The organism is Mycolicibacterium confluentis (genome assembly GCF_010729895.1).
GTDB classification, from domain to species: Bacteria; Actinomycetota; Actinomycetes; order Mycobacteriales; family Mycobacteriaceae; genus Mycobacterium; species Mycobacterium confluentis.
The window spans coordinates 5,602,976-5,660,646 of record NZ_AP022612.1; the positions used below are offsets into that span (position 1 = coordinate 5,602,976).

Sequence of the window (57,671 nt, forward strand, 5' to 3'; positions counted from 1 at the left end):
GCGCCCACGATCGAGGCGCTGTCCACCACGGTCCGTGAGTTCCTCGAGGCCGGTGAGCTCGAAGGGTTCGTGCGCACCATCCGCGCGCCCGAGAACGACGATCAGGTGCCGGTGTATGTGTTCCACGCCGCGGGCGGGTCGACGGTGGTGTACGAGCCGCTGCTCAACCGCCTCCCGGCGGGCACGCCGATGATCGGCCTGGAGCGCGTCGAGGGCACCATCGAGGAGCGCGCCGCGCAGTATGTGCCGAAGCTGCTGGAGCTCAACGGCTGGACCGACGGAGCCAAGGGCAAGCCGTTCCTCCTGGCGGGCTGGTCGCTCGGCGGGGCGCTGTCCTACGCCTGCGCGATCGGGCTCAAGGAGGCCGGCGCCGACGTCGAGTTCGTCGGCCTGATCGACACCGTGCGCCCCGGCGTGCCGATCGACCAGAGCCGGGAGGGCACCCGTCAGCGCTGGGCCCGCTACGCCCAGTTCGCCGAGAAGACGTTCAACGTGCAGATCCCGGAGATCCCGTACGAGCAGCTCGAGAATCTCGACGATGCGGGTCAGGTGCAGTTCGTCCTCGACGCGGTCAAGGAGTCCGGCGTACAGATCCCGGGCGGCATCATCGAGCACCAACGCACGTCGTACCTGGACCAGCGGACCCTCGAGATCGCGGTGCCGCAGTCCTACGACGGGCATGTGGTGCTCTACATGGCCGACCGCTACCACGACGACGCCATCACGTTCGAGCCCGCGTACTCGACGCGTCAGCCCGACGGCGGATGGGGCGAGTACGCCTCGGACCTCGAGGTGGTGAACATCGGCGGCGAGCACATCCAGGCCATCGACGAGCCCTACATCGCTAAGGTCGGGGCACACATGAGCCAGGCGATCACCAAGATCCAGGCAGAGCAGAAGGGTAACCAGTCGTCGTGACTGAAGAATCCGTCCCCGCTGTGAACAGTCCGGTGACCACGGCCGAGAAGCTGGCCGAGCTCCGCGAGAAGCTGGAGCTCGCCAAGGATCCCGGTGACGAGAAGGCGAGGGCCCGTCGCGACAGGAAGGGCATCCCGTCGGCTCGGGCGCGTATTCATGCACTGCTCGACCCGGGCAGCTTCCTCGAGATCGGTGCGCTGGCCCGCACACCCGGCGACCCCAACGCCTTCTTCGGCGACGGTGTGGTGACCGGGCACGGCACCATCAACGGCCGTCCCGTCGGTGTGTTCAGCCACGACCAGACGGTGTTCCAGGGTTCGGTCGGTGAGATGTTCGGCCGCAAGGTGGCCCGGCTCATGGAGTGGGTGGCCATGGTCGGCTGCCCGATCATCGGCATCAACGACTCGGCCGGCGCCCGCATCCAGGACACCGCGACGTCGCTGGCCTGGTACGCCGAGTTGGGCCGTCGCCACGAACTGCTGCGCGGCCTGGTGCCCGAGATCTCGCTGATCTTCGGCAAGTGCGCGGGCGGTGCGGTGTACTCGCCGATCCAGACCGACCTCGTGGTCGCGGTCCGCGATCAGGGCTACATGTTCGTCACCGGCCCCGACGTCATCAAGGACGTCACGGGTGAGGACGTCACGCTCGACGAACTCGGCGGTGCCGACGCGCAGGCCCGCTACGGCAACATCCACCAGGTGGTGGAGTCCGAGGCCGCGGCGTTCGAGTACGTGCGGGACTACCTGCAGTTCCTGCCCGCCAACACGTTCGACGATCCGCCGATCATCAACCCGGGCCTGGAGCCTGAGATCACGCCGCACGACCTGGAGTTGGACTCCCTCGTGCCGGATTCGGACAACATGGCCTACGACATGATGGAGATCCTGCTGAGGATCTTCGACGACGGCGAGGTCTTCCAGGTGGCCGAGCAGGGTGGCCCCGCCATGATCACGGCGTTCGCCCGTGTCGACGGTCGCCCGGTCGGCGTGATCGCCAACCAGCCGATGCACATGTCGGGTGCGATCGACAACGAGGCGTCGGACAAGGCCGCGCGCTTCGTCCGGTTCTGCGACTCCTACAACCTGCCGCTGGTGTTCGTCGTCGACACCCCGGGCTTCATGCCGGGTGTGGAGCAGGAGAAGGGCGGCATCATCAAGCGCGGCGGCCGGTTCCTGAACGCCGTCGTCGAGGCCGACGTCCCGAAGGTGACGTTCACGATCCGCAAGTCCTACGGCGGCGCGCACGCCGTGATGGGGTCCAAGCAGCTGTCGGCGGACCTCAACTTCGCCTGGCCCACGGCCCGTATCGCGGTGATCGGGGCCGAGGGCGCCGCTCAGCTGTTGGTGAAGCGCTTCCCGGACCCGACCGCGCCCGAGGTGCAGAAGATCCGCAAGGAGTTCATCGAGGGCTACAACCAGGGCATGGCGGTGCCGTGGATCGCGGCCGAGCGCGGGTACATCGACGGCGTCATCGAGCCGCACGAGACCCGGCTGCTGCTGCGCAAGTCGTTGCAGCTGTTGCGGGACAAGCAGATCCAGGGTCGCGTTCAGCGCAAGCACGGTCTGCTCCCGATCTAGCACGTCACGCCGCCGCGCATAGGTGGGTGTCCCCGGTCGACACGCCGGGTATATCGCGTAGATTGCGCACGTTCGCGGGGGCGAGACGATATGGATTGAGATATGGCCGACAAGTACATCGGGCTGAGTGCGAACCCGCCGCTGGGCGATCAGCGGCTCGACCTGCGAGACCTCTACGTCTTCGCCTCACCCGCCGACCCCACGCACACCGTGCTGATCCTGACCGCCAACACAGGCGGTGAGGCGCTCAACCCGGACGCGGTCTACCGGATCAACATCGACAACGACGGCGATCTGCGGACCGACATCGCCTTCAGCTTCGTGTTCTCGCAGCCACGCGAGGACGGCACTCAGACGTTCGACGTCTACCTCGCGGTGGACAACGACGCCGAGGAACCCCAGGCCGTCGGCTCCAGGCTGTTCACCGGCGTCGAACTGACCCGCGGTGCGGCCACCGACGTGCGCAGTTCGGGCAGTTTCACGGTCGCTGCCGGCGTGCGCAGCGATCCGCTCTTCTGCGACATCGACGGCGTGAAGAACCTGCTGAGTTTCGACGGCAAGCTCGGCGAGCGCCCGTCCCCGTGGACGGGCGTGGACTCCAACCTCGGCACCAACGTGATCGCGCTGGCGGTCGAGGTCCCAACATCGGCGCTGGGTGCCGCACCGGACATCCGGGTGTGGGGACGGTGCACGGTGCGCCAGAACGGCGACTGGAACCACCTCGACCGTGTCGGGCATCCGGCGGTGCGCGGCTTCCTGGCCGACGACGAGACCCGCGCGGCGTACTACGCCACCAACCCGATCCACGACCGCGAGCGCTGGATCGGCCTGTTCATCGACCGGATGACGAAGACCGGCGATTTCACGCGCGCCGAGGCCATCGCAGCCATCGAGCAGGAGGGCACGCTGCCCGACCTGCTCACCTACAACCCCAACCGGCCTGCCGGTTACCCCAACGGACGGACGTTCGGCGATGACGTCGTCAGCTTCCGCGTCGACTTCCTGACCAAGGGTGCCTGCCCGCCGTCCGGGCTGAGCCCGCACACCGACACCATCGACGAGTTCCCCTACCTCGGCGCCCCGCACTGACGTTCCGGCCGTCGAGAAGAGCCTGGCGTACATGAACGCCCAGGTGGGCCGTCATCGCGGCTCTTCTGGGCGTCACAGGGGTCCTCAGAGGGGTTCGAGGTCCAGCCAGTCGTCGACCGCGAAGCGGTCCCCCGCGCCACCAGCCTGGCCCCGCCACGCCCGGGATAGTGTGCCGCGTCAGATTCCTCGACAGACGAGCCACCACATGCGGAATGCCCGTTAACAACGGCGTGACAGTGGGCTAGCCTCGGTGTAAAGCCCCGCACTCCTAGATTGGGTCGCTTCATGACTGTGACTGGCGAGCGTCCGGACATCCTCCTCGAGGATGTCGACTTCAATCGACGGGATCACCCGGATCGCCCGCTGCGGCCCATCCCGCCGGGCCGTGACCAGTTCGCCGACCAGTGGCGCCACATGCGCAAGTTCATGTTCGGCCAGTGGATCGACGTCGACAAAGAAGTCGAACCCAACGACATCACGCGCATGCGCGATGACTACTTCTGGCAGGGCGACGAGCACATGATCGGCGTGGTCGACGCGTTTGAGCGCATCGGCTATGAACGCGGGCGCGCGCTGTTCGAACAGGCGCTGACCCGCGGCATCGACACCGTTGAGGATGCCCCGCGCGAACTCGTCGACCTGTTCGAGCACCTGGACCAGCTGCCCGGTCAGTTCGATCTGGTCGCCGCCGAACGCGGCCGGATGCTCGCGATGTCGAGCACGGTGTCCGCCACCACGATCATCCGCGGATGGGCGGTGTACGAGACTGCGATGACGGGCGACATCTCCGCCGCCACCGGGGCCACCGGTCGGTTCGCAGACGACGGACCCCGCCGATTCATCGAAACCGCCCGAGTGTTCGCGGAGTTCACCCTGCCGGAGATCTTCGACCGGCACTCGGAGGCCTTCCAGGACGTGGTGCGGGTGCGGCTGATGCACGCGCTGGCCAGTCGCGGGCTGCGGCGCAAATGGGGCGACGACCTCTACCTCAAATTCGGCGAACCCATTCCCGTGACGTCGCTGCTGGGATTCGGCAGCGGCATGCTCCTCGGACGCCTGGTCGACCACGCGTTCGGCCGCAAGCTCACGCACCAGGAACTCGAGGATCTCGCCGAGTACTCCTCGTTCTCCGGACGGTTGTGGGGTGCCCCCGAGCGGTTGTACTCCCCGAACGGGTTGGAGCTCATCAAGTCGTTGAACTACGTGCTGGCCCGGGGTGGGAAGCCGTCGCCGTGGCGCGCCGAACTCATCGACGCGATCGCCGGGCCCGAGCACCTGAGGACACTGACGGAGACGTTGCCCGGCCTGCTGAAGAAGGTCGTGTTCCGGTACGCCAACCAGATCACCGCGAACATCGCGTTCGCCCCGGCCGGTGTGGTGTTCGGGTACGAGCAGATCAACGCGATGCTCGAGGGCACGATGTTCGAGCCGCTGGGTTACAACATCGAACGCCGAGTCCGGAACTTCGAGCGGCTCACCAGACTCAACGTCGGCATCGCGATTCTGGCCGACAGAGCGCCGTGGTCCAATCCGATCCGTGAGCGCCGCAAGCGCAGCGGTGCCGCTGCACGTGAGCGGATCGCGATGCTGAACAAGATCGCGGACGGCAAGCAGATCCCGCTGACCTACACCAGCCACGACCGTTCCACCTCGGGAGAGGGTTTCACCGGCTAGCTTTCGCGGGCTCGCGAGCGGGGACACCCATCGCGCCAAAACGCTGAATCGGGGCGCGCGACCTTCCTACTGTTAGGGCAGTCGTCGCAAGGAGCCGCGCATGGGATTCATCACCCCGACCCTGCCCGATGTCGACCACGACGAGTTCCTCGCGCTGCCGCTCATGGAGCGCATCCGAATCATGGCGCTCAAGTGGGTCGACCAGGGCTATGGCGTACCCCGCATGATCCACGTGCTCTACATCGCCAAGCTGGTGGTGTTCTACGGCATCCTCGGGGTCACGATCGCCACGGCGACGTCGGATCTGCCTGCCTTCTGGCATGTCTCGCAATGGTGGGATCAGCCGATCGTCTACCAGAAGGCCGTCCTGTGGACCGTGCTGCTCGAAGTGCTTGGGCTCGGCGGGTCCTGGGGGCCGCTGGCCGGCAAGACCAAGCCCATGACCGGGGGGTTCCGATTCTGGGCCAAGCCCAACACCATTCGACTGGCGCCGTGGAAATGGGTGCCGCTGACCGGAGGTGACCGGCGCACCTGGGTCGACATCGCGTTGTACGTCGCGCTGATCGTGTCGCTGGTGGTGGCCCTGTGCGCGCCGGGGGTCGACAGCCCGTCGTTGTCGGCCGCGCTGCCCGACAACACCTCCGGCCTGGTGCCCCCAGCGCTGCTTGTGGTGCCCATCGTGGCGCTGATCCTGATCGGCCTGCGGGACAAGACGGTCTTCCTGGCGGCCCGCGGCGAGCAGTACCTGCCCGCGTTGTTCTTCTTCGCAACAATGCCTTTCGTCGACATGATCGTCGCGGGCAAGATCCTTATCGTCACGGTGTGGTTCTGGGCCGGGGTGTCGAAGTTCGGGTGCCACTTCACCAGCGTGATCCCACCGATGGTCAGCAACAGTCCGTCGATGCCGCTGCGTTGGCTCAAACGCGCGCACTATCGGCACCACCCCGACGATCTGCGGCCATCACACCTGGCGACGTTCATGGCGCACGGACCGGGCACCGTGGTCGAGATCTTCGCGCCGCTGACGCTGCTCTTCTCGCCGTGGCCGTGGTTGACGGCGGTCGCGGTCGCCATCATGGTCGGGTTCCACCTGTTCATCATCTCGACGTTCCCGTTGGCCGTGCCGGTGGAGTGGAATGCTCTGTTCGCCTACGTGACGGTCTTCCTCTTCGTGGGCTTCCCGAACGGAGAGGGCTACGGCCTGGGTGACATGTCCTCGCCGTGGCTCGTGGTGCTGCTCATCGCCGCGTTGAGTTTCTACCCGGTGCTGGGCAACCTGCGTCCCGATCTGGTGTCGTTCCTGCCCAGCATGCGTCAATACGCGGGCAACTGGGCGTCGGCGGTCTGGGCGTTCGCGCCGGGCGCCGAGGCGAAACTCGACCGGGTCACCAGGGCGTCGCCCAACCCGGTCGACCAGTTGATCGACTTCGGGTACGACCCGTCGACCGCCGAGATCTTCCACCAGCAGATCCTGGCGTGGCGGGCCCTGCACAGCCAGGGCCGAGGCCTCTTCTCGGTGCTGCTGAAGGACCTGCCCGACGTCGACCAGCGCACCGTGCGGGAGGCCGAAGTCGTGTGTAACACCTTGGTGGGCTTCAACTTCGGTGACGGCCACCTGCACGACGAGGACTTGATCCGGGCCGTGCAGGACGAGGCCCAGTACGAGCCCGGCGAGTTGATCGTGGTGTGGGTGGAGTCGCAGCCCATCCACCGTAAGATCCAGCACTACAAGGTGATCGACGCCGCGTTGGGAGTCATCGAACGGGGCACCTGGAACCCCGAGGATGCCGTGAACGCTCAGCCCTGGTTGCCCGACGGGCCCATTCCGTTGACGGTCACGTGGCGGCACGATCAGGTCGGTGCCTGACATGCCCACTGCCACCGTCGTGGGCAGCGGTCCCAACGGACTGTCCGCGGCCATCGCTCTGGCGCGGGCGGGCCTTCAGGTCACGGTGCTCGAAGCCGCCGACGAGGTCGGTGGCGGCCTGCGTTCGCACGAGACGATCCTGCCTGGACTGCTGCAGGACGACTGTGCGGCCTTCCACCCGATGGCCGTCGGGTCGAAGTTCCTGGCCGAGTTGAACCTCGAAGACCATGGCCTGCAGTGGTGCTGGCCCGACATCGACTGCGCGCATCCCCTCGACGACGGCGAGGCGGGCCTGCTGTACCGCAGCGTCGAGCACACCGCCGACGGACTCGGCGCCGACGGGCGGCGCTGGCGGGCCCTCTTCGCGGGTCCGTCGGCGGGCTTCGATGTGCTGGCCGACGACATCATGGGCCCGTTGCTGAGACTGCCGAGCCATCCGTTGACGCTGGCCCGGTTCGGGGCACCCACGGTGCTGCCGGCGTCCGTGTTCGCCCGGGTGTTCCGCACCACGAAGGCTCGGGCCCTGTTCGGAGGCGTTGCCGCTCACACCTTTCAACCCCTGCACCGGCCGCTGACGTCGGCGATCGGCCTGGGCATCCTCACCGCGGGACACCGCTACGGGTGGCCGGTCGCGGCGGGCGGCACGCGGTCGATCGCGCGAGCACTGGTCGCGGTTCTGACCGAGTTCGGCGGCGCGATCGAGACCGGGGTGCGGGTGACGTCGGCCCGCGACCTGCCGCCGTCCGACGTCACGATGTTCGACCTGGCACCTCCCGCGGTCGCCGACATCCTTGGCGGCCGTCTGCCGGGACGTGTGGCGCGCGCGTTTCGCCGATTCCGCTTCGGGCCCGGCGCGTTCAAGGTGGATTTCGCGGTCGAAGGCGGAGTGCCCTGGACCAATCCGGGGACTCGCCGAGCGGGCACCGTGCATCTCGGCGGCGACTTCGACGAGGTCGCGGAGACCGAACGGGACATCAGCGCCGGCCGCATGCCGGACCGCCCCTTCGTCCTGGTGGGCCAGCAGTATCTGGCCGATCCGCAACGTTCCGCGGGTGATGTGCATCCACTGTGGACGTATGCCCATGTGCCCAACGGGTATTCCGGGGATGCGACCGAGGCGATCATCGCCCAGATCGAACGCTTCGCGCCCGGAGTGCGGGACCGGATCGTCGGGCAGGCCGTCCGGTCGACGACGGAGATGTCGGTCTACAACCCCAACTACGTTGGCGGCGACATCAACACCGGCGCCAAGGATCTTCGCCATTTGGCGTTCGGCCCGCGAACCACGTTGTCGCCGTACGCCTTAGGCGTGCCGGGCATGTACATCTGTTCGGCGGCCACCCCGCCGGGGCCGGGAGCGCACGGCATGTGCGGGGCCAACGCCGCGGCCTACGCGCTCAAGCACCTGCAGCACTGAGCGCCCGCACCCTTTCCCGCGAGCGCCCCCACCCTTTCCCGCGAGCGCCCCCACCCTTTCCCGCGAGCGTGCGGGTCTGTACGCAACACGCCGAGGTGCGGCGTACAAACCCGCACGCTGAGCAGCTCAGAAACGGACGGTCACGGCTTGATCCGGATGTGCCCGGACTTCCACAGCCCCGAACGCGTGGCCTCACCGAGGTCGATCTCCGCGGGCGTCGCGTCGACGATGGTGTCGAACCTGCGCAGCGAGCCCCAGTCCTGACCCCAGTCGCGAGACAGGTAGGTCGCCATGACATGGGCCCGCAGCAGCAGGTCGCTGACGCCCAGCAGGCCGCCGTTCATGCCGTCCTGCCAGGTGTCGGTGCTCTGCAGCTTGGCGAGGTAGTCCGGGCTGATCCGGAAGCGCGGAACCTCGGTGACACCGTTGGCGTGCAGCATCGGCTGCTGGCACGGGAACACCAGTCCCACAGCCCAGTCCATCATCACGGGCTGGTCCGATCCGACGTACTCCTGCACCGAACGCAGTTCGGGCACGCGCGGCGGGGTCACCGCGACCCAGTCGCCCTTGCTCAGCGAACCGTCGTCGGCGACCACGCGGACGAAGGTCGCGTCGGCCGGGATCTGGCTGCGCGGGTAGCGCAGATTGCGCCACGACGGCGTCGGACCGACGTCGTACGGCGTCAGCCGGCCGGCGGGAACGGGTTGCCCGTCCGGTCCGGTGCGGCCGTACTCCAACTCCACCGCCTGGGCCTCGGTGCGGGCCTTGGCGACGCTGTTGCCGGTGATGGTGCCCGCGGCGGTCACCACCACCAGGGGATGGGCGTCGTCGGGCGGCGGAAGCTCGTACCAGGCCGAGGTCAGCGTGCTCGGCTGCTGCGGGCCCTCGGTGTAGCTGCCGGCCACCGGCACCCGGCGCGGATCCAGCCCGTAGGGCAGCGGCACCGTGGAGCCGTTGACGCCCGGGCGGCTGAGCTTGACCGGTTGATCCCAGTCGTAGTCGCTGCCCGGCTTCGGATTGTTCAACCGGATCGACTCGGCGACGATGTGCTCAGGAACTCCGTTGGGCGAGAAGCCCACCGGCTCTTCGCCGCCCAACGCTCCGAGCGGCCCGAACCCGGTGCCGAGCGGGGTCAGGAAACCGTCGTTGGGGTCGGGTTCCACCAGCACGTCGTCGGCCATCCCGCAGCCGCCGTTGAATGCGCGCAGGTTGGCCCAGGCGTTCGAGTAGGTGGGGTACTGCCGGATCGCGCCGATGCCCATCGAGGCGATGAACGCCAGCACCATGAAGCCGGCCGCGATCGGGATCGGAGCGGTGGTCAGCGCCCGGGTGATCTTTCCATTGCCTCGATCGCGCGGTGCGAAGTGCAGCCATGCCGCGTACACCGCGAACACCACGAACAGCGCGAAGAACAGTGTGCTGACCGTGATCCCGCCGATGGCCGGGACGTCGTTGTTGAACGGGACGCCGAAGGTCGAGACGTACCACCAACCGTTGGTCGACGCCCAGCACAGCGCCATGACGAACGACAGCGCGGCCAGGAACGCCACCCGGTTGCGGGCCCATCGCAGCACCGCCGGCGAGACCAGGACGGTCGCCAGCGCCGCCACGGCCGCACCCACAGCCGCGAACAGGCCCATGTGGTGCACCCACTTGGTGGGGGTGAACATCAGGAAGAAGATGGTCGCGAAGATGATTCCCATCAGTCGCCAGACCGGCCCGCGGGCCACACCGGGAACCCGCTTGCGGCGCAGCATGATGAACATCGCGGTGAACAGCGACAGTGCGGTGATCATGAAGCCGAACCGCCGCGACACCGAACCGTCGACCGTCTGCAGGATCAGGTAGTAGTAGCGCAGGTTCTCGGTGTACCACTCCTGGCTGGGACCGATCGCGGTGCGAATCCTGGTGGCCTCCAACACCGTTGCCAGTGTCTGGTCGGCGAAGACGATGGTCAGCACCACGGTTCCGGCCGCCAGCAGCGGCAGCAGCAGCGGCCAGATGCCCACAACTCGGCGACGGCGCATGAGGATGCGCAGGATGGGACGGCCCGCGGCCACCAGCGCCGCGACCGCGATCAGACCCGTCGGCTGGATGCCCAGGGTGAACGCCGCGGTGATGATGCCCAGCGCCGCCGGGGTGAGCCGGCCCGAACTGATCGCCCGCTCGATCAGCACGTAGGTGATCAGGGCACCGGTCGCGATCTGGCCTTCGGGCCGCAGACCGTTGTTGAACGGCATCCACGCGGCCAGCAGCACCAGCCCGGCCGTCCACAGCGCAGGCCGGCTGGCCACCACGGCGGGCCCCAACCGGGGCAGCACCTCGCGGGACAGCAGCAGCCAGCAGATCAGCGAGCACACCAGGTCGGGCAGCCGGATGAAGATGCTGGCGTCGCTGACGTGGGTCATGAGCGCCAGCAGGTTGTAGTACCAGCCGAAGGGGTCCTCCGGGCTGCCGAACCAACGGAAGTAGTTCGACATGTAGCCCGCATGGTCGGCGACCCGGGCCATACCCAGGATGTAGCCGTCGTCCGACGAGTTGGCTCCGCCGATGTACCAGACCAGGAACGCGCTGATCACCGTCGCGTCGACCAGGGTGAAGGTCCGCCAGCGGGTGGGGATCAGCCGTTGCATGCGGCGCCCGTCGAGGCGGTCCAACCGCCACAGTGCCAGCAGCGCGATCACGGTCGCGGTGATCGCCAGCAGGATCGCGGCGAGCTTGAGCGGTGTCGGCGCGGTGGAGAAGCGGGTGTCGATGTCGGCCGAGAACGAGATGCCCTCCGCGGCCGGTCCGGTCAGGTCAGTGAACACCCCGACGATCGCGGGACGCAGGTTCGGATCGGGGAACCCGGACTTCTGCTCGCTGCCGTCGGCCTTCTTCAGGCCCACGAACGTCGCGTAGGTGCCCTCCTCCGACGACGTGATCTCGATGCGTTGGCACTCCGGCGACAGCACCCGGGACCGGGGCACGCTGGCGATCACGACGTTGCGGTCGGTGACGTCCACGCGCTGGGCGGTCGCGCTGACCAGTAGTGCGTTGAGCGCGGCCTGCTTGCCCTTCGCGGGTGCGGTGCCCAGGACCAGTCCGCCCGAGGGCGGCAGATCGCCGATCACCTGGCACGGGATCGTGGCCGTCAGGGTCACCGGCGCCTGCGAGATCAGGGGTGCGGTGACGTTGCTGAACTGCCCGCCCTGGGGCCAGTTCAGCGTCGCGGTGGTCTGCACCACCGGCAGCAGGGGCGTGGCCACGGACAGGACGAAGCCGATCAGGCCGGCGACGATCGCGACCCAACGGGCCACGGTGACGTCGCGGGACGCATCGCGCGCGGCGGGCGCGGTCGTGACGGCGGTCATGGCAGGGCCCTGATCGGACCGGTGCGGTACCACCCGAACACGCGCTCGATGCCGGTGTCGATCACGGCGTTCGGCGCCTGCTCGGCGGGAACCACGCGGATGAACCGTTCAATCGAACCCCAGTCGCGATACCAGTCGTCGCGCAGATAGGACGGCACGGATGACGTGGTCAGCAGCGCCTGGATGAACAGGAAGGGGCCGCCGTCCTGGGCGGACTGCCACTGGTTGGACGACACGACCACCTGCTTGAAGTTGGGCAAGATCCGGTACTCCGGCAGTTCGGCGACTCCGAGGTGCTCGGAGAACGGACGCTGACAGGGGAAGTTGGCCGCCGTGGCGATGTCCATCAGCACCGGGGTCTGCGAACCCAGGAACTCACTGGCGGTCTGCAGCACCGGCACGCGCGGCGGCGTGAACGCGAACCACTGATCTTCGGACAGGTTGGGATCGTCGGCGACCACGCGCACCACGTTGGCCTCCGGCGGCGCCCAGGCGAGCGGGAAGCGCAGGTTGCGCCAGGCCTTCTGGGGGATGACGTCGATGGGTTGGCTCTCGGACAGCGCGGTGAAGCTGCCGTCGGGGTTGCGCACACCCCACTGCACCTTGAGCGACTGCCCGTAGTTGAACGCGTGCTCTTCGTCGTAGGACCAGATGGCGCCCGCGGCGGCCATCGTGACCAGGGGTCGTTCCGGCGTGCGGGCGGGCAGTTCGTACCAGGCCGAGGTGGCCTTGGCGGCGACGGTGTTCTCGCCGTAGCTGCCCATCACAGGGGTGCGCTGCGGGTCGAGGCCGAACGGCAGGAACACCCGGGAGCCGTTGACGCCTTCCGGTCCGTAGCCGCCGCCGGTGCCTGCCGCGTAGCCGACGCCGATGTTCGGCTTGTCCGGCGCGCCGTCGGAGTTCACCGTGCCGGGGTTGCCGACGACCGGTTCGGCCGGTTCCAGCGTGTCGTTGACGCCGTTGGGGGTGAATCCGACGGGGTCCTCGCCGCCGAGCGGACCGTACTCGCCGAACTTCTGGCCCGGGACCGGCGTGAGGAGGCCCGCGTTGGTGTCGGCTTCGACCAGGACGTCGTCGGCCATGGCGCAGCTGTTGGCGTTCGTCAGCGCTGAGATGTTGGCCTTGGCGGTGGTGTAGACGGGGTAGCGCTGGACGAAGCCCTTGGCCATCGAACCGACCTCGAGCACGACCATGATGACGGCCACCACGAGCAGCGGGGTCGAGGCCAGCACGCGGTTGCGGCGGGTGTTCTTGACCTCGGTTTCGCCCGCGTAGTCGATCCGGAAGTGCAGCCACGCGGCCAGCAGGCCCGTGACGATCGCGAGCATCAGGAACATCGTCGTGACGGGCTGCCCGGCCAGGACGGGCTGCTTGTCGAACCACGGCACGCCGTAGTTGCCGGTGTAGAACCAGCCGTTGATACCCGAGGTGGCCCACGCCAGCACGAACAGCAGCGCGGTCACGTACAGCGCCAGGTTGCGTCGGCTGTGCAGGCCGACGCGGGCGAACGCGAACGCCGTGACGGCGCCCAGCGCACCGGCCAACCCGGCGAACGCGCCGAACTGGATCGCCCACTTGGTGGGCGTGAAGGTCAGCAGCAGCAGGCCGACCGCGGTGCTGCCGATCAGCCGCCACACCGGCCCGTTGGCCGCACCCGGCACCCCGCCGCGTCGCAGCAGCACCGTCAGCATGCCGAACAGGCACAGCAGCAGAATCAGGACCGCGAAGCGCCGGGTCATCGAACCGTCGACGCTCTCCTCGACGGTCAGGAAGTAGTACCGCAGGAAGTCCTGGTACCAGGCGATGGTCGGGCCGACGACGTACTTGATGCGGGCCGACTCTGCGACGGTCGCCAGGGTCTGGTCGCGGAAGATCACAACGAAGATCAGAGACAAGGCCGCGACCAGCGGCGCAAGCTGGGCCAGCAGGCCGTCGACGGGCCGGCGGGCACCGATGATGCGGGCCACCGCCCGCGCCCCGACCAGCAGCGGGGCCACCGCGATCAGACCCTGCGGCGCAAGTGTCACGCTGAACACCGCGACGATGATCGCGACGGCCGCAGGCCAGAGCCGGCGCGTGCCAATGGCGTTCTCGACCAGGGCCCAGGTGGCCAGCGCGCCGAACGCGATCAGCGGTTCGGGCCGCAGGCCGTTGTTGAACGGCAGCCACGCCGCGAGGAAGACCGCGCCGGCGGTCCACATGGTGACGCGGTTGACGGCCAGCGCCCGACCCAGGCGGGGCAGAGCCCAGCGGGACAGGATCAGCCAGGTCGCGATGCCGGCCAGGGTGGCGGGCAGGCGCAGCCACACGCCGTGCGTGCTGATGGCCGCGAGTTGGGCCAGCACCGACTGGTACCAGTCGAACGGGGCCTCGGTGGCGCCGAAGTAGCGGAAGTAGTTGGCGCTGTAGCCGGCCTCGTCGGAGATCCGCGCGATGGTCGTGTTGTAGCCGTCGTCCGATGACGTCGCGCCGATCAGGTGCCACAGCAGCAGCGTGCCGATCACGCCGACGTCGGCGAGCCAGGTGGCCACGCCGACGCGCACGAAGCGTCGCCACGCGTGGACGACGCGGCGTCCGGAGCGGCGGTCCAGCAGCGCCAGCGCGACGATCGAGCCGATCACGCACACCACGCCCAGCACCATCGCGAGCAGCTTGACGGTCGTGGGTGAGCTGATGAAGCGGGTGTCGATGTCGACGCGGGCGCTCAGGCCCGGCTCCGCGGGCACCTTCAGGTCACTGAACAGGCCGGCGACCTGGGGCTTCTTCTCGATCGGCAGGGTGCCGACGGCCCCCGGGATGCCGACGAAGTCCGCGCCGACCCCGCCCAGGTTGGCCCAGATGTGCAGCGCGCTGCAGGCCCCGGAGTCCACCTGCTCACGCGGTGCGGCGACGGCCACGGAGTCGCGGAAAGCCACGAACACGGTCTCGGCGTTGGCGCGCACGAACAGGCCGTTGCGGCTGGCGTCGATGCCACGGGCGGGGATCGTGGAGAACACGACACCACCGGTCGGCGGCAGGCTCGCCACGGCGCGGCACGGAATGGAGACGTCGAGGGCCAGGGGCGCGCCGGACACCAGAGGAGCAGTGACATCACTGACGTTGCCGTCGGCGGCGGGGGCCTGCGGCCATGTGATCGTGGCGGTCGTCTGCTTCACCGGCAGGAGCGGAACCAGTCCGCACAGCAGCACCCCGGCGATGCCCGCGACGACAGCGATCAGGCGGGCGATGCGGAGGTCTGGCACGAGGGTCGATGGTATGCGACGGGCCTGTGTGGGGTGACGACGCGTGCGGCGCGCCGGGTGGGCTGGGACACGCGCCTCGCACGCTAAGACGTCCTTCCCCGACGCCGAAACTGCGGTGACTGCGAAATCTGACGGCGATCTTCGCAGTCCCAGCAGTCTCGGCGAGAGGGGTTACGCGAGGGTTAGGACGGGCGCAGGGGCGCCGGACTCCACAGCCCGCTGCGCACCGCCGACCCGAGGTCGATGTCCGCAGGGGTGGCGCCCGGATAGAACTGCACCAGGCGCTGCAGCGAACCCCAGTCCCGGAACCAGTCGCCCTTCAGATACGTGGGCACGGACTCGGCGCGGAACAGCAGTTCGGTGATGCCCAGCGGGCCGCCGCCCAGGTAGTCCATGACGGGCGAGTTGGCCTCGGCGCCGAAGCGGTCGGGCAGGATGCGCCACTTGGGCACCTCGGTGACGCCGTTGCGGTGTCCGAACGGACGCTGGCACGGGAACGCGAGCCCCACCAGCCAGTCCAGCATCACGGGGTCCTGCGAGCCGACCACGGTCTGCAGCGTCTGCAGTTGCGGGATCCGCGGCGGAGTCAGGGCGATCCAGTGCTGTGGGGCCAGGTCGTCGTCGGTGGCCGCGATCCGGATCTGGGTGGCGTCGCGCGGAATGGCGGCCAGTGGCGCGCGCAGGTTGCGCCAGGACGGCGCCCCGCCGACGTCGGCGAAGCCGACCGACCCGCCGGGCTTGTTCTGCTCGGCCTGCTCGTCGGTGGCCCACTGAACCACCACTTCACCCGGGTCGAAGCGACCGGCGGCGGAGACCACCAGCAGGGGGCCCGCCTCGTCGCGCGGCGGGAGCCGGTACCAGGCCGAGCGCATCACGGCGGGCTGCTGGATGCCCGCTCGCCAGCTGCCGAGCACCGGGGTGAGTGCGGGGTCCAGGCCGTAGGGCAGCCGGGCCCGGGATCCGTTGGCCCCGGCGGCCGCCGTCGTCCCGCCCTCGGTGCCGGGCTCGCTCTCGGTGTCGTCGCCTGCGTCGGTGTTGGCGAAGTTGTCGCTGCCGGGCTGATCGGACACCGCGTCCGGGGAGACGTCGGACGGAATCCCGTTGGGGGAGAAGCCGACCGAGGCCACCGAGCCCAGCGCTTCGCCGACCGGAACGTCGACGGGGGACAGCAGGCCGACGTTGGGGTCCTGTTCGACCATCACGTCGTCGGCCAGCCCGCACGTCCTGCCGACCAGCGCGTCGAGGTTGGATCGGCCCACCGACCACGCCGGGTACTGCGCGGTCATTCCCAGCGTCAGCGACAGCACCTCGAAGATCACCAGCGCCCAGGCCGCAAGGGCCAACGGCGAGTGCAGGATTCGGCCCGCTCGCGTGGGGCGCCACGGTTTGTCACCGCGCGCGGAGAAGTGGAAGTAGACGGCCAGGATCAGTGTCAGCAGCGAGAGTCCGAGCAGGAACGTCGTGAAGCCGAAGCGCCACTCGGGGAACTCGTTGGACCAGGGCACACCGAAGTTGGAGACGTACCACCAGCCGTTGACGCTGGCGAACGACAGCGCCATGACAAACAGCACGACGGCACCGAAGATCGTGCGGTTGCGCCGCGACTTCATGGCGTAGGCCGTCACCGCCACCGCGGCCAGCGCGCCGAGCGAACCGGCCAGGCCCGCGAACACCCCGAAGTGGTGGGTCCACTTGGTGGGCGTGAGCATCAGCGCCAGGAACGAGATGATCGTGATGCCGATGATGCGCAGGCTGGGCCCGGCCGCGGTGCCCGGAATGCGGCCCTTGCGCAGCGACATCGCAATCGAGACGCCGAGCGCCGCCAGCAGTGCCAGCACCGCGAAACGGCGCGCCACCGAACCGTCGGGGGTGGCCAGGAACAGTCGCTCGTAGCGCGTGTGCTCGTCGAACCAGCTCAGGCTGGGGCCGATCAGCGACTTGAAGGAGCTCGCCTGGATCTCGGCGGCGAACGTCTGGTCGCGGAAGATCAGGATCGCGGTGACCGTGACGGCGGCGGCCAGCGGCGCCAGCAGTGGCAGCAGTCCGAACTGGCCGGAACGGCGACGCAGGATGGTCCGCAGCGGCCCGATGGCCACCAGCAGCGCGCCGATCGATGCGACGCCGGTGGGGCCGGAGAACAGCGTCAGCGCGCCGAGGATGCAGGCGACGGCGACCGGCAGCAGTCGGCTCGTGGCGACCGCACGCTCGACCGAGCACCAGGTCAACAGGATGCCGAGGGCAATGATCGGTTCGGGACGCAGTCCGTTGTTCAGGGGCAGCCAGAACGCCAGGAACATGCCGGCCGCGGTCCAGCAGGCGGCCGTGCTGTGCTTGACCGCCGTGCCCAGGCGTGGGATGACCTCGCGGCTGATGACCCACCAGCAGGCCAGCGCCATCAGCAGGGTTGGCAGCCGCATCCAGATGCTCGCGGTGGACACGTGCGACCACAGCGCCAGCAGGTCGTAGTACCAGCCGAACGGCGCCTCCGGCGTGCCGAACCAGCGGTAGTAGTTGGCCATGTAGCCGGCGTCCTCCGACACCCGCGCCATGGTCAGGATGTAGCCGTCGTCGGAGGTGTTGGCGCCGACGAAGTGCCACCACACCAGGACCGCGGCCACCAGCGCGTCCAGACCCGACAGCGACCACCAGCGCGACGGGAGGAACCGGCGGTGCCGCATGCCGTCGGCGGTGTCGAGCACGTGCAGCGCGATCAGCGCGGCCACGGTCATCAGCAGGCCGAGGATCATCACGACGAGCTTGAGCGTGGTCGGGGCGGTGCTGTAGCGGGAGTCGATCGTGGCCGACAGGCTCAGGCCCGGCGGCGCGGGACCCGTCAGGTCGGTGAAGACGCCGACGATCTGGGGCCGGAAGTCGTAGCCGCCGCGCTCCCCGGCCAGCGGTGCGTCCGGGTCGTCGGGCGTGGCGTCGATGCCCTGCGCCTCGGTCAGGCCGACGAACTCCGCCGTGATCTTGTCGGCGTGCGCGGTGAACGTCAACCGCTCGCACTGGGGGCTGAGCACCGCGCTCATGGGCGCGACCACGACCGGGGTGTTGCGCACGACGACGTTGAGGTTGCCGTTGGTGCGCTCGATGAGCAGACCGCGGTCGACGGCCTTGGGCGCCTGCTTGGGCACGGTGGACAACAGCACGGTGCGGTTGCCCGTCAGCCCGGCTGCCGCCTGGCAGGGCACGCTGATCTCCATGTCGGTGGGGACGTAGGAGATCAGGGGTGCGGTGACACTGCCGAACTCGCCGTTCTGCGGCCAGTTCAATTCGGCGGTGGTCTGCTTGACCGGCAGGAATGGCGTGGCGATGGCCAGCAGAACGCCGAGCAGGCCGGCGAGCACGGCGACGTTGCGCGCCACTCGATACTTGGGTGCCACGTCCTCCACGGACCTAGATGGTAATTGGCGCTGCGTCGTGTCCATCAGCGCTGGTTCCTGATCGCCAGCACGAACGGTCCGATGGTCTGCGTGGTGAAGTGCGGTTCGTCGAACAGCGCGGAGTCCAGTTCGACGGTGTAGCGCCGGACGTTGGGCTGATTGGGGTAGACGTCCTCGGCCAGGCGCAGCGTGTAGGTGCTGCCCGATCCCGTGCCCGCGCCGCGGCGCATGAGGAAGACCGTCGGCGGCTCCCACGGCAACTCATCGAGGGCCTTGACGAAGGCCTCGGCGTCGTCGAGATCGGACCAGGACTCGATCGCCGCGGCGCGGTCGTCGAACTGCGCGAGGGGGTTGGCGTAGTGCGAGGTCAGGCCCTGGAAGCCGAGGTAGGGGTAAAACGACAGGAAGCTGTAGTCGGCGGTCAGCACCACGGTCTCGTCGCGGGGCTGTCCGGTGGCCTCGATGATCGCCTTGTCGATCTCGGCGTAGTACTTCTCCGAGGCGGGGGGCCTGCGGTCGCCGCGCTGCCCGTATCCGTCGGTGTCGGTGTAGGCCACGGCCAGGTCGGGTCGCAGTGTGTCGGGGATGTCCTGGCTGAACGCCATGCCGCCGGCGATGCCGATGACGGCCGCGACGGGGATCAGCGCACGATTCCACCGCTTCGCCGCAGCGAGGGTGACCTCGATGAACCCGAAGGCGCCGGCCGCGGCCAGCAGCGTGGTCAGGGTCGGCTGCAGGCGGAACGACAACAGCGTGGTGCCGGCCAGCGTCGTCAGCATGGACAGCAGCGACCACAGATAGACCGTCAGCACGCCGATCGCCAGCGCTCCGGCTCGCACCGAGGACCTCGCGCGGACGATCAGCCAGACGGTGCCCAGCAGGCACAGCGCCCCGAGCAGTGAGAACTGCAGCATGGGGAAGGTCAGCACCGCGCCGTCGGCGGGCAGGTAGTGCTGGGCGCTGCCGGTGTCCGACATCGGGTCACGCAGCGCGCGCAGCACGAAGGGGAGCCAGGTGATCGCTGCGATCGCCAGTGCGATCACGCCGGCGACGGTCAGTCGCAGCAGCGGTTCGACACTGCGCCGCGCGATCGCGACCACCACGGCCATCACGGTCACGGTCAGCGCGGCCAGTCCGAGCAGCAGCGTGTAGAACGTCGCGGTCACACCGAGGAACACCCCGACGCCGACGATCGCGGCCCAACCCCGGCCTGATCCGTCAACCCGTTGGCCCGCCCTCAGGCCCGACCACGCCAGCACCAGAACCGGGGGCAGCAGCACCGTGACGATTGCGCTGTAGGGCTCGGGGGAGGCGTAGGCCAGCGTCACCGCGGCCGTGGTGATCGTGACGATCAGCGCGTACTCGAAGCGCACCAGCGCGGTCCACAGCACGAAGGCCAGCACGACCGCGACCGCGATCGAGGTGATGGCCCACGGCTTGTACATCTCCCAGCCGGGAGTCCCGGTCAGTGCGGCCGCGCGGCCGCCCAGCCAGAACCAGCCCGGCGGGTAGAACGGCGGCAGGCCCGCGTAGGTCATGTCGCGCAGCGCCGCGCTGTCGGTGAGCCGGGTCAGGTACTCGGTGCGGAACTGCTGATCGACCGAGATCCCGAACAGGTAGAGCTTGGTGGCGCCCAGCGGCATGCCCAGGGTCGCGATCACAAATCCGGCCAGGAACACGACCGCGGTCAACTGCGCGACGACGCGCCTGCCGCGGCGCCACAGCCAGCCGGCGGCGAGCAGGGCTGCCAGACAGCCGAATTGACCGACCGTGGTCAGCGCATGCAGTTGATTGCTCGACGGGAAGGCGGGCCAGTCGACACGGCTGATCGCGATCAGCGCCAGCGCGCAGACGGCGACGGCGATCGCCGTCGCCAGCAGCATGCGGCCGGCGCTCGAAAGCGCGCTCTTCATGTCAGATGGGCAGCTTGCGGAAGATGGGACGGGGAATGTGGCGCAGGATCATCATGACGTAGCGGAACGCGCCGGGCGCCCAAACCAGGTCCTTGCCCTTGGCTGAGGCGGTGACCGCAAGATCGGCGACGTACTCCTTGTCGACGGTCAGCGGGGCCTCCTTGACGTGCGCGCTCATCCGCGTGCGCACCTGCCCCGGCCGGATCACCAGGACGCGAACGCCGTACTCGCGCAGCGCCTCTCCGAGGCCCAGATAGAACCCGTCGAGCCCGGCCTTGGTGGAGCCGTACACGAAGTTGGACCGCCGGACCCGCTCGCCGGCCGCCGAGCTCATCGCGATGATCTGCCCGTGTCCCTGGGCGCGCATCTTCTCGCCGACCAGGACACCCACCGAAACCGCTGCGGTGTAGTTGATCTCGGCGATCTGCACGGCCTTGCGCTGGTTCTGCCACAGTTCTTCGGCATCGCCGAGCAGGCCGAACGCGACGATCGCGACATCGACCTCGTGGTCGGCCCACGCCGCGTCGATCACGCCGGGATGGCTGTCGGTGTCGACGGCGTCGAAGTCGATCAGTTCCACGGACTTGGCGCCCGCGGCCTGCATCTGCGCGACGGCGGCCTCACGGCCGGGGTCATTCGGCAGGGCCGCCAGCACGATTCGGGCCGGCTGATTCTTCAGGTACCGCTCGCAGATCGCCAGGCCGATCTCGGAGGTGCCTCCGAGCAGGAGGATCGTCTGTGGGTTGCCCACGGCGTCGAACACCATCTACTGCAGCTCCAAACGTCGGGCCATGTCGGACATGAAGACCCCGTCGGGATCGACACTGCGGCGCACCTTGATCCATTCATCGATGCGCGGGTACATGGCGTGGAAGGTCTCGGCGGTGGTCCGGGAGTCCTTGGCGGTGTACAGGCGACCGCCGAACTCCAGCACCCGGCGGTCGAGTTCGTGCACGAACTCGCCCAGTCCGGCCTTGATCGGGAAGTCGACGCACACGTTCCAGCCCGGAATCGGAAAGCTCAGTGGCGCTTTGTTTCCCGGGCCGAAAAGCTTGAACACGTTGAGGAACGAGTAGTGGCCGGAAGCCTGGATGTCGCCGATGATGCGCTTGAACTCCTCGACGGCCTCCGTCGGCACCACGAACTGGTACTGCAGGAAACCGGCGGGTCCGTACGCCCGGTTCCACTCCCCGAACATGTCCAGCGGGTGATAGAACTGCGTCAGGTTCTGCACCTTGTTGCGGTACGTCCCCGATTTCCGGTACCAGAGTTCGCCGATGGGGCCGAACGTGTACTTGTTGGCCAGCCCGTTGGGGAACATGTCGGGCAGCGTGAGCAGTTGCGGCGCATCGAATTTCAACGGGTTGCGAGCCAACTTGGCGGGCAACTGGTCGAGCGTGGCCAGCGACCCCCGGGAGATGGCCGCGCGACCCAGCTTCGGTGGCGCGCTGATGGCGTCGAACCAGGCACTGGAGTAGGTGTAGTTGGACTCACTGCCGTCACTGTGGAAGGCGATGGTCTCCTCGAGGCTCGCGGTGACGTCGCCGTCGGCGATGAAGTACGCGCTCTCGGTGCGGGTCATCTCGATGGTGGCACGCAGGATGATGCCGGTCAGGCCGTTGCCGCCCACGGTGGCCCAGAAGACGTCGGAATGTTCGCCGTCCGGCGTCAGGTGCAGGATCTCGCCGGAGGCCGTCAGCAGATCCATCGAGCGCACGTGGTTGCCGAAGCTTCCGGCGCTGTGATGGTTCTTGCCGTGGATGTCGCAGGCGATCGCGCCGCCGACGGTGACCTGGCGGGTGCCCGGCAGCACCGGCACCCACAGCCCGAACGGCAGCGCGGCCTTCATCAACTGGTCGAGGTTGACGCCGGCGTCGACGTCGACCATGGCGTCGTCGGAGCTGATCGAGTGGATGGTGTGCAGCGCGGTCATGTCGACGACCAGGCCGCCGCCGTTCTGGGCGTTGTCGCCGTAGGAACGGCCCAATCCGCGGGCGATGACGCCGCGATCGGAGGCCTCGGCGGCCCGTGTGACCGCGCTCGCGATCTCCGCGGGGTCTGGGGTGGACAGCACCTGGGCCACTGAGGGAGCGGTGCGTCCCCAGCCCGTGAGGCGCTGCGTCGTGAGGGTGGACATCGCTGGCAAGGGTACCGCGCGTGCTCGCCAGTCCACCCCGCCGAGATTCTCCGACGTCAGTGCAGGCGGAAGATCACCGCACGCTGGACGACGAAGTTGATGACGGTCGCGGTGCCCTGCGCGATGACGAAGGCGACCGGCACCTGCCACGGCTGACCCGCGAATTTGAGATAGAAGAGGTAGTTGATGCCGATCTGGACCGCGTAGGTGAGCGCGTACAGCGCCATGACCGCGATGAACCGGGCCCGGCTGGGCGGCGCCTGGAACGTCCACCGACGGTTGATGAGGTAGGCCGTGGTGGTGCCCGCGATGAAGCTCAGCGTCTTTGCGAGGTTGACGTGCAGGCCGAGCGCCAGCAGCGCGACGTAGAGCCCGAAGTCCACGATCGCGGACAGCCCTCCGGTGAGCAGGAAGCGCAGCACCTGGGTCTTCAGGCTCAGGCGGGTGTCATCGGAAGCTGTCTCGGCCATCGCGGGAAGCTTACGACCCCGGTGTTGCAACAATGGGCGCGTGGAGGATCTGGTCCGGGCGTGGCGGGCGCTGCTGGCGCCGCACACGACATCGCCCAACGTCGACGCGGCCGGTCAGGCCCTGCTCGCGTGCTGGGCCGAACCGCACCGGCGCTACCACGACCTCGAGCACCTGCGCGGCGTGCTGAGCGCGATCGACGACCTCGAGCAGCTGGCTGAGGATCCCGACGCGGTCCGCCTGGCCGCCTGGTACCACGACGCGGTCTACGCCGGGAGATCCGATGACGAGGAACTCAGCGCGGTCATGGCCGAGCAGTCTCTGTCGGCGCTGGGCCTGCCCGCCGAGTTCGTCGCGGAGGTGGGCCGGCTGATCCGGATGACCGTCGAGCACAACCCCGCGGCGGACGACAGCAACGGCGCGGTGCTCTCGGATGCGGATCTGGCGGTGCTGGCGCTGCCGCGCGCGGACTATCAGCGCAACTCGGCCGCGGTGCGTGCGGAGTACGCGCACGTGCCCGAGGCGGACTTCCGGGCCGGGCGGGCCCGCATCATCCGGTCGCTGCTGGCCGCACCGCACCTGTACCGGACCGTTACGGCCCGGGAACGGTGGGAGCAGGCGGCGCGGGAGAATCTTGCCGCGGAGTTGGAGTCGCTGAGCTGAGGTTCAGTGAATCGTCTCGGCGAGCACGTCGCACAACGCGTCGACGGCACTCGGGAACGCATGCTCGGCGGGCGTGCCGAAGTTGACCACCACCCCATCGGGACGTGGAACTGCGTTGTCCGCCAACGGATGCCGCAGCCGGGACAGGCTGGCGATGCCGACCCCGGCTTCGGCTGCCCGGCGCAGCATTTCGGGTTCGGCGCCGTCGGGCAGCATCAGCAGCAGGTGCAGCCCCGCCGAGAGCCCGCTGACGGTGATCGCGGCTTCGAACGGTGCCAGCCGGGACACCAGAGTGTCGCGGCGGCGACGGTATTCGGTGCGCATGCGGCGAATGTGCTTGTCGTAGTTGGCCGATGCGATGAAATCCGCCATGGTGAGCTGGGTGATGCCGTTGACCATCCACTGCTCGCCACCGGCCGCGGCCACGGCGGCGTCCACCAGGTCGGTCGGGAGCACCATCCAACCGAGGCGAAGCACCGGACTCAGGCTCTTGCTCGCGGATCCCAGATAGATCACCCGTTGAGGGGCCAGACTCTGCAGGGCGCCGACGGGCTGACGGTCATACCGGAACTCGCCGTCATAGTCGTCCTCGAGCACGTAGCCTCCGCTGCGCTGCGCCCAGTCCACGATCGCCGTGCGTCGGGTGGGATGCAGCGGAACTCCGTGGGGGAAGTGGTGGGCCGGGGTGACGAGCACTGCGGGACTGCTCAGGGCTTCCAGATCGCTGACAGCGACACCCATTTCGTCGAATCCGAGCGGCGTGGTTGATCCACCGGCCTCGGCGATGCAGTCCCGGAAGATGAAGAGTCCGTAGGCCTCCACCGCGATCTGCGCGGCCGGGCCGAACAACCGGGTCAGCACCTGGATCGAGTGCCGGGTGCCAGCGGTGATCAGCACGTTCTCGGGTGACACCCGAACCCCGCGGGCACGGGCGAGGTATTCCGCGAGGGCGCTCCGCAATTCGATGCGACCGCGTGGATCGCCCATCCGCAGCGCCTCGGTGGGGGCGCCGTTGAGCGCCCGCCGGGTCGAGGCGATCCATGCCGCTCGGGGGAACCTCGCGACGTCGGGCGAACCGGGCAGCAGGTTGTGCCGCGGAGATTCCGGCGCTCCCCGGAGTCGGGGCGGCGCCGGGGATTGGGACTGGTTCACCACCCAGGTGCCCGCGCCCTGGCGAGACGCCAGCCACCCTTCGGCCACCAGTTCGGCGTAGACGTCGGCGACGGTGTTGCGGGCCACGCCGAGGTCGGTGGCCAGAGAGCGTGAGGGCGGCAGTCGGGTGCCCGGCGTCAACCTTCCGGACCGCGCCGCGTCGCGCAACGCCGACAGCAGCGTCTCGCGCACTCCTCTGGCACCGGGGGTGATGGCCTCACGCAGGTCGAGATGCAGGTCGGAACCCACGGAATTGGCCCGTGAAATCACCATCGAATTGAACCATGGATGTAGGCCTTTTCGGGCCTAGCGTCGAAGGCATGACAACAGTTCTCGAATCCGCCACCCCCATCCAGCGCATCCAGCTCAACCGGGTCGCCCCCGAGATCTACGAGGCCATGCTGGCGTTCAGCGCCGTCACCGAGAAGGGCGTCGAACCCACGCTCGCCGAGTTGATCAAGATCAGGGCGTCGCAGCTCAACCACTGCGCGTTCTGCCTCGACATGCACAGCCACGACGCCCGTAAACAGGGCGAGACCGAGCAGCGGATCTACCTGCTCTCGGCGTGGGAAGAGGCCGCGTCCCTGTTCACCGAGAAGGAGCAGGCCGCGCTCGCGCTGACCGAGGAGATGACGGACCTGACCCGCGGCAGCCACGTCTCAGACGACGTCTATGCGCGCGCCGCAGAGGTGTTCACCGACGAGGAGCTGGCGCACGTCATCGGACTGATCACCGTGATCAACTCGTGGAACCGCTTCAGTGTGTCCACCCGGGTGCGGCCACCGCGCCGTAAGTGACTCAGGTGCAGGGGATGCCGTGCGGGCCGCCGATCCAATGACCGGGTGGTGAGTGCCACGGACACAGCTGTTTCACCTGTCCGGGTGGCAGCGGGTTCCAGTGGATCCTGTCGATGTTCGGAATGTTCGGCACCCACGGCACCCAGTCGTCATCGGCCTGTGCGGTGCCCAGGCCCACCCCGAGGGCGCCGGCGCTCAACGCGCCCGCACACAGGACGGTGCCCGCAACTCGTTTGAAACCCATCGATGGTCCCCTCCTTCGGCAGAAGTCCGACCCGCTCCCCAGACTACTCACGCATCTGAGGTCATAGGGCCTTGCGCAGGTGCCGCTCGACCCTGGCGGAACCTCCACGGCTCCCCGAGAATGGCAGCATGACCGCAGAATCCGAACCCGTCGTCGCTCTGACCGAGGACGAGAGCTGGGACCTGCTTTCCGGCGTCCATCTGGGTCGGCTGGTCACCACGATCGCAGGGCGGGCAGAGATCTTTCCGGTCAACTACGTGGTGCAGTGCCGGACAATCCTGTTCCGCAGCGCGGAGGGCACCAAGCTGTTCAGCACGGTGATGAACGATCAGGTGCTCTTCGAGGCCGACGATCACAACGTGGTCGGCGGTTGGAGCGTCATCGTCCGCGGCACCGCCGAGGTGCTCTACGGCGCCGCAGAGATTGAGGACGCCGAGGAGGCGGGTCTGTATCCCTGGATCGCGACGCTCAAGCAGCGCTTCATCCGGGTCACCCCGGCCGAAATCACGGGCCGGCGGTTCGTGTTCGGCCCCGAACCCGATGCGAGCCACTACGCCAGCTGACCCCTGGTCCCCCCGGCGCGCGGTGCCGGTTCCCCCGCGAGCGCGCGTGTCTGTACGCCGACACGCCGCTTTTGGCGTACAAACCCGCACGTTCGCCGCGCGCCCCTGTGAACAGCAGTCGGCCCCCGCCGCGAGGCGAGGGCCGACTGGTCTCTCTGCGCGGAGTCAGTTACTCACTGCTGCTGTCCGCGGTCGTGGCGGCCTTGGCGGCCTTGCGCTCGGCGCGCTTCTCGGCCCGCTCGGCCTGCTTCTCGGCGCGCTTCTCCGCGCGTTCCGCTTTCTTCTCGGCGCGCTTCTCGGCGGCCTTGTCGGCGCGGTCCTTGAGGGTGCGGCCGGCGTCGGAGATCGCCTCGGACACCTTCTGACCGGCGGACGTGACCGCGTCCTGCAGCGAATCGCCGGCGGCCGGCTGCGCCGGCGCGTCGGTGGAGGTCTCCTCGGTGTCGCTGACGAGGGTCACCTTGGCGAGGTCGGTGCCAGCCTCGGTGTCGGTGGCGCCGTCACCGGCGGCGCTGTCGGGGAGGTCGACGGGTGTGCTCGGTGCAGGCGCATCCAGGAGCGCGGCCGGGACGGTGCCCGGATCGGTGGCGGCGCGCTCGGTGAGCGGAGCGATGGAGGGCACCGGGTCGGCGGGTGCCAGCGGGTTGCCCGTGCCGTCCCAGCCGAGCGCCTTGGCGATGGCCTTCGTCAGCCCGACGAGCGAACCGATCGCGCCCACCGACTGTCCTTCGATACCGCCGACCGGCACACCGTCGATGAGGAGCGTCATATCGACGGCGTTGAGCAGCGTTCCGCCCTGGCTCAGCAGCCCGCCCAGGGTCAGGCCGATTCCGGCGGTGACGCCGCCACCGATGTCGATGTGGATGCCCAGCGCGTCGAGCACCGGAGTCAGATCGACCTTCTGCCCGCCGTTGAGGAACGCGTCGACCATCTTGGTCGGGATGTTGATCAGTGTGTTGACGGCTGCGGCGAGGTCAGGACTCTCGGACGTCAACTCCGCCACGATCGAGGAGATGCTGGCGCCCAGGGCCACCACGGGTGCCAGCACTGGGCCGACCAGCCCGATCAGGACTCCGCTGAGGTAGTTGGTGGTGAAGTCCACGAGCGGCTGGAGCTCGGGAGGCATCGGCAAGACCAGGGGGATCAGCTCGTAGAGCGCTGCGGCACCGGGGGTGAGCGCCTCGAGATCCTTGGCGACCAAAGTGTTCAGCGCGTTCTTCGCGTTAGTGCCGATCTGGTCGAGGATCAGTCCGAAGTCGGGAAGCTCGCTGAGGTAGGTGAGCTGGTTGACGACGATCTGCTGCAGTATCGGGGCCGGTGCCTCCAGCCACGTGTTGACCAGGCCGGCGAAATTGACCTCGGTGTTGTTGAACAGCTCCCGCAACGGGGTGATCGGATCGACCGCGGCCGACAGCTGCACCGCCGGATGGGACACCTCCACGGTGGGCAGGCTGGGAGTGATCGGGGTGATCGCGATGGCTCCGGCGCCCATCAGGGCGACGCCGGCGGTTGCGTAGGAACGCAGGGCTGTCATTCGGCTTCCTTACTGGAGAGTCAGTTCTGGACAAACGGACGCTACTTGTAAATGAGCCGCGTTATGTGCGTTTTGAAATAATTCCTGGATACTCTGCTGGCCTGGCTGACCCGTGGCCCCCGTCGTGCGGGGGCCACGGGCCGGGCCGTGCTCAGTCCTCGCTGCTCGAGCTGCCCGAGCTCCCCGAGCTGCCAGCGCTGCCCGAACTGCCCGAACTGCCCGCCGCCTGCTTGGCGGCGCGCTTCTCGGCCCGCTCGGCCTGCTTCTCGGCGCGCTTCTCGGCGCGTTCCGCTTTCTTCTCGGCGCGCTTCTCTGCGGCCTTGTCGGCGCGGTCCTTGAGGGTGCGGCCGGCGTCGGAGATCGCCTCGGACACCTTCTGGCCCGCGGACTTGACCGCATCCTGCACGGCGTCGCCGGCGGCCGGCTGCGCCGGCGCGTCGGTGCTGTCCTCGGTGTCGCTGACGAGGGTCACCTTGGTGAGGTCGGCGCCGGCGGCGCCGTCACCGGCGGTGCTGTCGGTGAGGTCGACGGTCGTGCTCGGTGCGGGCGCATCCAGCAACGCGGCCGGGACCGTGCCCGGGTCGGTGGCGGCACGTTCCGTGAGCGGAGCGATGGAGGGCACCGGGTCGGCGGGTGCCAGCGGGTTGCCCGTGCCGTCCCAGCCGATCGCCTTGGCGATGGCCTGCGCGAGGCTGACCAGCGAACCGATCGTGCCCACCGCCTGTCCCGGGAGGTCGCCGATAGGCTCACCGTCGGCGAGCATCGTCAGACTGAGGGCGTTGAGCAGTGCTCCGCCCGGGCTCAGCAGCCCGCCCAGGGTCAGGCCGACCTTGGCGGTGATGCCGCCGCCGATGTCGAGCTGCACACCCAGGGCTTCGAGCACCGGAGTCAGATCGACGGTCTGTCCGCCGTTGAGGAACGCGTCGACCATCTTGGTCGGGATGTTGATCAGCGTGTTGACGGCCGCGCCGAGGTCGGGATTCTCGGCCGTCAGCTGGCCCAGGATCGAGGAGATGCTGGCCCCCAGGGCCACCACGGGTGCCAGCACTGGGCCGACCAGCCCGATCAGCGCTCCGCTGAGGTACGTCGTGGTGAAGTCCACGATCGGCTGGAGCTCGGGGGGCAGCTCCATGATCATCGGGATCAGCTCGTAGAACGCGGCCCCGGTCGGTGTGAGGGCGTCGAGGTCCGCGGCGACCAGCGTGTTCAGCGCGGCCTTCGTGTTCGTGCCGATCTGGTCGAGGATCAGCCCGACGTCGGGAAGCTCGCTGAGGTAGGTGAGCTGGTTGACGATGATCTGCTGCAGGACCGGCGACGGCGCCTCCAGCCAGGTGTTGACCAGGCTGGCGAAGTTGACCTCCGTGTTGTTGAACAGCTCCCGCAACGGGGTGATCGGATCCACCGCGGCCGACAGCTGCACCGCCGGATGGGTCACCTCCACGGTGGGCAGCGTGGGGGTGATCGGGGTGATCGCGATGGCTCCGGCGCCCATCAGGGCGACGCCGGCAGTTGCGTAGGAACGCAGGGCTGTCATTCAGCTTCCTTACTAGAGAGTCAGTTCTGGACAAACGGACCATACATGTACACAAGCTGACTTATGTGAAAATCGAAGTAATTCCCAGTGAGCGGACGACTCCGCCGGTAGACGGCGAAACCCCAACTGCCGAGCGGCCGTCTTTGTGCGCCCTGGACGGCGTGTTCACGTACCGACGCGGGCGCTCACCGGCACGTTCCGGACAGCAGTCGGCCCCCGCCATGATGGCGAGGGCCGACTGGTCTATCGGTGCGGAGTCAGCTACTCACTGCTGTCCGAGGCGCCTGCGGTCTTGGCTGCCTTGCGCTCGGCGCGCTTCTCGGCACGTTTCTCCTTGGCCGCCTTGATGTTGTCGCGCACACCCTCGACAGCGGCCTTCGCCTGATCACGCACGTGGTTGACGGCGTCGGCGATCTTCTTGCCGGGCTTGGGCTTGTCCGCGGCCGTGGAGGAGCCTCCGGCGGCCGACGTGTCCTTCTCCGCGGTCAGCTGATCGACCAGCGACGAATCCGGACCCTCGGCGTTCGACTCGAGACCCGACTCCACGCTCGAAGAGGACTGGGCCGCAGGCGCCTTCTTCTCGATGGACGACTCGGTGTTGACGGACACCAGCGCCGCCTTCGACTCCAGCTCGGGTACCGAGCCCGGATCGTCGTCGGCCGCCCGCAACAGCGACGGATCCGGGGCATCGGGCTCCTCCGGAGCGCCGATGGTGGGGAACTTGAACTTGGTCAGCGGGTTGCCCGTGCCGTCCCAGCCCAGCGCGACGGCGATCATCTGCGACAGGTTGGTCAAAGCCGCCAGCGGGCCGAGCGGCCGTGGCGCAATGTTCAGAACGAAACCGGACGCATCGACATCGAGGCCGATGGAGTTGAAGATTGAGCCCCCGATGCCGGGAAGCCCTTCGGGGTGCTCTTCGGGGTTGGTGCCCGGGGCCAAGAAGGTGCCCCCGGTGGAGAGAAGCCCCCCGAAGCCGAAGCTCAAACCGTTGATGGCCACGCCCTCCGGCAGGCCCCCGGAGATCAGGGGCAACAGGAAGTTGAGGTTGAGGGTGGAACCGTTGAGGACCGACCCGATCACCCGGGCGGGCGCCGAGATCAGCACCTGCAGTGCGTCGGTGAAGGACGCGGCGGTCACGACGTCGCGGACGACATTGAGTGCCTCCACCACGGGACTCAGGACTGGGCCGACCAGGCCGATCAGAACCCCACTTGCCGGCGATGCCAGGAGGTTGACCAGCGTGGGAACCCACTCCGGAGTCTCGGGCGGCAGGAAGAGCGGAAGGAACGCGGCCATCAGCGAATGCCACTGATCGTTGTTGCCGGCGATCAGCATGAGATCGGCCTCGGACTCCGAGTCGAGGCCGATGAAGGTGGCGTACTTGATCGCGTTCTGGAGGTTCTGGCCGATCTGGCTGATGACGTTCCCGATGTCCGCCGGGTTGGTGAGCAGCTGTTGCAGGTAGTCGGACTGGTTGACCAGGAGCTGCTGCAGGACCGGGAAAGGCGCGTTGAAGTAGCTGTTGGTGAGTGCCGTGGCATTGGCGGACGTGGCGTTGAACACGTCGATCCACGGGGTGATTGGGTTGATCGATGCCGACAACGCCACGGGCGGCGATGCGACTTCGACGTCGGGCAGCGGTGGCGCCACCGGAGTCATCGCGATAGCGGTGGCGCCCACCAGGGCGATACCAGCCGTCGCATACGGACGAAGGCCAACCTGCATAACGAACTCCTATCGGTTGCGTCATCATTGACAGCCGCAACGTAGCTGAGAGTCCGCTGAGAAATTGCTTATTTCGTGATAATGATCACGAAGTTATCTCCCATTCCACGCGCATCTCCAAGCGAATTGATTTGCGCCTCACGCAGCGAGCGAAAAGCGGCGCTCGCGCGGGAGTTTCGAGAGTGGCACAGTCTGACACAGAATTGCTGCCGACGGGAGTGGGTACAGGTGTAGCAGGTAGTTAACCGGGTTCACGAAATCGCGAGGTTAGCGGCTAAGGCTGAAGTGTTTGCAGAAAAGTTCTGCAACAAGTTTCACATTTAATTGCCCGAAGGAAATTACCCACAGTAATGAATACGGACAAATTCGGCAACAGTTGTAACGGCCTGGAGTGCTACACCCAGTACGGAACGCGCGCCCGATATTGTCGCATCGCCACCAGCGCGACGATCCAGCCCACCACCGTCAACGTCAGCACCACGGCCCAGTGATGCCATTGCTGCTCCGCTCCCAAAAGCGGCGCGCGGACAATGTCGACGTAGTGCAGCAGCGGGTTGAACTGGATGATCTTGGCCCAGCCGCCGGCACCCTGATCGCGCAACGTCTGGTCGTTCCAGATGATCGGCGTCATATAGAACAGCAGCTGCACCAGGCTGAAGAGCAGCGGGCTGATGTCGCGGTACCGCGTGGCCAGGATGCCGAAGCACAGCGCGACCCACACACAGTTGAGCATGATCAGCGCCAGGGCCGGGATGAACGTCAGGTCCGTCCACTTCCACGGCTGTGGGAACACGATCGCGATGATCACGAAGATGATGATGTTGTGGGCGAACAGCAGGATCTGCCGCCACACCAGCCGGTAGACGTGCACGCTCAGCGGCGTCGGTAGCTGTTTGATCAGGCCCTCATTGGAGACGAACACGTCCGCGCCCTCGAGGATCGCGGCGTTGAGCAGGTTCCAGATGATCAGCCCCAGCGTCACGTAGGGCAGATGTTCGCGCAGTTCGAGATGGAACAGCTTCGAGTACAGCCCGCCCAGCGCGACGGCCATGGTGCCGGTCGCGATCGTGATCCAGAACGGGCCCAGCACCGAACGGCGGTAGCGCTGTTTGATGTCCTGCCAGCCCAGGTGTAGCCACAGTTCGCGGCGGCCGAAGCCGTCGACGAGGTCGCGCCTGGCCTTGGCGAAGGTCCGCGACTGTGCCGCGGCGTCGGTGAAGGTCATCGGCCGAACCTTTCGCGTCTGCCGAGACGACGGAGTCGGATCCACTCCCGCAGTCCCGCCGGGTCCCGTCGTGACACCAGGAAGTACCACCCGAACCGCACCCATTCCTGGAGCAGCAGCTTGCGCAGGCCCGGCTGGGACAGCAGATAGCCGCGATTGCGGTAGGTGAAGAACCGTTTGGTCTCATCGTCGGGGTACTGGGTGTGCATCCGTCCGCCGAGGATGGGTTTGAACTCGTCGCTGCCCTGCGGGTGCAGGTAGACGGTGTCCAGGCAGGTGCCGAACGGCAGGCCGGAGCGCACCAGTCGGCGGTGCACCTCGACCTCGTCGCCGCGGACGAACAGTCGAATGTCGGGTACGCCGACGGCCTCCAGCGTCGTCGCGCGGAACAACGCGCCGTTGAACAGGGAGGCGATGCCGGGCAACAGATCACCGCCGCCGTCGCTGCGCAGTTCGGACACCCGGCGTCGCCACACCAGGCCGCGGCGCAGCGGAAACGCCAGGCGCTCGGGATCGTTGAGGTCGCAGACCATCGGGGACACCTCGGCCAACCCGTGGCGCTGCGCGCACGCCAACAGCGTGCTGAGCACGTCGGCGTCCTGTGGGCGGCCGTCGTCGTCGGCCAGCCAGACCCAGTCCGCGCCGCCGGCGAGTGCATTCAGGATGCCCAGCGCGAAACCGCCTGCGCCGCCGAGGTTTCGTGCAGACCCCAACCACGTCGCCGGAATGGGTTGGCGTGCAACGAGTTCAGCGATCTTCGGGTCGTTGTCGTTGTCCACCACGATCAGATGGTCGGGGGGGCGGGTCTGGGTGGCGACGGCCGCCAGTGAGGCGGCCAACTGCTCGGGGCGGCGATGGGTGACCACCACCGCGTAGACGATCTCGCTCATGCCCGACGGGTCTCCGCGAGCACTTCCCGCACATGGTGCGCCGCGTCCTCGCCCTCGTAGGCGCGCACGACGTCCTCGATCCCGCCGCTCATCCGGATGGTGCCGTGATCGATCCACATCGCGGTGTTGCACAACCGCGCCAGGAACTCGTTGGAGTGGCTGGCGAACACCAGGATTCCGGAACGTTCCACCAGGCTCTGCAGACGCGACTGCGCCTTCTTGAGGAACTCGGCGTCGACAGCCCCGATGCCCTCGTCGAGCAGCAGGATCTCGGGGTCGATGCTGGTGACCACGCCCATCGCGAGGCGCACCCGCATACCCGTGGAGTAGGTGCGCAGCGGCATCGAGAGGTATTCGCCCAACTCGGTGAACTCCGCGATCTCGTCAACCTTGGCCATCATCTGCTTGCGGGTCTGCCCGAGGAACAGGCCGCGGATGATGATGTTCTCGAAGCCGGAGATCTCCGGATCCATGCCGACGCCGAGGTCGAACACCGGGGCCACCCGGCCTCCGACACGGGCCGTCCCGCGGGTGGGTTCGTAGATGCCGGACAGCAGTCGCAGGAGCGTCGACTTGCCCGCACCGTTGTGGCCGACCAGGCCCACCCGGTCGCCCATCTTGAGCGACATCGTGATGTCGCGCAGCGCTTCGACGACGACGACGTTGGAACTGTTGCGTCCGATGGCGCCGCCGGCCTTGCCCAGGAACGCCTTCTTCAGCGAACGGGACTTCGCGTCGAAGATGGGGAACTCAACCCACGCGTCGCGGGTTTCGATGTAGGGATCGGTCATGTCGCGTCGCGGTTACAGGTATTGCCCCGTGCCCGGCGCTGTCCCGGGCCGGCCGGGTACACCCATACCTGGGGGGAGCGCACCCTGACGCATCTGTTCCAGTTGGGCGCGGGCGGCCATCTGCTGCGCGAACAGCGCGGTCTGGATGCCGTGGAACAGGCCCTCGAGCCAACCGACGAGCTGCGCCTGCGCGATGCGCAACTCGGCGTCCGTCGGCACAGCGTCGTCGCTGAACGGCAGCGCCAGGCGCTCGAGCTCGTCGCGCAGCTCCGGGGCCAGGCCGTCCTCGAGCTCGCTGATCGAGGTCTTGTGGATCTCCCGTAGGCGGTTGCGGCTGGCGTCGTCGAGCGGTGCGGCCTTCACCTCCTCGAGCAGCTGTTTGATCATGGTGCCGATCCGCATGACCTTGGCGGGCTGCTGGACCAGGTCGGTCACCGACTTGTCGTCGTCCTCACCGCCGGTCGCGGCAGCCGTCATCTCGGGGTTCGGCACACCGATGATTTCGATGTTGTCGTCGTCAGTGCTCACGCTGTGGGTGCTCCTCCGCGCCACTCGTAGATGCGGGTCTGGCCATTGTCGTAGATCTTGGCCCACGACTCGGACTCATCCAATGACACTAGCCCGTCCGGCATCGCGAACCCTCGGACCACCGGCGTGCTGGTGATCGCATACCGGATGTTCAGCGCTTTGACGGCCGCGGCGACCCGAGGATCGTGGTCGGCGTCGTCGGCGTAGGCCCAGAAGATGAACCGGTGGTAGCCGGGCCCCTGCTGCACGGGGTAGTCGTAGTGCGTCCACAGCGGATGCAGGCCTGCGACGGCATACATCCAGGCGGTGCCGTCGGTGTTGGCGTTGCCGATCAGGGTGTCTCGAGCCCCGGGCAGGCTCGCGAGGTGCGCGAACGCCTCAAGGTCGCGTGGGCTCACGATCACCTGGTCGTACTTCTCGCCCATCAGGTACTCGTGCCGGGGCAGGTAGTGCCACGCCAGCCCGACGGTGCTGAGCACCAGCAGGGCCCCGGTCAGGCCCAGCCACACGGGTCGGCCCAGGGCGGGCAGCAGTCGGCGCAGCCAAGACACGACGAACAGCACGATCAGGGTCAGCGCGATGCCGGCCATCGGGGTGATCAGCAGCGTGACCACGGCCGAGAGGCGGCGGGGGTCGCTGTAGAACAGGTCGCTGTACTTGGCGATCGCACTTCCCACGGGGCCGCCGAACGGCGCCGACGAATGCACGATGGCCACCACCAGGCCCAACCACACGGCCAGCGGCCACCAGACCCGCCTGATCAGCAGCACCAGTCCACCGGCGGCGGCCAGCACGATCAGCGTGGTCTGGACGGGGAAGTCGTTGAGGTGCCGGGTGTGCTGCACGACGGCGTCGAACACCGCGTGCTTCTTGCCCTCGTGCGTGACGAACGCGTGCCCGGCGATGATCTCGGCCTGCTGAAGCACCCCGAGGAACTGCGGCAGCAGCAGGAGCACCGTAGGCACCGCGACTGCCAGCAGGGTCAGGAAGTCGGACCGGCGTCCGCGCACCGGGCTGCGGAGCGTGTCGACCAGCCACCACGCGGTCACGAACGTCACGACGACGACGCCACCGGTGATGTGCACCGAGAACACGCCCACCAGGGCGAGCACGGCCAGAGGGATGCGGTCGCGGTGTCGCAGGCAGGACATGATCAGGACCGTCGCGGGGACCGCGACGCCATAGGCCGCCATGTTGGGGATGGAAGCGGTGTCGAACTCGACGTAGGGAACCGCGGTGAAGGACGCCGCCAGCGCCGCCGCGGTGGCCGCGGCGAGGGCGGTGCGTCGCTCACTGGTGTGCGGGCGCAGCAGACTCCACGTGAGGATGGCCGCGCTGGCCGGGAACAGCCACGCGGCCGCTGCGACGGCGTTCGCGGTGAAGGCCGTCGTGGCCGCGGCGCCGGTCAACTGACACTGCAGCGCGGCCAGGGCGTGGAAGACCGAGGGGTAGTACAGGGCGGCGTGGGTCTCGACGTTGCGAAGCTCACCCATGTGGGTCGGGGAGGCCTGCCCGGTCTCGGTGATCCAGCGGATGGTGTTTGCGTGCCACACCGAGTCCCAGTTGCTTGGGATGGACTGCCAGTCGGCGATGCCGCTGTGCGCCGCCCAGAAGATCGCAGCGGCACCGATGAGTACGCCGATGGCAACGATTGCGGCTGACCGCGCTGAGCCCGCGAGCTGCTCAGCTTCCGGGTCGCGGTAGCGGGCCAACAGCGCTGGCAAACTTGCCGCCAGTGCGATCGCCACAAGCAGGCTCAGCAGCGCTGTTATTGTGTTCCAAGGGATTCCGAGCGCACCCAAGGGCAGCGTCGCCAAACCCACGATGCCGTAGGTCAGAACCGGGCCAACTGCGACAGCGGTCGGCCAGGTTAGCCGAGCCACGCGAGCGACGACGGCACCGGGCAGTACCAGCAACGTCATTGCGAACAGCACGCCGCACCCGAGGCTCACTGCACTAGTATGGCTGGCCAGGTAGCCCGGTTCGGACAGTGTGCGTGTGGCGGGGGCGCCCCGTCGCCCGCGACGACCGGTGAATCACCTGAGCTTCTAAGGACGGCTGCATGGCATTTGACGTTGCCAGGGTACGAGGTCTGCACCCGACTCTGGGTGACGGTTGGGTGCATTTCGATGCGCAGGCCGGGATGTTGATTCCCGATGCGGTCGCGACGACCGTGTCGACGGCGTTCCGCACCTCGGCCCCCAGCGCCGCGGGTCCGCACCCCTATGCGCGGCGCAGCGCCGCGCTGCTGGGGGCCGCGCGCCAGGCTGTCGCGGATCTGGTCAACGGCGATCCGCGGGGCGTGGTGTTCGGCGCCGATCGGGCCGCACTGCTGACGTCGCTGGCCGACGCCTCGTCGTCGCGGGCGGGCCTCGGCTATGAGTTGGTGGTCAGCCGCCTGGACGACGAGGCCAACATCTCGCCGTGGCTGCGGGCGGCCAACCGCTACGGCGCCCGGGTCAAGTGGGCCGAGGTCGACATCGAGACCGGCGAGCTGCCGTCGTGGCAGTGGGAGAGCCTGATCTCCAAGTCGACGCGACTGGTGGCGTTGACGTCGGCGTCGTCGACGTTGGGCACCGTGATCGACCTGCGACCCGTCACGAAGCTGATGCACGACGTGGGCGGCCTGGTGGTGGTCGATCACACCGCCGCGGCCCCCTACCAGACCTTCGACCTGCAGGAGATCGACGCCGACGTGGTGGCGGTCAACGCCGCCAGTTGGGGCGGTCCGCCGGTTGGTGCCCTGGTGTTCCGCGACCCGGGCCTGATCGACACGTTCGGTTCGGTGTCGATGAATCCCCTTGCCTCTGGAGCGGCCCGGCTGGAGATGGGCCTGCACCAGTACGGCTTCCTGGGAGGCGTCGTCGCCAGCATCGAGTATCTGGCCGGCCTGGACGAGTCGGCGACCGGTTCGCGGCGGGACCGCCTCGCGACGTCGATGGGGACGGCCGCGGCCTATCTGGATCGGCTGTTCGACTATCTGGTGGGCTCGCTGCGCTCGCTGCCGCGGGTGATGCTGATCGGGCAGCCCGAGGCCCGGATTCCGGCGCTGAGCTTCGCCGTGGCCGATGTCGAGGCCGAACGGGTGGTGCAGCGCCTGGCCGACAACGGCATTCTGGCCACGGCCAACGCCAGTTCACGCGTGCTGGACGTGATCGGGGTCAACGATGTCGGCGGCGCGGTGACCATCGGGTTGGCGCACTACTCGACGATGGCCGAGGTCGATCAACTGGTGCGCGCGCTGGCGTCCCTGGGCTGACGGGCGGCGTCTCAGCCGACGGTCAGCAGGACCTTGCCGGACACCTCACCGGAGGCCAGCAGGCGATGCGCCTCACCGGCCTTCTCGATCGGCAGCGTCGCACCGATGATCGGGCGCACCGCCCCTCGCGACACCATGGGCCAGACCGACTCCACGACCGAGCGCACGATCGCGCCCTTGCCCAACGTCCCGCCGACGGGTCGTCCGCGAAGTGCGGTGCCGATCACCCGGGTCCGCTTGGCGATGAGCTTGCCGATGTTCAGTTCGGCTTTGACCCCGCCCTGCATGCCGATCACCACCAACTGTCCGTCGGTGGCCAAGGCGTCGAGATTGCGGTCGAGGTAGGCGGCCCCCATGATGTCGAGGATCACGTCGGCGCCGGCCCCGCCGTTGGCCTCCTTGATCTGCGCGACGAAGTCCTGGTCGCGATAGTTGATCAGCACCTCGGCGCCCAGCTCACGGCACAGGTCCAGCTTGGCCTGTGACCCCGCGGTCACCGCGACCCGGGCGCCCAACTCTCGTGCCACCTGCACGGCGTTGGTCCCCACTCCGCTGGCGCCGCCGTGCACGAGGACCAGTTGGCCCGGCCGAAGGCCTGCCGTCATGACGAGGTTGGACCAGACTGTGCACGCCACCTCGGGCAGTCCGGCGGCCTCGCTGATGCCGACGCCGTCCGGGAGCGGCATGACCTGCTCCACCGGTACGGCGACGTACTCCGCGTACCCACCGCCGGCCAACAGTGCGCAGACTGGTTCGTCGATCTTCCACTGCGTCACCTCATCGCCGAGTGCGGCGATGACACCGGAGACCTCCATGCCCAGGGTCTCGCTGGCGCCGGGCGGCGGCGGATACTTCCCGGCCGCCTGCAACAGATCCGCGCGGTTGACGCCGGCCGCAGCGACCTTGATCAGAACTTCGCCGCGACCCGGCGCGACGTCGGTGACCTCGCGCCACCGCAGGGAATCGGCATCCTCGGCGACGATCGCATACATGGCCGCCACGCTACTACCTGGCGGTTTGCTCCGCGCTTGTCGGTGCCGTCGCTTAACATTGGGCCATGGAGGGGATGATCGCCGGGCGGACTGAAAGTTCGATGCCTGGCCTGGACATTGCCGAGCAGCGATCTTGGCAAAATTATCTGGATTCCGCGTTGCGTCTCACGTCGACGCTCAACCGCGGACTTACGTTGTCGCACAACCTGACTCTGGTCGACGTGCGGCTGCTCGACATTCTGGACAAGGCACCCAATGGTTCAGCGCGGATGGGGGATCTCGCCGAGGCATTGATGTCGCTGCCCAGTCGGGTGACGAGGCAGATCCGCCGACTCGAGGCGCAGGGGTTGGTCGAGCGGACCGCCAGTCCGGACGACGGCCGCGGGGTGCTCGCCAAGATCACCGACGAGGGCCGTGAGTTGGTCGAGAAGGCGATGGTCACCTACTCGCAGGGGGTGCGCACGCACTTCCTCGGGCAGCTGTCCCGGCCGCAGATCGCGGCAATGGGCGAGAACTGCCGTCGCATCAGTTCGGCGTTGAAGGGTTCGTCCGCGCCGCGTGGGTACGGCCGACCCTGAGTCCCTCGCCGGGCACCGCTACGCTTGTCGGCGGTGGCGTGGCAGAGCGGCCTAATGCACTCGCCTTGAAAGCGAGAGACGGCTAACACCGTCCGGGGGTTCAAATCCCTCCGCCACCGCGTATGTCCCGTGTCGGGATCTCCGCGGCGATGCGGTCCAGCAGCGCCGGATAGCGCTTAGCCTCCGGGTTGGCGCCCGGTTTGCCGCTGCTGACGATGGCGACGGCCAGGTCGCGGTCGGGGTCTGCCCAGACCGCGATGTCGACCAGGCCGGTGTGGCCGAAGGCCGCCGGGGTGTTGCGCCCGAACGGGCCGAAGCGTCGCGAACCCAGCATGTACCCGGTGCCCCAGCGCATCGGCTTGAGTCCGGTTGCGACGTCGGGACGAAGACGACGGGCCTGCCGGGTGGCGGCCCGTAGCGTCTCCGGGCTCAGCACCCGGACGCCGTCGAGTTCGCCACCGCGACGCAGCATTTCGGCGAAGCGGGACAGCTCCACCGCGTTGGACACGGTGCTCGACGACGGCACCACACTGGTCAGGAAGGCCGGGGTGTTGGTGAATGGGATGATCTCGTGCATCGTCCCGCCGACCGCCAGGCGGAATGCCCGGGCGATGGCCGGGGGCAGGGCCTTGCCGGTTGGGTGGCTGGGCGCCACCAGGGGAACATCGGCCTCGGCGACGCCGAAGTTGGTCCAGCGGAAGCCCAGTGGGTCGAGGATCTCGTCCGCCAGGATGTCACGTATGCTGCGACCCGTTGCCGCGGAGACGATTTCGCGGATCAGCGGTCCCCAGGTCAGACCGTGGTAGATGTGCACCAGTCCGGGACGGTAGATCGGCCTGAGGTTGCCCAGCATCTCCCGCGCGTAGTCGCTGTCATTCATCCGGCTCAGATCCGGCCGCGGTCCCGTGGCCAGAGGCACCCCGGCGCTGTGGGTCACCACGTGCCGAATGGTGGTGCGGTCCTTGCCGTGGCTGGTGTAGGTCGGCAGGTAATCGCACACACGGTCGTCGAGCGAGAACGCGCCGCGCTCCACCAGCATGTGGACCACGGTCGTGGCGGTGGCCTTGGCGGCCGAGTACACGCAGAACGGGGTCTCGGTGGTCACCGGAATCTTCTCGGCGTCCGGCGGATCCTCCGGTGCGTTGCCCCAGCCGTGACCGATCGCGCGGTTGAGGATCACTTTCCCCTTGTGCCGCAGGCAGACCTGGATCGCCGGATGCATTCCGGCGCTGTACCACCAACGCGTCGCCTGCCAGATCCGCTCCACCGCCGCCGGGTCGATTCCTGAATGGTCCTCTGCCCCAATGTCTGTCACTGAGTCCAGGTCGTCGGGAAGCCGGATCCTGCCGTCGGTGGTCATGCGTCCTTCCGGCGCAAGGTCGCGGAGAGGTGATGCTGCAGGGGCTGACCCACCGCGCCCATGCCGACCGTGTAGGTCAGCTCGTCACCCGTGACCCGGATCGAACGCGTCAGTGCGGTCACGTCTTTCGCGGTGGACGTCAGCCCGATGGTGGTGGCCGTCAGCTCCAGCAGGATCGACGAGCCGTCGTCGGTGAGCGTCCCCTCCTGGATCTCGGTGATGCCGGTGGGGTGGGCCAGCACCAGTTCGGCGCGGCCGGGGGCGGGTGCGCGCAGGTAACCGGTCTCGGCGTGCATCGGTTGGCCGGCCTCGGATCGGGTGCGCTGGGAGTAGCTCAGGAACGGCTTGCCGACGTGGCCGAACGTCACCTCTTCGAGGTAGGTGAAGGCGTCGATGGTCGGGTACTCGCCCGACCCTGATCCCGTCCAGGTGCCCAGCAGCGGCGCGAGCACCGTGATCTGGGGATGCAGTTCGGCCACGTCGTCAGCCTACGTGCCGGTCATGGGCGCACCCGAGCGGCGAGGATGTGGACCTGGGTCTCGCCGGCGGCCTGGGCGGCGAGGATGTGGACCTGGGTCTCGCCGGCGGCCTGGGCACCGGCCATCTGGGCACAGCGCGCCGGCGAGACGTAAACCTCTGCGCCGCGACCCGGCGTGTCTGCGCAACCCTTTAAGTGTCGAGCCCGGGATGCCCGCGATGCCCGCGTGGGGCCTCGCCCGTCACTCGCCCTTGAACTGCGGCGGTCGCTTCTCGAACATCGCGGTGACGCCCTCGGAGAGATCCTTCGACGGCAGGAAGGCCGAGTTCCACGCGGCGACGTAGCGCAGGCTGGCCGAAACCTGGGCGGTGCGCTGCTCGTCGAGCACATCCTTGATGCCCTGCACGGTCAACGGCGGGTTGGCGGCGATCTCGGCGGCCGTCGCGTGGGCGGCGGCCAGGCAGGCCTCGGCGTCGTCGAACACGTCGTTGACCAGGCCGATCTTCTCGGCGCGCGCGGCGTCGATGTCCTTGCCGGTCAGCGCCAATTCCCGCAGGTGGCCGTCGGTGAGGATCAGCGGCAGGCGCGCAAGGCTGCCGACGTCGGCCACGATCGCGAGCTTGACCTCACGCACCGAGAACTTCGCGTCGGCGCTGGCGTAGCGGATGTCCACGGCGCTGATCAGGTCGACACCGCCGCCGATGCACCAACCGTGGACGGCGGCGATCACCGGGGTCCGGCAGTCGGCGACGGCGGTGATGGACTGCTGCATGCCCTTGAGGTGCCGGTGGAAGTCGGCGCGCGGGCGGGCCATCGCACCTTCGGCCATCATCGGTCCCAGGACATTGCCCGAGGCGGCCAGATCCAGGCCGTAGCTGAAGTTCTTCCCCGAACCCGTGAGCACGATGGCGCGCACGTCGGGGTCGGCGTCCAGGGCCTCGAAAGCCACCGGCAGTTCCGCCCAGAACGCGGGCCCCATGGCGTTGCCCTTGCCCGGACCAAGCAGGGTCACCTGCGCGATGTGGTCCTTGATCTCCACCGAGAGCGCTTCGTAGCTGTCAGCCATGACATCGAGGCTAGTGCGTGGTCAGGGACGCAGCTTTATTAGGAGGTCCTTCACCGCGGTGTCCGGTGCGCGCTGGCACAGCACAGTCACGAGCGCGGACAGGATCACCGGTTGGCTGACCGAAGAACTGTCCGAGCCCAGCACCTCTTTGGTGAACTTGAGCCGGTCGCGGTCGGACAGCGCGGTGAAGTCCGCGCAGGACATGTCGGGCGACATCGGCTCGGTGGTCATCGCCACCTGGCCGGGGGTGGTCTGGGCGCAGCCCGACAGCACGGCTGCTGCACTGAGCGCGAGGGCGGCGAGCCGGATGCGGGTCACGTGTTCTTGATCCAATCTGTCGCGAATGCCAGGAAGGCATCGTTCTCGTGCGGTGCCCCCACGGTCACCCGGACGCCGTCGGTGCCGTACGGGCGCACGAGGATGAGCGCGCCTGCCGCCTGCTCGACGAAGTCGTCGGTGTGCTCCGGGCCCAGCGGCAGCCACACGAAGTTGGACTGCGACTCGGGCAGCTCGTAGCCCAGTTCCCGGAGCGCGGCGCTGACCCGGGTCCGCTCGAGCACCAGGGCGTCCGTGCGGGCCATCAGTTCGTCGGAGGCCTCCAGCGACGCGATGGCCGCGGCCTGGGCCAGGCTGCTGGCCGTGAACGGCACGTAGACCTTGCCGAGGGCCGTGATGATCTCCGGGTCGCCGACGGCGTAACCCACCCGGGCACCGGCCAGACCGTAGGCCTTCGAGAACGTGCGCAGCACAATCACGTTCGGGTGGCTGCGGACCAGGCCGAGGCTGTCGGGCAACAGACCGTCGCGGATGTACTCCACGTAGGCCTCGTCGATGACCACCAGCACGTCGTCGGGCACGGCATCGACGAATCGGGCCAGGTCGTCCGGCGGCACCACCGTCGACGTCGGGTTGTTCGGGTTGCAGACGAAGATCAGCCGGGTGCGGTCGGTGACCGCGGCCAGCATCGCGTCCAGATCGTGCGTGTGATTTTTCAGTGGCACTGGGACGGGTGTGGCGCCGGCCACCCGCACCTGCAGCGGGTAGACCTCGAAGGCGCGCCAGCCGAACATCACCTCGTCGCCCACGCCGGCTGTGATCTGAATGAGCTGCTGGCACAGGCTCACAGAGCCGCAGCCTGCGGCGATGTGCTCGGGCGCGAACCCGACGTGCTTGGCCAGATGCTGCCGCAGCTCGATGTACCCGTTGTCGGGGTAGCGGTTCAGCAGATCGGTCGCGTCCTCGATGGCCTTCCGCACGCTCGGAAGGGGTCCGTCGACGGTCTCGTTACTGGCCAGCTTGATGGCGCCGGGGACCGTCTTGCCTGGTGTGTACGCCGGAAGGTCCTGCATCAATGGGCGTAGGCGGGCGGTCATTTGGTCAGCATATGTGAGTGCATGTACGCTTTGCCCTCGGCGGTTCCGGTACCGGCTCGGCTGGCAGAGCGGGGTCCGGTAACCTCTACGAAGTTCAAGGAGGCGTGCCAGAGCGGCCGAATGGGACTCACTGCTAATGAGTTGTCCCCCTTAAAGGGGACCGGAGGTTCAAATCCTCTCGCCTCCGCCATATAACTGAATATCCAAGCGCCCGTAGCTCAACGGATAGAGCATCTGACTACGGATCAGAAGGTTAGGGGTTCGAATCCCTTCGGGCGCACTCTTTGTCTCAGGTGATGCTGACCACCGCGCGGTCCGCGACGGGTGCGTCCAGATTCACCGTCAACTCTCCGAACACGGCGATCTCGATGCATGCCCTGCCGACGGCCTGGGCCCGGGTCCCTGAGCGCAATTTCACCGCCACGATGTCGGCGGTCTCCTGCACCTCGGCGTGGACGCCGTAGCACTCGGGCGTGCCAGTGGTGAAGTGCACGCTGATCGACGCATCGTCCGCCTGTCGACTCCACGACTCGATCGCCTGAGGCCGCACGTCGACGATCGTCGGGTCGTCGATGAACGCCTGCAGGTCCCCGGGCGCGGGTCGCTCGGAGATCTGGGTGACGGTCGGCGTCGGGTCCGCCGAGGCGACCGGAACGGGCAGGACTAGCGCGCAGGCCGCCAATGAGGCGCCCGCGAGGGACCGATGGCTCATGGCCCCACAGTAGGCAGTTGTGTCACCGCCGGAGGCGAGCTACGCAGACCTGACGCCCACGGTGATCCGGTCGGTGAACATCCGGGTCCACAGCGGACGGCGGACCCGGTGCTGGTCGGCGACCTCGAATCCGGCGTCGGTGAACAGCGCCCGCATCTCGTCGGGCGCGGGATTGTGTGCCAGCGATCTGCTGCTGTCGATGAACCGCGACAGCAGCGGCGGCTGATGCGGTGCGAGAGTCGCGACCGCGGCGATGCCGCCGGGTTCAAGCACCCGACGGAATTCGCGCAGCGCCGCTGCCTGGTCAAAGAAGTGGAAGGCCGACGTCGTGACCACGGCATCCAACGCGCCGTCGTCGAACGGCAGCTTCTCGGCCGGTGCACGCAGCCACTGCACGTCTCCGGACCGGGCCATGGCCTGTCGGAGCATGCCGTCGGACATGTCGACGCCGTACACCTGCTCGGTCTTCAGCTCGCGCTGAATCCGGTCGGCGAGAATGCCTGTACCGCACGCGACATCGACGATGCGGCGGCATTTGTGATCGCGCAGCAGCGTGATCACCTCGTCCTGGGGCGGACGGTACGCCCACCGCTGCAGCGCCGAGAAGTCGTAGGCCGGCGCGGCCAGGCTCCAGAAGCGGGTGACGGCCTCGTTGAGGGTGCGTCGCGGCACGGACGTCATGCCACCGACCGTACGCCGAGACGTTGAGACCGCCCTGGCGGCGGGAAATGCGCCGTCAGGGCGGTCTCAGTGCGGTCTCAAAGGGACAGGAACGTCAGCCGCTCACGTTCAACGGCAGTGAGACGAATCCGTGATCGCTGCTCGCCGAAATCAGGTAGCGGCCATCAAGGGGCAAGGGCATTTGCATGGGAAAGAAGACGAAGCCCACTTCGCCGCCCAGGCTGGAGGCGGGGACTTCGAGTCGGGCTTCGTCGGAGTTGCCGGACGGGTCGACGATCTTGACCGTGATCTTCGGGTCCTGATCGTTGGCTTCGGGTTGGATCAACACGACGAGGGTGGCGAGCGCTGCGCGCTCCGGCCCGACCTTGCAGGCGCTGACCACGCCGCCCTCAATGTTGAGCTTGTTGTCCACGACGGACGCGGACTCGGCAAGCAGTGCACCAGTGACTATCACCGGCTCAACCTACACACGGAGCGCGGGTGTGAGGCGAAAGTTCTTGTTCATGCCCGCGATATCGGGCGATTCCCGGCTGACGAGGCATTGGCTTGCGTGATTCGTGGGTGGAATGCGTGCGACTGCGCCATTCGATTCCGCTTTTCAGCACTGCGCCGGGAAGAGCCGGCCCAGTTTCTCCACCCCAGTTCTCTTGCCGGCCCTGCCGCGACGAGATTGTTCGCGACGCTTACGAACAGCGTTTCGAACTGCGGCTGCCGCGCAATCTCCGGGCTGTCATGAGGCGCAGAGGGGCGAGTCTGAGAACGGCGTTTCCAGCCCACTCCCAGGTTGTGATCAGGAATCGATCAACTATCTTGCAGAAAAAGTTTGGCCGGTGGCGCGCCGTTGAGAATTTGCCCGCACCACCCCGGCGTGTTGAACACGTGACCAAGTTCGAGTTTGCTGTACCTGCACGATGCGGTGCAGTTGGCATCGGGGAGGCGCCCGGCAACCGGCGGCTGATCCACGCGGTGACAAGCGAATCCTCAGAATTTACAACATAATTGGAGATCGCTCCAGCGTGGCGTGGCGATAAGGCTGTATACGTTGCTCATCGTTGCAAACGTAATTATTTAGTTGTGCGAGGTTAACGATAGCCCAGCCATTGCGACTATAAGGGGACTTATTGTCGCATGGGAAAATTTCACGAGCGGCGCCCCCGATCTGCGTGATACAAACTGCGCACGTTCTTAGCTGAGCTGCGGGCCAACCTGCAGCTTTGAACTGAGGACTGACTGGAATACCAAGGGATCGGGGATCTTTCACATGGGTCATGCCAAATATGTGGGCCGCATTGGTGTATTGGCTGTTGCTCTCGGCATCGGTTCTGCACTCGGGAGCCCGGCAGGAACCGCCTGGGCAGAGTCGGACACCGGAAGTGACAAGCCGTCGCAGAGTTCAGGCACAGGGTCGTCGGATGGCGGCGCAAGCATCAGTGCGGGTCCGCCGGGAGGCCCCGCCGGAGCCGACGCCAGCGAGCCGAAGCGAAATGGCATCAGAACCACGATCAAGGACCGAGCAGATTCGATCGCCAGGGACGTCGAGCAGCGCACCAAGGGGCTTGAGAAGCGCGCCAAGTCTCTGGAGGAGCGAGCCAAGCGCTCAGAAGACCGAGCCAAGGAGATCGCCGCTCGGTTGCAGACCGGCCCGCGGGGTTCGGGCAACAGCGACTCAACCCGGGTGAGCGATGCGAAGCCCTCCGCCGATGGCGCCGCCGCAGGATTCCAGCGTCGGCTGGAATCAGCCGCGACATCGGTCATCACTCGTCCCGAGACATCGACGGCGCCCCTCGGCGACCAATCCCTCGTCCCGGTGGAGGCGGCGGTCACTGCGTCCGGTTACACCTCCTCGGCCTCGGGTGGAGGCGCACCGGAGGCTCCGAACCCGCTGCTCGAGGCGATCTGGGCCGCCTCCCGTCGCATCGAGACGGTCCGCGCCAGCCTGCCAACGGAGACGACCGCCTTCGCAACGAGCCAATCCGATCCGGCGTCGCCTCTTGCGAGCACTGCGGCGGCGCGGATTTCGCTCCCCGTGGGGCCGCTCAAGCTGTTCGGCAACGGGACGCCGGAGAATCCCAACGGCGGCATCCTGATCGGCAACGGCTACAGCTGGACCGGTGATACGTGCACCGGCGGTCTGGTCTGCCACGGTGGCAACGGCGGGCTCCTGGGAAGCGGCGGCGCCGGCTACAACGGCGGCAACGGCGGTTCAGCAGGGTGGTTCGGCAACGGCGGTGCCGGCGGCGCCGGACAGGTCGGCTACAACAACGGCACAGGTGGCAACGGCGGTCACGGTGGTGTGTTCATCGGTCACGGGGGCATCGGTGGCGCGGGCGCCGCGGGATCCCAGGGTGGTAACGGCGGCAACGCCGGCACCCTGTCGATCTTCGGCAACGGCGGCGCCGGCGGCAACGGCGGCGCTGGCGTCGCAGGAACTGGTGCCTCGGCGGGTTCGAATGCCATTGCGGGCGGCAACGGCGGCAATGGCGGCAAGGGCGGTACCGGCAGCCGAATCTTCGGGCGCGGTGGCGCCGGTGGCGCCGGTGGCGTCGGCGGTGTCGGCGGCGCGGGATACGCCGGTATCGATGGCAGTGGCATCGAAGTGATCAACGGTGCTCGTGGCGGCGCCGGTGGCGACGGCGGCGAAGCCGGTCAGGGCTGGATCCTGTTCTTCTCCGAGCAGAACGGCCTCTTCGGTGCGGGCGGCGACGGCGGCCAGGGTGGCAGCGGCGATGCCGCAGGACCTGTGCCGAACGCCGGTGCGGAGGGAGCGGTGGCGTTCGCTAGTGCCGCGGGACCGGTGGCGATCGCCGGTGCGGGCGGTGCGGGCGGTGCCGGCGCCGCGGGTACCACGACTGCCGCTGGCCGTGGTGGCGGCGGCGGCGGTGGCGGCGGCAGCGCTGTCGCCAATGTGGCCGACAGTGTGAACAGCATTGTCCAGGGCGGTGCCGGTGGTGCCGGTGGTGCCGGGTCGCTGAGCGACGCCGGAGGCTCCGGCGGTGACGGTGGCGCTGCGGTCGTCGACGCCAGCGGCACCACTCTCGTCGACACCCTGGTGCAGGGCGGCGACGGCACCGACGGCGGCCCCGCCGGCGCCGATGGCGAGTCCGGTTCTGAGAACGCAATCATCGTCGAGGGCGACGGCATCGTCGAGAACGTCACGGTGACCAGCGGCCAGCGCTCTGAGCACCACGCCGGCGGCGGGGCCCAGGTGATCGTCAGGAACGGCGGTTCCGTCACCAACAGCCAGATCACGGGTGGCAACGCCAGCGACACCGCGAAGGGTGGTGACGCGATCCTGACCGCGGACGGTGCGGGCAGCATCATCACCAACAGTTCGGTCACCGGTGGACATGCCGGGGCCGGCGACGACAACGGTGGGGTCGGTGGCGAAGGTGGTAAGGCAACCATCGACGCGGTCAACGGCGCCGTCGTCGAGGACACCCACTTCACGGGTGGTGCCGGTGGCGCTGGCACCAACGGCGGTGTCGGTGGCGCCGGTGGTGTCGCGACAGTCAGCGCTGACGACGGCACCGTCACCAATGTCACGGCGACTGGGGCCAGCGGCGGTGACGCGGACGGTGCAGGCAGCAAGGGTGGCACGGGCGGTCGTGGTGAGGTCCAGGCCGCCGATGGCGGGACAGTCGAGAACTCCGTCATCACTGCCGGTGTCGGTGGCAACGCCAACAACGGTGGCACCGGCGGCAACGGTGGCGGTGGGCTGTACTGGGCATTCAACAACGGCACCGTGACGGACGGCGAGGCATTCGGCGGCGTGGGCGGTAACGCTGACGGTGCGGGTGCGGTCGCCGGCAATGGCGTACTCGGCTACATCACCGCGGGACGTTCGAATATTGGTGCCGGGCAACACGGTACGGCGTCGGGCACGGTCTACGGCGGCAACGGTGGCAACGCCATCGGAGCCGACACCAAGGGTGGCAACGGAAGTCAGGCAGCCATCCAGGCCGCCGGAGTCGGCGCCGTCGCCTCGGGCACGGTCACCAGTGGCAGTGGCGGTGACGCGATCGGTGACGGCAGCACTGGCGGAAACGCGAGCACTGCGGTGACCCAGATCTTCGCTCTGGCCGACGGCTCCGTTGCCACCAACAACGTCGTCGTCGGTGGCAATGGCGGTGACGGCATCGGCGGCGGTACCGGCGGCAAGGGTGGATACATCGTCGTCGGCGTCAACACCGGGGCCGTCGACGGCCAGTGGATCAACGGCGAAGCCAGCAGTGGTAACGGCGGCACCGGCACTGGGGTCGGTAAGACCGGCGGCGATGGACAGGCCCTCGAACTCTTCGGGACCGCCGCCAACCCGAAGGACGGCGTCGTGATGCACGGCACCGACGGCGCCGATAACCCCGCCATCCCGTAACGGCCTACGAGGAAACGCAATACAAGACTGCGGCCCGGTCGAAAGACCGGGCCGCGGTTCTGTCTGTCGAAGCGTTGAGACCGCACTGAGGGCGGGAAATCCGAAGGCACGGCGCCCTCAGTGCGGTCTGAACGACAACTCAGGTGATGGTGATACCACCATCGACGGCGATGGTCTGGCCCACCACGTAACCCCCGGCGGGAGAGGCCAGCCACACCGCGGTGGCGGCCAACTCGGCGGGATCGCCGGTGCGGCCCAACACCACTCGCGGCATCTGCGAGTCCAGGTAACCGGGCTTGTATTCGTCGGTCATCTCCGACATGAAGAACCCCGGAGCCAGCGCGTTGACGCGAATCCCCTTACGTCCGCCCCACTGCTGGGCCAGGTCGCGGGTCAGGCCGATGACACCGGCCTTGGAGGCGGCGTAGGCGGCCTGCGGCAGCTGGGCCGTGGTGATGCCCAGAATGCTGGCGATGTTGATGATCGAGCTGCCGGGTTCCATCACCCGCCCACAGGCCTGCGCCATCCAGTACGAGCCGTTGAGGTTGACGTCGACGACCTTGCGGAACTCGTCGGGCGTCTCCCGGGTGGCCGGCACCGCGGTGCCCACACCGGCGTTGTTGATCAGCACGTCGACCCGGCCGAACTTCGCCACCGCGGCGTCGACCAACCCCTGGCACTGCGCGGGGTCGGCGACGTCGGTCTGCACGGTCAGCGCCTGCCGGCCGGCTTCCTCCACGAGAGCCGCTGTGCTGGCCATCTTTTCGACGCGGCGCGCACCGAGCACGACGTCGGCGCCGGCTTCGGCGAAGGCCTGGGCGAAGGAGACACCGAGACCGGAGGAGGCCCCGGTGACGATGACGACCTTGCCGTCGAGCTTGAACAAATCGAGAACAGTCATCGGTTTCCTCGCTCCTACTTGGGGACTCGGCTCATCGGGGATTCCTCAACACTTGGCGGGAGATGGCGTATTTGTGCACTTCAGTCGGGCCGTCGTAAAGCCGGAAGGCCCGCATGTCGGAGAAGATCATGGCGACCGGCGTCTCGTCGGAGATGCCCATGCCGCCGAGGATCTGCACGCAGCGGTCGGCGACCTTGAACAGTTCCTCGGAGACCATGGCCTTGACCATCGAACTCTCGTGACGGCCCTTGGCGCCGGAGTCCAGCGTCCAGCACGCCCACCAGATCGCCAGGCGGCACTGCTGTAGGGCGATCTCGTTGTCGGCGATCATGAAGCCGACACCCTGATGCTCGGCCAGCGGTTTGCCGAAACCTGTTCGGGTGCGGGCATGTTCGATCGCGATTGCCTGCGCGCGCGATGCCGCACCGAGCCAGCGCATGCAGTGCGTCAGTCGGGCCGGGGCCAGCCGAAGCTGGGCGTAGCGCAGCGCCTGACCCACCTCGCCCAGCACGGCCGAGGCCGGCAGGCGCAGGTCGTTGAACACCACAACACCGTGGCCCTCAACGTAATTGCGGTCCATGGTGTTCATGACGCGCTCGATCTCAATGCCCGGGGTGTCCCCGTCACAGAGGAACAGGGTCGGGCCGTCCGGGCCGTGCTCGTTGGGCGCGACGCGGGCCATGATGATCCAGGTGCGCGCACCGTTGGCGCCGGTGATGAGCCACTTGCGGCCGTTGATGACGTAGTCGCTGCCGTCGAACACGGCCTCGGTCTTCAACTGGTTGGGGTCGGAGCCCGCACCGTCGGGTTCGGTCATCGCGAACACCGAACGCTGCCGTCCCTCGATCACGGGCACGAGGAACTCCTCCACCTGCTGCTCATTGGCGATCTTGCCGAGCAGGAACATGTTGCCCTCGTCGGGGGCCGCGCAGTTGAGTGCGACGGGCCCCAGCGTGGACCAGCCCGCGGCCTCGAACAGCACGGCCTGGTCGACGTGTGACGGTTCCCGGCCGCCGAAGCGCGCGGGAGCCTGGAAGGTCAGCAGACCGGCCTCGCGGGCCAGTTCGACCATCTCGGTGCGCATCTCCTCGGTCGGGCCGTGCCGCGTCAGGCGCGGATCGGTCTCGTACGGGACGATCTTGTCGTTGACGAAGGCGCGGATCTGGTCGCGGAGTGCGGCCGTCTCGGCAGGAATCTCGAAGTCGATCACTGTTCACCGTCCATGAGTCGTTGGGCTCGTTCGAAAAGCAGCAGGGTCGCCGCGTGTAGGAGGTCACCGACCTCCTTGGGGGCCAGTCCGGCGCCGGCGCGCGCGTGGGTGCCCTCCAGGATGATCCCGAGCTTGAAGCAGGCCATGACGCCGTACCAGTTGATGCTGCTCAGGTCGCGCGTGGTGTTCTGCGCGTAGCGCTCGATCATGTCGCCTGGCGTGCACAGCCCACCGGCCTGGCTCAGCGCGTGGTTGAGCACGTCGCCTGAGCCGTCGTGCCACGTCGCCACCAACCAGCCGAGGTCCAGAAGGGGGTCGCCGATGGTCGACATCTCCCAGTCGACGATCGCCACCACCTCGGGTCCGGTGTGGGAGAACATCACGTTGGCCGCGTGGTAGTCGCCGTGCATGATGCCGGGCTTCCAGTCGGTGGGCAGGCGCTCCTGCAGCCAGCGGGCCACCCCGTCGACGTCGCCGATCTCCGGGCCCGCGTAGTTCTCGATGGCCGAGTAGGACTCAAGCTCCGAAAGCCAGCGCGGCACCTGGCGTTCCAGGAATCCCTCGGGCTTGCCGTAGTTGGACAGCCCGACGGCGACGTGGTCGACGGCGCCCAATCGGGCCAGCGCGTCGGCCATCGACAGGCCCATCTGGAACCGGATGCCCGCATCGGAGGCGTGCAGTTCGGGCAGTGCGGCGCCCGCGTTGAACCCGTCGATGGGTTCCATCAGATAGAAGACGGCGTCGCCGAGCACCGAGGTGTCCTCGCAGGCCGCGATCAGTCGCGGGTGCGGGACGTCGGTGTCGCCCAGTGCCGTGAGCACTGTGGTCTCCCGCAGGATGACCTTGTTGCTGATGGGCCGCAGGTGCTGCGGGCCACGGCGGAAGACGTAGGGCCGTCCCGACCGCTCGAACCGCAGCATGATGTTCTGGGTGCCGCCGGTGATCTCGGTGACGTTTTCCAGAGGCCCGTCACCCAGGCCTCGGTCCGACATCCAGTCGGCGATCTTCGCGAGGTCGTCCACGCCGGGTAAACCTACCGGATGGTTGGTTGGGCCATGTCCGAGGCGGGCGGTTCAGGGGCGGGACCCGCAGGCCCAGCGGGTGCGGAGGTGCCTGGACTCACCGCTTCCTTCTGCCAGGGCCAGCGACCAGTGATCTCCAACTCCAGGGACCAGCTCAGGAAGGTTCGGATCAAGACGATGCCGGCGAGCACCCCGACACTCTCCAGGGTGGGGGTGATGGCCACGGTGCGGATGATGTCCGCGGCGACCAGAAGCTCGAGGCCCAGCAGGATGGCGCGACCAAGCTGCCCGCGAAACAACCGATAGGTGTTCGGGTTCCGGCGCAGCAGCCGCCCGATGGCCATGCCCGCGGCCAGCAGGCCGCCCAGGGCGATGGCTCCGACGCCGATGGCGTCGATAACCTTGCCGACCGTCTCGATGGTCTCGGTGAAGCCCATGTCAGGCAGGCTATCGGCCCGGTCAGCGCTGCGCGGAGATTGCCGTCGCGGTGTTGCTGCCGTTCTGTGTGACGGCGCGAATGGTCGCGGTCTGCCCGGTGCGCACACCATCGCGGGACTGCCGCGTCTCGGTGTTGATGACGTAGGTCTGGGTGAAGCCGTCCTCGCTGCGCGCGGTGATCGAGGTGTCGGAGATGTCGGTGACGGTGCCGGTCTGCGTCAGCTGCGTCGTGAACGTCCCCTTTCCGTCGGAGACCACGAACTGGCCGTGCAACGCCGTGGGAAGGTCCGCGTCACGGCTTCCGGGGCCACCGGGACCCCCGAAGCCCGGACCAGCGCCCGGGGGACCGCCAGGCGGGCCGAAGCCGGGACCGGCGGCGGCGCCTCCTGTGTTGGCCGCGTAGATGACCGCGGCCCCGGCAGCGGCGAGCGCCACGGCGATCCCGACGGCACCCAGTGTCCTGTTGGTCGACCAGTGCGCCGACGGCTCACCCCAGACCTGTCCTGCGTTCATGCCACCACGGTCGACGACGAAGCTGTGCCCGGGCTGTGTGGGTGATCAGCGCCACGTGAGTCGCGTCGGGCTCACAGCCCAGTCATAGGTTCGGCACAGAATCGGCCCAAACAGATGTGAATACTGGGACATATGACATCGCCAGCGCCCGAACGCGTCGTGATGCGGCGAGCCGACGGCAGTCCGATCAGCGTGCTCGTCGTCGACGACGAGACCGTCCTCGCCGAGATGGTCTCCATGGCACTTCGCTACGAGGGCTGGGACATCACCACCGCGAATGACGGGGCCAGCGCCATCAGCGCCGCCCGCACTGCCCGACCCGACGTCGTGGTGCTCGACGTCATGCTGCCGGACATGAGCGGCCTCGACGTGCTGCGTCGCCTGCGTGAACAGAACCCCGGCCTGGCCGTGCTGCTGCTGACCGCGAAGGACGCGGTCGAGGACCGAATCGCGGGACTGACTGCGGGCGGCGACGACTACGTCACCAAACCGTTCAGCATCGAGGAAGTCGTGCTGCGCCTGCGCGCCCTGCTGCGCCGCACCGGTGTGACGACCGAGGACAGCGGCGCGCAGATCGTGGTCGGCGACCTCGTCCTCGACGAGGACAGCCACGAGGTGACTCGCGGCGGCGACCCGATCACGCTGACGTCGACGGAGTTCGAACTGCTGCGCTTCATGATGCGCAACTCCAAGCGGGTGCTGTCCAAGGCGCAGATCCTGGACCGGGTGTGGAGCTATGACTTCGGCGGCCGGTCCAACATCGTCGAGCTGTACATCTCCTACCTGCGTAAGAAGATCGACAACGGCAGGCCGCCGATGATCCACACGCTGCGCGGGGCGGGATATGTCCTCAAGCCCGGGGTCTGAGCCACACCGGGATGCGCCGCGCTGGCGCACGCCAGGCGCGTGGTCGCTGCAGTCCCGACTTGTGATCGGCCAGGTGCTGCTCCTGGCGCTGGTCTGCATCGGAATGGGCGGTGCCACTGAACTGGCGCTGCGGCAGTACCTGATCGCCCAACTGGACCAGAACCTGACCGACGCGTCGCACCGTTCGGCGTTGATGGCCAGCCTGCCGCCGCCACGCACACGGCCCGGTGACCTGCGTCCGATCAGGATGCCCGGACCCGGACCGGATTTCCTCGACGCGCCGGGCCAACCGGTCGGACTGATCGCCGTCGTGGAGAACTTCCGCGGGGTGGAGGCCGGCGTGCTGACCAGGGATGGTCAACGTGAGGGGCTCACCGAGACCGCCATCGGGCAACTGCTCGACGTGACGCCGCGACGGCCACCGATCACGGTCGACGTGGACGGGTTGGGCGGCTATCGACTGGTCGCGGCGCACAGTCGCAATGGCGACATCGTCGTCACGGGGCTGCCGATGGCCGACGTCAACGAGACCATGCTGCGGGTTCTGCTGATCATGGTCGTGGTGGCCGGGACGGCGCTGGTGGCGGCGACCATCCTGGGTGTCGTCATCACGCGACGCTCGCTGGCACCGCTCACTCGCGTCGCGGCGACAGCGCGCCGAGTGGCCAACCTGCCGCTGGACCGTGGCGAGGTCGAACTGCCGGTCCGCGTGCCCGAATCCGACGCCAACCCCAACACCGAGGTGGGGCAGATGGGGTCGGCGCTCAACCGGATGCTCGACCACATCTCGACCGCGTTGTCGACGCGCCAGGCCAGCGAGACCCGGGTGCGGCAGTTCGTCGCCGACGCCAGCCATGAACTGCGCACGCCGCTGACCGCGATCCGCGGCTACACCGAACTGGCGCAACGTCACCGGGATGAGGTGCCCGACGAGGTCGCCCACGCCATGGGACGCGTGGCGTCCGAGGCCGAGCGGATGACCAATCTGGTCGAGGACCTCCTGCTGCTGGCCCGGCTGGACTCGGGCCGGCCATTGGACCGCGAGGAGGTCGATCTGTCGCAGTTGGCGGTCGACACCGTGGCCGATGCCCACATCGCCGGACGTGACCACGAGTGGAACCTGGACCTGCCCGACGATCCGGTGGTGGTGATCGGCGACCGCGCCCGACTGCACCAGGTGATGGCGAATCTGCTGGCGAACGCCCGCGTCCACACCCCGGCCGGCACGACCGTCGCGGTGTCGTTGCGCGCCTCGGCCGACGGTCACGCGGAGATTCGGGTGAGCGACGACGGGCCGGGCATTCCGGCACAACTGCAGTCGGAGGTCTTCGAACGCTTCGCCCGCGGTGACTCGTCGCGCTCCCGCAACGGAGGCAGCACCGGGTTGGGCTTGGCGATCGTGTGGGCCGTCGTGAAGGCCCACCACGGGCAGATCACGGTGGACAGCAGGCCCGGGGACACCGTGTTCACGCTTCGCCTGCCCCTCACAGCCGACGCATAGCCGGCACCAAGCACGCGGCGAGCTTGGTGCGTCAACCTGCAAAGGTGACGATCACTGCGCCCAGGTCGACCGCGACGTCGGCTCCGACCCCGGTGCGCGGTTCCCGTCGCGAGGCCGTCGCGGTGGTCGCGCTGCTGGCGGCCACGGCATGGGCGTACCTGTGGGACCTCGGTGCCAGCGGGTGGGCCAACGGTTTCTACGCCGCGGCCGTGCAGGCCGGTTCGCAGAGTTGGACCGCATGGGTGTTCGGGTCGAGCGATGCGGCCAACGCCATCACCGTCGACAAGACGCCGGGCGCGCTGTGGGTGATGGGAATCTCGGTGCGGCTCTTCGGTTTCAACGCGTGGAGCATGCTGGTTCCTCAGGCGCTCATGGGAGTCGCTGCGGTCGCGATGCTGTACGCCGCGGTGCGCCGCGCTGCGGGCCCCCGTGCGGCCATGTTGGCCGGGACCGTGCTGGCGCTGACGCCGGTGGCCGCGTTGATATTCCGCTTCAACAACCCCGACGCCCTGCTGGTGCTGATGCTGGTGGTCGCGACTCACTGCGTGCAGCGTGCCGTCGAACGGGACAGTTCGAGGTGGTGGATGGTGTTGGCGGGCACGGCGATCGGCGTCGGATTCCTGGCCAAGATGCTGCAGGCCGTCCTGGTGTTGCCTGTGCTCGCGGTGGTGTTCCTGGTGTGCGCGGACATGCCGTGGCGCTCTCGCCTGCTGCGACTGTGCGGTGGCGCCGCGGGCCTGGTGGCCAGCGCGGGCTGGTATCTGCTGCTGGTGGAGGTGTGGCCATCCCATGCCAGGCCGTACATCGGTGGCTCACAGAACAATTCGATCGTCGAACTGGCCCTCGGCTACAACGGCGTCGGCCGGTTGACCGGCGAGGAGGTCGGCGGCCTCGGCAACCTCAACCACGATGTGGGGTGGGGCAGGCTGCTCGGCGGGGAGATGGGTGGCCCGATCGGGTGGCTGCTTCCGGCCGCCGTGATCGCGCTGGTCGCGGGACTGGCCATCGTTTGGCGCAGGCCGCGCACCGACCCCACCCGAATTGGGCTGCTGCTGTGGGGTGGCTGGCTGCTGACCACCGCGGTGGTGTTCAGCTGGATGAACGGCATCGTGCACCCGTACTACACCGTGGCGCTCGCGCCCGCGGTCGCCGCCTGCATCGGCATTGGCGTCCCGCTGGTGTGGGACCGTCGCACCGATCCACGCTGCGCCACCACGCTCGCCGGTCTGACGGCGACCACGACGCTGGTGAGTTTCATTCTGCTGCAGCGGCATCCGTCCTGGCTTCCGTGGCTGCAATGGACCGTTCTGATGGTCGGACTGACGACCGCGCTGCTGTTGGTGGTGGTCGCCCGGTTGACGCCGCGGTCCGCTGTCGCGGTCGGTGCCGCCGCGCTGGTGGCCTGCCTGGTGGGCCCGTTCGCCTACACCGTGGCAACGGCCGCGACCCCGCACACCGGTGCCGTCCCGTCCGCCGGACCCTCGGGAGGATTCGGCGGGCCCCCAGGATTCCTCGACATCTCCCGGCCCAGCGCACAACTGGCCGCCACAATCGCGGCCGACGCCGGCGACTACACCTGGGCGGCCGCGGTGGTGGGCTCCAACAACGCGGCGGGCCACCAGTTGGCCACCGGCGCGCCGGTGATGGCCGTCGGCGGATTCAAC

General features: G+C 68.1%; 46 protein-coding genes and 3 tRNA genes (2 of these 49 running past the window's edge). 18 read left to right on the forward strand and 31 right to left on the reverse strand.

The window, feature by feature from the left end; translation table 11 throughout:
- The 6 genes from pks13 to G6N34_RS26310 form a co-directional block, all read left to right on the forward strand.
- On the forward strand, nucleotides 1–918 hold the final stretch of the coding sequence (gene pks13 / locus G6N34_RS26285) for a polyketide synthase Pks13 (protein WP_109788603.1). It extends 4,596 nt beyond the left edge of the window; the window shows 918 of its 5,514 coding nt (coding positions 4,597–5,514); its start codon lies off the left edge, out of view; the stop codon is at nucleotides 916–918.
- On the forward strand, nucleotides 915–2,495 hold the full coding sequence (locus G6N34_RS26290) for an acyl-CoA carboxylase subunit beta (RefSeq protein ID WP_085154172.1): 1,581 nt from the start codon (nucleotides 915–917) through the stop codon (nucleotides 2,493–2,495). Before pks13 ends, G6N34_RS26290 begins: the two co-directional genes overlap by 4 nt.
- Nucleotides 2,496–2,597: 102 nt before the next feature.
- On the forward strand, nucleotides 2,598–3,584 hold the full coding sequence (locus tag G6N34_RS26295; protein WP_085154174.1) for a DUF4331 family protein: 987 nt from the start codon (nucleotides 2,598–2,600) through the stop codon (nucleotides 3,582–3,584).
- Between the two features lie 285 nt (nucleotides 3,585–3,869).
- Nucleotides 3,870–5,258, forward strand: a complete 1,389-nt coding sequence (locus tag G6N34_RS26300) for an oxygenase MpaB family protein (protein ID WP_085154176.1) — start codon at nucleotides 3,870–3,872, stop codon at nucleotides 5,256–5,258.
- A gap of 100 nt (nucleotides 5,259–5,358) precedes the next feature.
- Nucleotides 5,359–7,125, forward strand: a complete 1,767-nt coding sequence (locus G6N34_RS26305; RefSeq protein WP_085154178.1) for a DUF3556 domain-containing protein — start codon at nucleotides 5,359–5,361, stop codon at nucleotides 7,123–7,125.
- Nucleotide 7,126: 1 nt separating this feature from the next.
- Nucleotides 7,127–8,542 (forward strand): phytoene desaturase family protein, encoded by a 1,416-nt coding sequence (locus G6N34_RS26310; protein ID WP_085154486.1) that lies wholly within the window; start codon nucleotides 7,127–7,129, stop codon nucleotides 8,540–8,542.
- A 140-nt stretch (nucleotides 8,543–8,682) separates the two neighbouring features.
- Here G6N34_RS26310 and G6N34_RS26315 read toward each other — a convergent pair whose 3' ends face one another.
- From G6N34_RS26315 to G6N34_RS26345, 7 genes are all read right to left on the reverse strand, one after another.
- Nucleotides 8,683–11,895 (reverse strand): arabinosyltransferase domain-containing protein, encoded by a 3,213-nt coding sequence (locus tag G6N34_RS26315; RefSeq protein ID WP_085154488.1) that lies wholly within the window; start codon nucleotides 11,893–11,895, stop codon nucleotides 8,683–8,685.
- Entirely contained in the window at nucleotides 11,892–15,137 is a 3,246-nt protein-coding gene (locus G6N34_RS26320; RefSeq protein WP_085154180.1) for an arabinosyltransferase domain-containing protein, read from the reverse strand. Before G6N34_RS26320 ends, G6N34_RS26315 begins: the two co-directional genes overlap by 4 nt.
- A 182-nt stretch (nucleotides 15,138–15,319) precedes the next feature.
- Complete coding sequence (locus G6N34_RS26325) at nucleotides 15,320–18,565, reverse strand: arabinosyltransferase domain-containing protein (protein ID WP_085154182.1); 3,246 nt, start codon at nucleotides 18,563–18,565, stop codon at nucleotides 15,320–15,322.
- Nucleotides 18,565–20,433 carry a galactan 5-O-arabinofuranosyltransferase gene (locus tag G6N34_RS26330; protein ID WP_085154183.1) on the reverse strand — a complete coding sequence of 623 codons (1,869 nt, stop codon included), beginning with the start codon at nucleotides 20,431–20,433 and terminating at the stop codon, nucleotides 18,565–18,567. Before G6N34_RS26330 ends, G6N34_RS26325 begins: the two co-directional genes overlap by 1 nt.
- 1 nt (nucleotide 20,434) lies before the next feature.
- Nucleotides 20,435–21,199 carry a decaprenylphospho-beta-D-erythro-pentofuranosid-2-ulose 2-reductase gene (locus G6N34_RS26335; protein ID WP_085154185.1) on the reverse strand — a complete coding sequence of 255 codons (765 nt, stop codon included), beginning with the start codon at nucleotides 21,197–21,199 and terminating at the stop codon, nucleotides 20,435–20,437.
- A complete protein-coding gene (locus tag G6N34_RS26340; protein WP_085154187.1) occupies nucleotides 21,200–22,570 on the reverse strand; it encodes a decaprenylphosphoryl-beta-D-ribose oxidase in 1,371 nt (456 codons plus the stop codon).
- Between the two features lie 56 nt (nucleotides 22,571–22,626).
- Nucleotides 22,627–23,040: a GtrA family protein gene (locus G6N34_RS26345; RefSeq protein ID WP_085154188.1), complete on the reverse strand. Its 414-nt coding sequence runs from the start codon at nucleotides 23,038–23,040 to the stop codon at nucleotides 22,627–22,629.
- A gap of 40 nt (nucleotides 23,041–23,080) precedes the next feature.
- Between G6N34_RS26345 and G6N34_RS26350 the strand changes: the two genes are divergently transcribed.
- Nucleotides 23,081–23,701: an HD domain-containing protein gene (locus tag G6N34_RS26350; protein ID WP_085154190.1), complete on the forward strand. Its 621-nt coding sequence runs from the start codon at nucleotides 23,081–23,083 to the stop codon at nucleotides 23,699–23,701.
- A gap of 3 nt (nucleotides 23,702–23,704) precedes the next feature.
- Here G6N34_RS26350 and pdxR read toward each other — a convergent pair whose 3' ends face one another.
- Nucleotides 23,705–25,126, reverse strand: coding sequence for a MocR-like pyridoxine biosynthesis transcription factor PdxR (gene pdxR, locus G6N34_RS26355; RefSeq protein ID WP_085154192.1), 1,422 nt, complete (start codon nucleotides 25,124–25,126; stop codon nucleotides 23,705–23,707).
- A gap of 47 nt (nucleotides 25,127–25,173) precedes the next feature.
- Between pdxR and G6N34_RS26360 the strand changes: the two genes are divergently transcribed.
- Nucleotides 25,174–25,650 (forward strand): carboxymuconolactone decarboxylase family protein, encoded by a 477-nt coding sequence (locus tag G6N34_RS26360; RefSeq protein WP_085154194.1) that lies wholly within the window; start codon nucleotides 25,174–25,176, stop codon nucleotides 25,648–25,650.
- Nucleotide 25,651: 1 nt separating this feature from the next.
- Here G6N34_RS26360 and G6N34_RS26365 read toward each other — a convergent pair whose 3' ends face one another.
- On the reverse strand, nucleotides 25,652–25,894 hold the full coding sequence (locus G6N34_RS26365) for a hypothetical protein (RefSeq protein WP_085154195.1): 243 nt from the start codon (nucleotides 25,892–25,894) through the stop codon (nucleotides 25,652–25,654).
- A 128-nt stretch (nucleotides 25,895–26,022) separates the two neighbouring features.
- On the opposite strand from G6N34_RS26365, the gene G6N34_RS26370 reads away from it, so the two are divergent.
- Nucleotides 26,023–26,457: a pyridoxamine 5'-phosphate oxidase family protein gene (locus tag G6N34_RS26370; protein ID WP_085154197.1), complete on the forward strand. Its 435-nt coding sequence runs from the start codon at nucleotides 26,023–26,025 to the stop codon at nucleotides 26,455–26,457.
- Nucleotides 26,458–26,626: 169 nt separating this feature from the next.
- On the opposite strand, the gene gjpA (G6N34_RS26375) is transcribed toward G6N34_RS26370, so the two are convergent.
- The 8 genes from gjpA (G6N34_RS26375) to G6N34_RS26410 all read right to left on the reverse strand — a co-directional run bounded on the left by gjpA (G6N34_RS26375) (nucleotide 26,627) and on the right by G6N34_RS26410 (nucleotide 36,636).
- Nucleotides 26,627–27,991: an outer membrane porin GjpA gene (gene gjpA, locus G6N34_RS26375; RefSeq protein ID WP_085154199.1), complete on the reverse strand. Its 1,365-nt coding sequence runs from the start codon at nucleotides 27,989–27,991 to the stop codon at nucleotides 26,627–26,629.
- Nucleotides 27,992–28,142: 151 nt separating this feature from the next.
- Nucleotides 28,143–29,525, reverse strand: a complete 1,383-nt coding sequence (gjpA, locus tag G6N34_RS26380; protein WP_085154200.1) for an outer membrane porin GjpA — start codon at nucleotides 29,523–29,525, stop codon at nucleotides 28,143–28,145.
- 261 nt (nucleotides 29,526–29,786) lie between these two features.
- On the reverse strand, nucleotides 29,787–31,250 hold the full coding sequence (gene gjpA, locus G6N34_RS26385; protein ID WP_085154202.1) for an outer membrane porin GjpA: 1,464 nt from the start codon (nucleotides 31,248–31,250) through the stop codon (nucleotides 29,787–29,789).
- Between the two features lie 394 nt (nucleotides 31,251–31,644).
- The gene (gene wzm / locus G6N34_RS26390) at nucleotides 31,645–32,475 is read right to left on the reverse strand and encodes a galactan export ABC transporter permease subunit Wzm/RfbD (RefSeq protein WP_085154204.1); all 831 of its coding nucleotides are present in this window, start codon (nucleotides 32,473–32,475) and stop codon (nucleotides 31,645–31,647) included.
- Nucleotides 32,472–33,365: a galactofuranosyltransferase GlfT1 gene (gene glfT1, locus G6N34_RS26395; RefSeq protein ID WP_085154206.1), complete on the reverse strand. Its 894-nt coding sequence runs from the start codon at nucleotides 33,363–33,365 to the stop codon at nucleotides 32,472–32,474. The genes wzm and glfT1 overlap by 4 nt, the downstream gene beginning before the upstream one ends.
- The gene (gene wzt / locus G6N34_RS26400; protein WP_085154208.1) at nucleotides 33,362–34,156 is read right to left on the reverse strand and encodes a galactan export ABC transporter ATP-binding subunit Wzt/RfbE; all 795 of its coding nucleotides are present in this window, start codon (nucleotides 34,154–34,156) and stop codon (nucleotides 33,362–33,364) included. Before wzt ends, glfT1 begins: the two co-directional genes overlap by 4 nt.
- A 12-nt stretch (nucleotides 34,157–34,168) precedes the next feature.
- Nucleotides 34,169–34,633, reverse strand: coding sequence for a bacterial proteasome activator family protein (locus tag G6N34_RS26405; protein WP_085154490.1), 465 nt, complete (start codon nucleotides 34,631–34,633; stop codon nucleotides 34,169–34,171).
- Nucleotides 34,634–34,680: 47 nt separating this feature from the next.
- A complete protein-coding gene (locus G6N34_RS26410) occupies nucleotides 34,681–36,636 on the reverse strand; it encodes a DUF6541 family protein (protein ID WP_085154210.1) in 1,956 nt (651 codons plus the stop codon).
- A gap of 110 nt (nucleotides 36,637–36,746) precedes the next feature.
- Between G6N34_RS26410 and G6N34_RS26415 the strand changes: the two genes are divergently transcribed.
- Nucleotides 36,747–37,943 carry a cysteine desulfurase-like protein gene (locus G6N34_RS26415; RefSeq protein WP_085154212.1) on the forward strand — a complete coding sequence of 399 codons (1,197 nt, stop codon included), beginning with the start codon at nucleotides 36,747–36,749 and terminating at the stop codon, nucleotides 37,941–37,943.
- Nucleotides 37,944–37,954: 11 nt separating this feature from the next.
- Here the strand turns inward: G6N34_RS26415 and G6N34_RS26420 are convergent, their stop codons facing one another.
- A complete protein-coding gene (locus G6N34_RS26420) occupies nucleotides 37,955–38,935 on the reverse strand; it encodes an NAD(P)H-quinone oxidoreductase (protein WP_085154492.1) in 981 nt (326 codons plus the stop codon).
- A gap of 65 nt (nucleotides 38,936–39,000) precedes the next feature.
- Here G6N34_RS26420 and G6N34_RS26425 point away from each other — a divergent pair, with 65 nt between their 5' ends.
- Complete coding sequence (locus G6N34_RS26425; protein ID WP_085154214.1) at nucleotides 39,001–39,513, forward strand: MarR family winged helix-turn-helix transcriptional regulator; 513 nt, start codon at nucleotides 39,001–39,003, stop codon at nucleotides 39,511–39,513.
- Nucleotides 39,514–39,545: 32 nt separating this feature from the next.
- Nucleotides 39,546–39,632, forward strand: a tRNA-Ser gene (locus tag G6N34_RS26430).
- On the opposite strand, the gene lipE is transcribed toward G6N34_RS26430, so the two are convergent.
- From lipE to hisC, 5 genes are all read right to left on the reverse strand, one after another.
- On the reverse strand, nucleotides 39,614–40,873 hold the full coding sequence (gene lipE, locus G6N34_RS26435; RefSeq protein WP_085154216.1) for a lipase LipE: 1,260 nt from the start codon (nucleotides 40,871–40,873) through the stop codon (nucleotides 39,614–39,616). The genes G6N34_RS26430 and lipE overlap by 19 nt on opposite strands.
- The gene (locus G6N34_RS26440; RefSeq protein WP_085154218.1) at nucleotides 40,870–41,352 is read right to left on the reverse strand and encodes a peroxynitrite isomerase; all 483 of its coding nucleotides are present in this window, start codon (nucleotides 41,350–41,352) and stop codon (nucleotides 40,870–40,872) included. The genes lipE and G6N34_RS26440 overlap by 4 nt, the downstream gene beginning before the upstream one ends.
- 240 nt (nucleotides 41,353–41,592) lie before the next feature.
- A complete protein-coding gene (locus tag G6N34_RS26445) occupies nucleotides 41,593–42,417 on the reverse strand; it encodes a crotonase/enoyl-CoA hydratase family protein (protein WP_085154220.1) in 825 nt (274 codons plus the stop codon).
- Nucleotides 42,418–42,438: 21 nt separating this feature from the next.
- Nucleotides 42,439–42,735: a hypothetical protein gene (locus tag G6N34_RS26450; protein ID WP_085154222.1), complete on the reverse strand. Its 297-nt coding sequence runs from the start codon at nucleotides 42,733–42,735 to the stop codon at nucleotides 42,439–42,441.
- Nucleotides 42,732–43,790, reverse strand: a complete 1,059-nt coding sequence (gene hisC, locus G6N34_RS26455) for a histidinol-phosphate transaminase (RefSeq protein WP_085154224.1) — start codon at nucleotides 43,788–43,790, stop codon at nucleotides 42,732–42,734. Before hisC ends, G6N34_RS26450 begins: the two co-directional genes overlap by 4 nt.
- Before the next feature lie 98 nt (nucleotides 43,791–43,888).
- Between hisC and G6N34_RS26460 the strand changes: the two genes are divergently transcribed.
- Both G6N34_RS26460 and G6N34_RS26465 read left to right on the forward strand, forming a co-directional pair.
- Nucleotides 43,889–43,980, forward strand: a tRNA-Ser gene (locus tag G6N34_RS26460).
- 17 nt (nucleotides 43,981–43,997) lie between these two features.
- Nucleotides 43,998–44,070: transfer RNA gene (locus tag G6N34_RS26465), tRNA-Arg, on the forward strand.
- Between the two features lie 9 nt (nucleotides 44,071–44,079).
- On the opposite strand, the gene G6N34_RS26470 is transcribed toward G6N34_RS26465, so the two are convergent.
- From G6N34_RS26470 to G6N34_RS26480, 3 genes are all read right to left on the reverse strand, one after another.
- Entirely contained in the window at nucleotides 44,080–44,502 is a 423-nt protein-coding gene (locus G6N34_RS26470; protein ID WP_085154226.1) for a hypothetical protein, read from the reverse strand.
- Nucleotides 44,503–44,541: 39 nt separating this feature from the next.
- Complete coding sequence (locus tag G6N34_RS26475; protein ID WP_085154228.1) at nucleotides 44,542–45,183, reverse strand: class I SAM-dependent methyltransferase; 642 nt, start codon at nucleotides 45,181–45,183, stop codon at nucleotides 44,542–44,544.
- A 94-nt stretch (nucleotides 45,184–45,277) separates the two neighbouring features.
- Complete coding sequence (locus G6N34_RS26480; RefSeq protein WP_085154229.1) at nucleotides 45,278–45,637, reverse strand: hypothetical protein; 360 nt, start codon at nucleotides 45,635–45,637, stop codon at nucleotides 45,278–45,280.
- 807 nt (nucleotides 45,638–46,444) lie between these two features.
- Here G6N34_RS26480 and G6N34_RS28360 point away from each other — a divergent pair.
- Entirely contained in the window at nucleotides 46,445–49,555 is a 3,111-nt protein-coding gene (locus G6N34_RS28360) for a hypothetical protein (protein ID WP_109788596.1), read from the forward strand.
- A 139-nt stretch (nucleotides 49,556–49,694) separates the two neighbouring features.
- Here the strand turns inward: G6N34_RS28360 and G6N34_RS26490 are convergent, their stop codons facing one another.
- From G6N34_RS26490 to G6N34_RS26510, 5 genes are read right to left on the reverse strand one after another with little or no spacing between them, the layout of a single operon-like run.
- The gene (locus G6N34_RS26490; protein ID WP_085154234.1) at nucleotides 49,695–50,456 is read right to left on the reverse strand and encodes an SDR family NAD(P)-dependent oxidoreductase; all 762 of its coding nucleotides are present in this window, start codon (nucleotides 50,454–50,456) and stop codon (nucleotides 49,695–49,697) included.
- Nucleotides 50,457–50,487: 31 nt separating this feature from the next.
- Entirely contained in the window at nucleotides 50,488–51,666 is a 1,179-nt protein-coding gene (locus tag G6N34_RS26495) for an acyl-CoA dehydrogenase family protein (RefSeq protein ID WP_085154236.1), read from the reverse strand.
- Nucleotides 51,663–52,658, reverse strand: a complete 996-nt coding sequence (locus tag G6N34_RS26500; RefSeq protein WP_085154495.1) for a phosphotransferase family protein — start codon at nucleotides 52,656–52,658, stop codon at nucleotides 51,663–51,665. The genes G6N34_RS26495 and G6N34_RS26500 overlap by 4 nt, the downstream gene beginning before the upstream one ends.
- Before the next feature lie 41 nt (nucleotides 52,659–52,699).
- Nucleotides 52,700–53,125, reverse strand: a complete 426-nt coding sequence (locus tag G6N34_RS26505; RefSeq protein WP_085154238.1) for a DUF1622 domain-containing protein — start codon at nucleotides 53,123–53,125, stop codon at nucleotides 52,700–52,702.
- Nucleotides 53,126–53,147: 22 nt separating this feature from the next.
- Nucleotides 53,148–53,639, reverse strand: a complete 492-nt coding sequence (locus G6N34_RS26510; protein WP_085154240.1) for a hypothetical protein — start codon at nucleotides 53,637–53,639, stop codon at nucleotides 53,148–53,150.
- Nucleotides 53,640–53,801: 162 nt separating this feature from the next.
- Between G6N34_RS26510 and G6N34_RS26515 the strand changes: the two genes are divergently transcribed.
- The 3 genes in view from G6N34_RS26515 to G6N34_RS26525 are tightly spaced (at most 44 nt apart) and all read left to right on the forward strand, a layout consistent with a single transcriptional unit that may run on beyond the window.
- Complete coding sequence (locus G6N34_RS26515) at nucleotides 53,802–54,506, forward strand: response regulator transcription factor (protein WP_085154497.1); 705 nt, start codon at nucleotides 53,802–53,804, stop codon at nucleotides 54,504–54,506.
- The gene (locus G6N34_RS26520; protein ID WP_085154242.1) at nucleotides 54,484–56,007 is read left to right on the forward strand and encodes a sensor histidine kinase; all 1,524 of its coding nucleotides are present in this window, start codon (nucleotides 54,484–54,486) and stop codon (nucleotides 56,005–56,007) included. The genes G6N34_RS26515 and G6N34_RS26520 overlap by 23 nt, the downstream gene beginning before the upstream one ends.
- A gap of 44 nt (nucleotides 56,008–56,051) precedes the next feature.
- A protein-coding gene (locus G6N34_RS26525; protein WP_085154244.1) for a glycosyltransferase family 39 protein crosses the window boundary here: on the forward strand, nucleotides 56,052–57,671 show its 5' portion. The gene runs 207 nt beyond the window's last position; the window shows 1,620 of its 1,827 coding nt (coding positions 1–1,620); the start codon lies at nucleotides 56,052–56,054; its stop codon lies off the right edge, out of view.

Excerpts from the sequence above, each read along its gene's own strand:
- hisC (WP_085154224.1), bottom strand. The coding sequence starts at position 43,790 with ATGACCGCCCGCCTACGCCCATTGATGCAGGACCTTCCGGCGTACACA.
- G6N34_RS26470 (WP_085154226.1), bottom strand. The coding sequence starts at position 44,502 with ATGAGCCATCGGTCCCTCGCGGGCGCCTCATTGGCGGCCTGCGCGCTA.
- G6N34_RS26360 (WP_085154194.1), top strand. The coding sequence starts at position 25,174 with ATGACAACAGTTCTCGAATCCGCCACCCCCATCCAGCGCATCCAGCTC.
- gjpA (WP_085154199.1), bottom strand. The coding sequence starts at position 27,991 with ATGACAGCCCTGCGTTCCTACGCAACCGCCGGCGTCGCCCTGATGGGC.
- G6N34_RS26370 (WP_085154197.1), top strand. The coding sequence starts at position 26,023 with ATGACCGCAGAATCCGAACCCGTCGTCGCTCTGACCGAGGACGAGAGC.
- G6N34_RS26510 (WP_085154240.1), bottom strand. The coding sequence starts at position 53,639 with ATGAACGCAGGACAGGTCTGGGGTGAGCCGTCGGCGCACTGGTCGACC.
- G6N34_RS26325 (WP_085154182.1), bottom strand. The coding sequence starts at position 18,565 with ATGGACACGACGCAGCGCCAATTACCATCTAGGTCCGTGGAGGACGTG.
- wzt (WP_085154208.1), bottom strand. The coding sequence starts at position 34,156 with ATGACCGATCCCTACATCGAAACCCGCGACGCGTGGGTTGAGTTCCCC.
- G6N34_RS26295 (WP_085154174.1), top strand. The coding sequence starts at position 2,598 with ATGGCCGACAAGTACATCGGGCTGAGTGCGAACCCGCCGCTGGGCGAT.
- wzm (WP_085154204.1), bottom strand. The coding sequence starts at position 32,475 with ATGACCTTCACCGACGCCGCGGCACAGTCGCGGACCTTCGCCAAGGCC.
- G6N34_RS26500 (WP_085154495.1), bottom strand. The coding sequence starts at position 52,658 with ATGTCGGACCGAGGCCTGGGTGACGGGCCTCTGGAAAACGTCACCGAG.
- G6N34_RS26305 (WP_085154178.1), top strand. The coding sequence starts at position 5,359 with ATGGGATTCATCACCCCGACCCTGCCCGATGTCGACCACGACGAGTTC.
- G6N34_RS26340 (WP_085154187.1), bottom strand. The coding sequence starts at position 22,570 with ATGTCCACCCTCACGACGCAGCGCCTCACGGGCTGGGGACGCACCGCT.
- G6N34_RS28360 (WP_109788596.1), top strand. The coding sequence starts at position 46,445 with ATGGGTCATGCCAAATATGTGGGCCGCATTGGTGTATTGGCTGTTGCT.
- glfT1 (WP_085154206.1), bottom strand. The coding sequence starts at position 33,365 with ATGAGCGAGATCGTCTACGCGGTGGTGGTCACCCATCGCCGCCCCGAG.
- G6N34_RS26300 (WP_085154176.1), top strand. The coding sequence starts at position 3,870 with ATGACTGTGACTGGCGAGCGTCCGGACATCCTCCTCGAGGATGTCGAC.
- G6N34_RS26335 (WP_085154185.1), bottom strand. The coding sequence starts at position 21,199 with ATGGTGTTCGACGCCGTGGGCAACCCACAGACGATCCTCCTGCTCGGA.
- G6N34_RS26505 (WP_085154238.1), bottom strand. The coding sequence starts at position 53,125 with ATGGGCTTCACCGAGACCATCGAGACGGTCGGCAAGGTTATCGACGCC.
- pdxR (WP_085154192.1), bottom strand. The coding sequence starts at position 25,126 with ATGGTGATTTCACGGGCCAATTCCGTGGGTTCCGACCTGCATCTCGAC.
- lipE (WP_085154216.1), bottom strand. The coding sequence starts at position 40,873 with ATGACCACCGACGGCAGGATCCGGCTTCCCGACGACCTGGACTCAGTG.
- G6N34_RS26520 (WP_085154242.1), top strand. The coding sequence starts at position 54,484 with ATGTCCTCAAGCCCGGGGTCTGAGCCACACCGGGATGCGCCGCGCTGG.
- G6N34_RS26515 (WP_085154497.1), top strand. The coding sequence starts at position 53,802 with ATGCGGCGAGCCGACGGCAGTCCGATCAGCGTGCTCGTCGTCGACGAC.
- G6N34_RS26315 (WP_085154488.1), bottom strand. The coding sequence starts at position 11,895 with ATGACCGCCGTCACGACCGCGCCCGCCGCGCGCGATGCGTCCCGCGAC.
- G6N34_RS26415 (WP_085154212.1), top strand. The coding sequence starts at position 36,747 with ATGGCATTTGACGTTGCCAGGGTACGAGGTCTGCACCCGACTCTGGGT.
- G6N34_RS26425 (WP_085154214.1), top strand. The coding sequence starts at position 39,001 with ATGGAGGGGATGATCGCCGGGCGGACTGAAAGTTCGATGCCTGGCCTG.
- G6N34_RS26405 (WP_085154490.1), bottom strand. The coding sequence starts at position 34,633 with ATGACGGCTGCCGCGACCGGCGGTGAGGACGACGACAAGTCGGTGACC.
- gjpA (WP_085154202.1), bottom strand. The coding sequence starts at position 31,250 with ATGCAGGTTGGCCTTCGTCCGTATGCGACGGCTGGTATCGCCCTGGTG.
- G6N34_RS26310 (WP_085154486.1), top strand. The coding sequence starts at position 7,127 with ATGCCCACTGCCACCGTCGTGGGCAGCGGTCCCAACGGACTGTCCGCG.
- G6N34_RS26420 (WP_085154492.1), bottom strand. The coding sequence starts at position 38,935 with ATGTATGCGATCGTCGCCGAGGATGCCGATTCCCTGCGGTGGCGCGAG.
- G6N34_RS26365 (WP_085154195.1), bottom strand. The coding sequence starts at position 25,894 with ATGGGTTTCAAACGAGTTGCGGGCACCGTCCTGTGTGCGGGCGCGTTG.
- gjpA (WP_085154200.1), bottom strand. The coding sequence starts at position 29,525 with ATGACAGCCCTGCGTTCCTACGCAACTGCCGGCGTCGCCCTGATGGGC.
- G6N34_RS26490 (WP_085154234.1), bottom strand. The coding sequence starts at position 50,456 with ATGACTGTTCTCGATTTGTTCAAGCTCGACGGCAAGGTCGTCATCGTC.
- G6N34_RS26475 (WP_085154228.1), bottom strand. The coding sequence starts at position 45,183 with ATGACGTCCGTGCCGCGACGCACCCTCAACGAGGCCGTCACCCGCTTC.
- G6N34_RS26330 (WP_085154183.1), bottom strand. The coding sequence starts at position 20,433 with ATGAAGAGCGCGCTTTCGAGCGCCGGCCGCATGCTGCTGGCGACGGCG.
- G6N34_RS26345 (WP_085154188.1), bottom strand. The coding sequence starts at position 23,040 with ATGGCCGAGACAGCTTCCGATGACACCCGCCTGAGCCTGAAGACCCAG.
- G6N34_RS26445 (WP_085154220.1), bottom strand. The coding sequence starts at position 42,417 with ATGGCTGACAGCTACGAAGCGCTCTCGGTGGAGATCAAGGACCACATC.